Annotated in this window: 53 protein-coding genes (1 of these 53 only partly in view); 34 read left to right on the top strand and 19 right to left on the bottom strand. The window is 58.9% G+C overall.

The window, feature by feature from the left end; genetic code table 11:
• Positions 1-177, bottom strand: partial view of a thioredoxin-dependent thiol peroxidase gene (gene bcp, locus ACB042_RS16510; RefSeq protein WP_005358255.1) — the 5' portion only. 288 nt of this gene lie to the left of the window's left edge; 177 of the gene's 465 nt are visible here — the first part of the coding sequence; it begins with the start codon at positions 175-177; the stop codon falls past the left edge of the window.
• Between the two features lie 24 nt (positions 178-201).
• On the bottom strand, positions 202-735 hold the full coding sequence (locus ACB042_RS16505) for a glycine cleavage system protein R (protein ID WP_005349229.1): 534 nt from the start codon (positions 733-735) through the stop codon (positions 202-204).
• A 205-nt stretch (positions 736-940) separates the two neighbouring features.
• Between ACB042_RS16505 and dapA the strand changes: the two genes are divergently transcribed.
• The 3 genes from dapA (at position 941) to ACB042_RS16490 (ending at position 4,219) form a co-directional block, all read left to right on the top strand.
• The gene (gene dapA / locus ACB042_RS16500) at positions 941-1,828 is read left to right on the top strand and encodes a 4-hydroxy-tetrahydrodipicolinate synthase (RefSeq protein WP_005349232.1); all 888 of its coding nucleotides are present in this window, start codon (positions 941-943) and stop codon (positions 1,826-1,828) included.
• A complete protein-coding gene (bamC, locus tag ACB042_RS16495) occupies positions 1,821-2,948 on the top strand; it encodes an outer membrane protein assembly factor BamC (protein WP_371178741.1) in 1,128 nt (375 codons plus the stop codon). The genes dapA and bamC overlap by 8 nt, the downstream gene beginning before the upstream one ends.
• A 167-nt stretch (positions 2,949-3,115) precedes the next feature.
• Complete coding sequence (locus ACB042_RS16490) at positions 3,116-4,219, top strand: phosphoribosylaminoimidazolesuccinocarboxamide synthase (RefSeq protein ID WP_181269940.1); 1,104 nt, start codon at positions 3,116-3,118, stop codon at positions 4,217-4,219.
• Positions 4,220-4,347: 128 nt separating this feature from the next.
• Here the strand turns inward: ACB042_RS16490 and ACB042_RS16485 are convergent, their stop codons facing one another.
• Positions 4,348-4,950, bottom strand: a complete 603-nt coding sequence (locus tag ACB042_RS16485) for a short chain dehydrogenase (RefSeq protein WP_021231956.1) — start codon at positions 4,948-4,950, stop codon at positions 4,348-4,350.
• A gap of 97 nt (positions 4,951-5,047) precedes the next feature.
• Here ACB042_RS16485 and ACB042_RS16480 point away from each other — a divergent pair, with 97 nt between their 5' ends.
• The 4 genes from ACB042_RS16480 to ACB042_RS16465 all read left to right on the top strand — a co-directional run bounded on the left by ACB042_RS16480 (position 5,048) and on the right by ACB042_RS16465 (position 7,966).
• On the top strand, positions 5,048-5,947 hold the full coding sequence (locus ACB042_RS16480; RefSeq protein ID WP_371178742.1) for a LysR family transcriptional regulator: 900 nt from the start codon (positions 5,048-5,050) through the stop codon (positions 5,945-5,947).
• Between the two features lie 71 nt (positions 5,948-6,018).
• Complete coding sequence (locus ACB042_RS16475; protein WP_371178740.1) at positions 6,019-6,657, top strand: DUF2057 domain-containing protein; 639 nt, start codon at positions 6,019-6,021, stop codon at positions 6,655-6,657.
• Positions 6,658-6,731: 74 nt separating this feature from the next.
• A complete protein-coding gene (locus tag ACB042_RS16470; protein WP_005358267.1) occupies positions 6,732-7,178 on the top strand; it encodes an HIT domain-containing protein in 447 nt (148 codons plus the stop codon).
• A gap of 89 nt (positions 7,179-7,267) precedes the next feature.
• The gene (locus ACB042_RS16465) at positions 7,268-7,966 is read left to right on the top strand and encodes a DUF3334 family protein (RefSeq protein WP_021231953.1); all 699 of its coding nucleotides are present in this window, start codon (positions 7,268-7,270) and stop codon (positions 7,964-7,966) included.
• A gap of 67 nt (positions 7,967-8,033) precedes the next feature.
• Here the strand turns inward: ACB042_RS16465 and ACB042_RS16460 are convergent, their stop codons facing one another.
• Positions 8,034-9,032 carry a DUF2860 family protein gene (locus ACB042_RS16460; RefSeq protein ID WP_371178739.1) on the bottom strand — a complete coding sequence of 333 codons (999 nt, stop codon included), beginning with the start codon at positions 9,030-9,032 and terminating at the stop codon, positions 8,034-8,036.
• Between the two features lie 206 nt (positions 9,033-9,238).
• Between ACB042_RS16460 and arcB the strand changes: the two genes are divergently transcribed.
• The 6 genes from arcB (at position 9,239) to ACB042_RS16430 (ending at position 21,159) form a co-directional block, all read left to right on the top strand.
• Positions 9,239-11,551, top strand: a complete 2,313-nt coding sequence (gene arcB, locus ACB042_RS16455; protein WP_005339096.1) for an aerobic respiration two-component sensor histidine kinase ArcB — start codon at positions 9,239-9,241, stop codon at positions 11,549-11,551.
• 51 nt (positions 11,552-11,602) lie between these two features.
• Complete coding sequence (dgt, locus tag ACB042_RS16450) at positions 11,603-12,967, top strand: dGTPase (RefSeq protein ID WP_236296099.1); 1,365 nt, start codon at positions 11,603-11,605, stop codon at positions 12,965-12,967.
• 315 nt (positions 12,968-13,282) lie between these two features.
• On the top strand, positions 13,283-13,486 hold the full coding sequence (locus tag ACB042_RS16445; protein WP_005349248.1) for a hypothetical protein: 204 nt from the start codon (positions 13,283-13,285) through the stop codon (positions 13,484-13,486).
• 223 nt (positions 13,487-13,709) lie between these two features.
• Positions 13,710-17,951, top strand: coding sequence for an ATP-binding protein (locus ACB042_RS16440; RefSeq protein ID WP_371178738.1), 4,242 nt, complete (start codon positions 13,710-13,712; stop codon positions 17,949-17,951).
• Positions 17,932-19,143: an EAL domain-containing protein gene (locus tag ACB042_RS16435; protein WP_371178737.1), complete on the top strand. Its 1,212-nt coding sequence runs from the start codon at positions 17,932-17,934 to the stop codon at positions 19,141-19,143. Before ACB042_RS16440 ends, ACB042_RS16435 begins: the two co-directional genes overlap by 20 nt.
• A gap of 39 nt (positions 19,144-19,182) precedes the next feature.
• Positions 19,183-21,159: a methyl-accepting chemotaxis protein gene (locus tag ACB042_RS16430; protein WP_371178736.1), complete on the top strand. Its 1,977-nt coding sequence runs from the start codon at positions 19,183-19,185 to the stop codon at positions 21,157-21,159.
• Positions 21,160-21,218: 59 nt separating this feature from the next.
• Here the strand turns inward: ACB042_RS16430 and rfaH are convergent, their stop codons facing one another.
• The 4 genes from rfaH to metN all read right to left on the bottom strand — a co-directional run bounded on the left by rfaH (position 21,219) and on the right by metN (position 24,319).
• Positions 21,219-21,719, bottom strand: coding sequence for a transcription/translation regulatory transformer protein RfaH (gene rfaH, locus ACB042_RS16425; RefSeq protein WP_058057235.1), 501 nt, complete (start codon positions 21,717-21,719; stop codon positions 21,219-21,221).
• Between the two features lie 96 nt (positions 21,720-21,815).
• On the bottom strand, positions 21,816-22,616 hold the full coding sequence (gene metQ, locus ACB042_RS16420) for a methionine ABC transporter substrate-binding lipoprotein MetQ (RefSeq protein ID WP_005339072.1): 801 nt from the start codon (positions 22,614-22,616) through the stop codon (positions 21,816-21,818).
• 25 nt (positions 22,617-22,641) lie between these two features.
• Positions 22,642-23,295, bottom strand: a complete 654-nt coding sequence (locus ACB042_RS16415; RefSeq protein WP_005339070.1) for a methionine ABC transporter permease — start codon at positions 23,293-23,295, stop codon at positions 22,642-22,644.
• The gene (gene metN, locus ACB042_RS16410; protein WP_005339067.1) at positions 23,276-24,319 is read right to left on the bottom strand and encodes a methionine ABC transporter ATP-binding protein MetN; all 1,044 of its coding nucleotides are present in this window, start codon (positions 24,317-24,319) and stop codon (positions 23,276-23,278) included. Before metN ends, ACB042_RS16415 begins: the two co-directional genes overlap by 20 nt.
• 505 nt (positions 24,320-24,824) lie before the next feature.
• On the opposite strand from metN, the gene ACB042_RS16405 reads away from it, so the two are divergent.
• Positions 24,825-25,280: a hypothetical protein gene (locus ACB042_RS16405; protein ID WP_371178735.1), complete on the top strand. Its 456-nt coding sequence runs from the start codon at positions 24,825-24,827 to the stop codon at positions 25,278-25,280.
• Between the two features lie 104 nt (positions 25,281-25,384).
• On the opposite strand, the gene ppgK is transcribed toward ACB042_RS16405, so the two are convergent.
• Together ppgK and queG are read right to left on the bottom strand one after the other, a co-directional pair.
• Complete coding sequence (ppgK, locus tag ACB042_RS16400) at positions 25,385-26,125, bottom strand: polyphosphate--glucose phosphotransferase (RefSeq protein ID WP_005339062.1); 741 nt, start codon at positions 26,123-26,125, stop codon at positions 25,385-25,387.
• Between the two features lie 111 nt (positions 26,126-26,236).
• Complete coding sequence (queG, locus tag ACB042_RS16395) at positions 26,237-27,391, bottom strand: tRNA epoxyqueuosine(34) reductase QueG (protein ID WP_371178734.1); 1,155 nt, start codon at positions 27,389-27,391, stop codon at positions 26,237-26,239.
• Positions 27,392-27,451: 60 nt separating this feature from the next.
• Here queG and ACB042_RS16390 point away from each other — a divergent pair, with 60 nt between their 5' ends.
• The 11 genes from ACB042_RS16390 to ACB042_RS16340 all read left to right on the top strand — a co-directional run bounded on the left by ACB042_RS16390 (position 27,452) and on the right by ACB042_RS16340 (position 38,255).
• Positions 27,452-28,963, top strand: a complete 1,512-nt coding sequence (locus ACB042_RS16390) for an NAD(P)H-hydrate dehydratase (RefSeq protein WP_371178733.1) — start codon at positions 27,452-27,454, stop codon at positions 28,961-28,963.
• Positions 28,964-28,973: 10 nt separating this feature from the next.
• On the top strand, positions 28,974-29,447 hold the full coding sequence (gene tsaE, locus ACB042_RS16385; RefSeq protein ID WP_005339056.1) for a tRNA (adenosine(37)-N6)-threonylcarbamoyltransferase complex ATPase subunit type 1 TsaE: 474 nt from the start codon (positions 28,974-28,976) through the stop codon (positions 29,445-29,447).
• A 23-nt stretch (positions 29,448-29,470) separates the two neighbouring features.
• Positions 29,471-31,159 (top strand): N-acetylmuramoyl-L-alanine amidase, encoded by a 1,689-nt coding sequence (locus ACB042_RS16380; protein ID WP_371178732.1) that lies wholly within the window; start codon positions 29,471-29,473, stop codon positions 31,157-31,159.
• A 16-nt stretch (positions 31,160-31,175) separates the two neighbouring features.
• Entirely contained in the window at positions 31,176-31,355 is a 180-nt protein-coding gene (locus ACB042_RS16375) for a hypothetical protein (RefSeq protein WP_371178731.1), read from the top strand.
• A 3-nt stretch (positions 31,356-31,358) separates the two neighbouring features.
• Entirely contained in the window at positions 31,359-33,224 is a 1,866-nt protein-coding gene (gene mutL / locus ACB042_RS16370; protein WP_371178730.1) for a DNA mismatch repair endonuclease MutL, read from the top strand.
• Positions 33,214-34,143: a tRNA (adenosine(37)-N6)-dimethylallyltransferase MiaA gene (gene miaA / locus ACB042_RS16365; protein WP_164980011.1), complete on the top strand. Its 930-nt coding sequence runs from the start codon at positions 33,214-33,216 to the stop codon at positions 34,141-34,143. Before mutL ends, miaA begins: the two co-directional genes overlap by 11 nt.
• Positions 34,144-34,215: 72 nt before the next feature.
• A complete protein-coding gene (gene hfq, locus ACB042_RS16360) occupies positions 34,216-34,479 on the top strand; it encodes an RNA chaperone Hfq (RefSeq protein WP_005339045.1) in 264 nt (87 codons plus the stop codon).
• A 63-nt stretch (positions 34,480-34,542) separates the two neighbouring features.
• Positions 34,543-35,829 (top strand): ribosome rescue GTPase HflX, encoded by a 1,287-nt coding sequence (hflX, locus tag ACB042_RS16355; protein ID WP_129504674.1) that lies wholly within the window; start codon positions 34,543-34,545, stop codon positions 35,827-35,829.
• Positions 35,830-35,920: 91 nt separating this feature from the next.
• Positions 35,921-37,072 carry an FtsH protease activity modulator HflK gene (gene hflK / locus ACB042_RS16350; RefSeq protein WP_005339041.1) on the top strand — a complete coding sequence of 384 codons (1,152 nt, stop codon included), beginning with the start codon at positions 35,921-35,923 and terminating at the stop codon, positions 37,070-37,072.
• A gap of 3 nt (positions 37,073-37,075) precedes the next feature.
• Entirely contained in the window at positions 37,076-37,960 is an 885-nt protein-coding gene (gene hflC / locus ACB042_RS16345) for a protease modulator HflC (RefSeq protein ID WP_005339038.1), read from the top strand.
• Between the two features lie 106 nt (positions 37,961-38,066).
• Entirely contained in the window at positions 38,067-38,255 is a 189-nt protein-coding gene (locus ACB042_RS16340) for a DUF2065 family protein (RefSeq protein ID WP_111900703.1), read from the top strand.
• Between the two features lie 81 nt (positions 38,256-38,336).
• Here ACB042_RS16340 and ispB read toward each other — a convergent pair whose 3' ends face one another.
• Entirely contained in the window at positions 38,337-39,308 is a 972-nt protein-coding gene (ispB, locus tag ACB042_RS16335; protein WP_088870077.1) for an octaprenyl diphosphate synthase, read from the bottom strand.
• 242 nt (positions 39,309-39,550) lie between these two features.
• Between ispB and rplU the strand changes: the two genes are divergently transcribed.
• The 4 genes from rplU to ACB042_RS16315 all read left to right on the top strand — a co-directional run bounded on the left by rplU (position 39,551) and on the right by ACB042_RS16315 (position 43,277).
• Positions 39,551-39,862 (top strand): 50S ribosomal protein L21, encoded by a 312-nt coding sequence (rplU, locus tag ACB042_RS16330; protein WP_005304210.1) that lies wholly within the window; start codon positions 39,551-39,553, stop codon positions 39,860-39,862.
• A gap of 17 nt (positions 39,863-39,879) precedes the next feature.
• Complete coding sequence (gene rpmA / locus ACB042_RS16325; RefSeq protein WP_005339028.1) at positions 39,880-40,137, top strand: 50S ribosomal protein L27; 258 nt, start codon at positions 39,880-39,882, stop codon at positions 40,135-40,137.
• Positions 40,138-40,337: 200 nt separating this feature from the next.
• Positions 40,338-41,540 (top strand): Obg family GTPase CgtA, encoded by a 1,203-nt coding sequence (gene cgtA, locus ACB042_RS16320; protein WP_005339026.1) that lies wholly within the window; start codon positions 40,338-40,340, stop codon positions 41,538-41,540.
• A 366-nt stretch (positions 41,541-41,906) separates the two neighbouring features.
• Entirely contained in the window at positions 41,907-43,277 is a 1,371-nt protein-coding gene (locus tag ACB042_RS16315) for a YjiH family protein (protein WP_064338715.1), read from the top strand.
• An 84-nt stretch (positions 43,278-43,361) separates the two neighbouring features.
• On the opposite strand, the gene ACB042_RS16310 is transcribed toward ACB042_RS16315, so the two are convergent.
• On the bottom strand, positions 43,362-43,700 hold the full coding sequence (locus tag ACB042_RS16310; RefSeq protein ID WP_371178729.1) for a hypothetical protein: 339 nt from the start codon (positions 43,698-43,700) through the stop codon (positions 43,362-43,364).
• Positions 43,701-44,002: 302 nt separating this feature from the next.
• Between ACB042_RS16310 and ACB042_RS16305 the strand changes: the two genes are divergently transcribed.
• Together ACB042_RS16305 and ACB042_RS16300 are read left to right on the top strand one after the other, a co-directional pair.
• Positions 44,003-44,992, top strand: a complete 990-nt coding sequence (locus ACB042_RS16305; RefSeq protein WP_371178728.1) for an MsnO8 family LLM class oxidoreductase — start codon at positions 44,003-44,005, stop codon at positions 44,990-44,992.
• Between the two features lie 172 nt (positions 44,993-45,164).
• Positions 45,165-45,665: a 2TM domain-containing protein gene (locus ACB042_RS16300; protein WP_371178727.1), complete on the top strand. Its 501-nt coding sequence runs from the start codon at positions 45,165-45,167 to the stop codon at positions 45,663-45,665.
• Between the two features lie 119 nt (positions 45,666-45,784).
• Here ACB042_RS16300 and ACB042_RS16295 read toward each other — a convergent pair whose 3' ends face one another.
• From ACB042_RS16295 to lptD, 6 genes are read right to left on the bottom strand one after another with little or no spacing between them, the layout of a single operon-like run.
• Complete coding sequence (locus tag ACB042_RS16295; protein ID WP_371178726.1) at positions 45,785-46,606, bottom strand: symmetrical bis(5'-nucleosyl)-tetraphosphatase; 822 nt, start codon at positions 46,604-46,606, stop codon at positions 45,785-45,787.
• 6 nt (positions 46,607-46,612) lie between these two features.
• Positions 46,613-46,975 carry a Co2+/Mg2+ efflux protein ApaG gene (gene apaG / locus ACB042_RS16290; protein WP_371178725.1) on the bottom strand — a complete coding sequence of 121 codons (363 nt, stop codon included), beginning with the start codon at positions 46,973-46,975 and terminating at the stop codon, positions 46,613-46,615.
• A 4-nt stretch (positions 46,976-46,979) separates the two neighbouring features.
• Positions 46,980-47,792 carry a 16S rRNA (adenine(1518)-N(6)/adenine(1519)-N(6))-dimethyltransferase RsmA gene (gene rsmA / locus ACB042_RS16285; protein WP_005339016.1) on the bottom strand — a complete coding sequence of 271 codons (813 nt, stop codon included), beginning with the start codon at positions 47,790-47,792 and terminating at the stop codon, positions 46,980-46,982.
• Entirely contained in the window at positions 47,782-48,777 is a 996-nt protein-coding gene (gene pdxA, locus ACB042_RS16280; protein ID WP_040065076.1) for a 4-hydroxythreonine-4-phosphate dehydrogenase PdxA, read from the bottom strand. Before pdxA ends, rsmA begins: the two co-directional genes overlap by 11 nt.
• Complete coding sequence (surA, locus tag ACB042_RS16275; RefSeq protein WP_335839406.1) at positions 48,777-50,075, bottom strand: peptidylprolyl isomerase SurA; 1,299 nt, start codon at positions 50,073-50,075, stop codon at positions 48,777-48,779. Before surA ends, pdxA begins: the two co-directional genes overlap by 1 nt.
• Positions 50,076-50,101: 26 nt before the next feature.
• Positions 50,102-52,546 carry an LPS assembly protein LptD gene (lptD, locus tag ACB042_RS16270; RefSeq protein WP_371178724.1) on the bottom strand — a complete coding sequence of 815 codons (2,445 nt, stop codon included), beginning with the start codon at positions 52,544-52,546 and terminating at the stop codon, positions 50,102-50,104.
• A 174-nt stretch (positions 52,547-52,720) separates the two neighbouring features.
• On the opposite strand from lptD, the gene ACB042_RS16265 reads away from it, so the two are divergent.
• The 3 genes from ACB042_RS16265 to djlA are packed head-to-tail and all read left to right on the top strand — an operon-like array spanning position 52,721 to position 55,249.
• On the top strand, positions 52,721-53,731 hold the full coding sequence (locus ACB042_RS16265) for a phosphotransferase (RefSeq protein WP_335812862.1): 1,011 nt from the start codon (positions 52,721-52,723) through the stop codon (positions 53,729-53,731).
• A complete protein-coding gene (gene murU, locus ACB042_RS16260; protein WP_042080578.1) occupies positions 53,728-54,396 on the top strand; it encodes an N-acetylmuramate alpha-1-phosphate uridylyltransferase MurU in 669 nt (222 codons plus the stop codon). The genes ACB042_RS16265 and murU overlap by 4 nt, the downstream gene beginning before the upstream one ends.
• Before the next feature lie 19 nt (positions 54,397-54,415).
• Positions 54,416-55,249: a co-chaperone DjlA gene (djlA, locus tag ACB042_RS16255; protein WP_139461259.1), complete on the top strand. Its 834-nt coding sequence runs from the start codon at positions 54,416-54,418 to the stop codon at positions 55,247-55,249.
• 81 nt (positions 55,250-55,330) lie between these two features.
• Here djlA and ACB042_RS16250 read toward each other — a convergent pair whose 3' ends face one another.
• Positions 55,331-56,782, bottom strand: a complete 1,452-nt coding sequence (locus ACB042_RS16250) for an aminoacyl-histidine dipeptidase (protein WP_139461258.1) — start codon at positions 56,780-56,782, stop codon at positions 55,331-55,333.
• Between the last annotated feature and the right edge of the window lie 332 nt (positions 56,783-57,114).

The raw sequence follows: 57,114 nt of genomic DNA, 5'->3' as shown, positions 1-57,114 counted from the left end.
CTCGGCGTTCACATCGCGCAGGCTGCAGGCCTGGGTGGTGCAGCCGGGAGTCATCGCCTTGGGGTAGAAATAGACCAGCACCTTCTTGCCGCGCAGGCCAGCGAGGCTGACCTGATTGCCATTCTGGTCGGGCAGGGAGAAATCGGGGGCGGGGCTGCCAGCTTGTAGTGGTTGCATGGGGTCTCCTCGGGTAAAACGCCCTCAGGCGTGTTTGCGATTGACGATAAACTCGAACGATTCGGCACCCAGTTGGCGACAGAATTCGGCGAAGGCGGTTTGCGAACCTTCTACTTCACCCTCTCTGGCCAGATTGAGCTGAAAACTGATCTTCAGCAGGTTGAACGGCTGCTGCTCCAGGGTCATGGATTGCATCGCCTGGATATTCCAGCCATGTTCGCTGAAGAACTGGGTGCACTGGCTTACGATGCCGGGCTCGTCGCGGATCAACAGGTCGGCACTGGCGCGGACGTCATACTGCAGGGACTGGTGGCGCTCGGTGCGTTTCATCATGGTGATGAGATCCCACTCCTGGCTACGCAGGGGCAGGCTGATTTCGAGTTGCATCATGCTGTTCCAGTCGCCCGAGAGCAGCATGATAAAGGTAAATTCATTGCCGAAGATGCCAAGGCGGCTGTCCACAATGTTGCAACCACAGCCACTGACGTGGCGGGTCACTTCATTGACGATGCCAGGCCTGTCCGTGCCGATGGCCGTTACGACCAGGTAGTGAGTCATAAATCTTCTCTCGTCCGTTATTTCGTTGCGAAAGCCGCGCTGGCAAGCCAACCCTCCGGCCCTGATGACCACTCCCTGAGGGACGCTGCCGACTTTCGTCCATTACTTTTTGTTCCGGATGGTATCACGGCTTGCCCCCTCTCTCCCTTGTTTTTCAAAGGGGTCAGCTTTACCATTACGCCCCTGAAAATCGGGAGAAAAGTCCATGTTACGCGGTAGTATTGTTGCGCTCGTTACCCCCATGCTGGCTTCAGGTGAAGTCGATTGGGCCAGTCTGGCCAAGCTGGTCGACTATCATGTCAGCGCCGGGACCAGCGCCATTGTTGCGGTGGGTACCACTGGGGAATCGGTGACCCTGAGCGAGCAGGAGCATATCGCCGTCGTTGAAAAGACCGTTGAGTATGCCGCTGGACGCATTCCCGTCATCGCCGGTTGCGGCTCCAACAATACCGCCCATGCCATTGAATTGGCAAAGCGACTGGCCAAAACCGGCGTGGTGGCGGGTCTCTCGGTGACTCCTTACTACAACAAGCCCACTCAGGAAGGTCTCTATCGCCACTATTGTGCGATCGCCGAGGCTAGTGGTCTGCCCCAAATTCTTTATAATGTGCCCGGTCGCACCTGTTGCGATCTCAAACCGGAGACCGTGGCCCGTCTGGCCAAGGTTCCCGGCATTATCGGTTTGAAAGAGGCAACCGGCGATTTGAGCCGCACCCCGCTGCTGCGCGAGCTGTGCGGGCCGGAGTTTGCTCTCTACAGTGGCGACGATGCCACTGGTTGTGATTTTATGCTGCAAGGTGGCGATGGCGTGATTTCGGTCACCACCAATATTGCAGCGGCCCAGATGGCCGACATGTGTCGTGCTGCGCTGGCCGGTGATGCCGGGCAGGCGCATGACATCAACAATCTCTTGATGCCGTTGCACAAGACTCTGTTCTGCGAACCGAGCCCCACCCCGGTGAAATGGGCCTGTGCCCAACTGGGGTTGATTGCAACAGCCACCTTGCGCCTGCCGCTGGTTGACCTCACCCCCGAGGGCGAACAGCTGATGGCGCGAGCACTGACCACAGCGGAGTTGATGGCGAGTGTTTAAATCTAATGGAAAGGGAAATAGAGCCCGTCTGGTGCTGAGCGTTGCGACTGTGGCCGTATTGGCCGGTTGCAGCACCCCCCAGGATCGCAAAATGGCCAACCGCGACTTCGGTTATGAAGATGCCCGCCTCGAGGGCCGCGCGTTCTTGATCCCCGCAGGATTGAGTGCCCCCACCTTCAACAGCCAGTACGATATCCCGCCGCTTCCCGAGAGCAGCCGTGAAGGTGCCCTCGGCGCCCAGGTCGATGTGCGCCCACCCGCTCAACTGCTGACCGTGGTACCGGGCAGTCAGGTGGTGCAGACCGCAACCGAACCGACCGTTGCCTTCTATGCCCTGAGCACCAGCCAGAGCGTGGAGCGCGATACCTGGTCGTTCCTGATGAACTTCCTGGCCAAATACAAGGTCACCACCGAGAAGCTGGATCAGCAGGATGGCGTATTGCAGACCGGCTGGTTTGACAACACGGTCGCTCTCGATGGCTGGGGTGAAGATGACGAAGACTTCAAAATCCGTCAGCGTTACCAGTTCACCGTGCGCAACGATGCCCAGCGCCACGCCGTCAACATGTCGGTCCGGGTACTGGATCACGAAGAGACCATCGACGGCGAGACCAGCAACAAGCTGACCCCTGCCGATGCCCAGCGCTATGCCGCGCGAGTGCTGAACCAGTTCTCTCTCTATTACGACAGCCAGCTGAAAGCCCGCGAGCAGCACAAGTCCAACGATGGCATGGGTCTGCAACTGGGTCTGGACAACAACGAGCTGAGCGCCTGGATTGCCGAAGGCTCCTTTGATCAGGTGTGGCGTCGCCTCAATCAGGTACTGCCCGCTTACGGTTTCGCCATCAAGGATACCCAGCAGTCACTGGGCTGGATCGACGCCGAGTACGAAGAGCCGGGTGCCGAGTTCTGGAAGGCGAAAGGGAGCGAGCCGTTCAAACTGGAGGAGGAGAAATACCGCTTCCAGCTTGGCGAAATGGCGGGAGGCAAGACCTCCATCACCCTGTTCGACAAGGACAAGAAGCCGGTATCGTCCGGGGTTATCTCCCAGATGTATATCAGCCTGTCCGAGGCGTTCGCCAAAGGGCTGGCCGATCAGGCAGCAGCAAAAGCAGAATAAATACAGGGGCCTTGTGCCCCTGTTTTGTTATCTGAATCCCCCTGAAAACGCGGGGATTCCGAGCGGTTTTCGATGATGCGAGCCCCCTTGCCAGCCCGTTGCAAACAGAGCGCGCAGGTGAGTAACTCGCGATGTTTACCCCCCACAAACAGGAAGTGTTATTAGCCATGAGTCTTGCAGATCAAGTATTGGCGGTGAATGACGATTTGCCGATCCGTACCGATAAACCTGTCCATTCCGGCAAAGTGCGCAGCGTCTACTGGTTGACCCCCGAAGACAGTGCCCGGCTCATAAAAGAGAAAGGCTATGATGTGCCGGCCGATGCGCCCCTCGCCCTCATGGTGATCAGCGATCGCATCTCGGCCTTCGATTGCATCTGGCAAGGTGTGGATGGCCTGAACGGCGTACCGGGCAAAGGGGCTGCGCTCAATGCCATCTCCAGCCACTGGTTCAAGCTGTTCAAGGAGAAGGGACTGGCCGACAGCCACATTCTGGATATTCCGCACCCCTTCGTCTGGATCGTGCAAAAAGCCCGTCCGGTGATGATCGAGGCGATTGCCCGCCAGTACATCACCGGCTCCATGTGGCGTGCCTACAAGGATGGCGAGCGCGAGTTCTGCGGCATCACCCTGCCGGAAGGGCTCAAAAAGGATCAAAAGCTGCCGGAAATCCTCATCACCCCGTCTACCAAGGGCGTGCTGACAGGGCTGGATGGCGTGCCGGAAGCCGATGACGTCAACGTCTCCCGTGCCGATATCGAGCGCCACTATAAAGGCTTCAACTTCAGCAAACCGGCCGACATCGACCGCTACGAAGTGCTGCTCAAAGAGGGCTTCAACGTCATCAGCGACGCGCTGGCCGGGCTGGATCAGATCTTCGTCGATACCAAGTTCGAGTTTGGTTACGTCCACGATGCCGCCGGCAACGAGAAGCTGATCTACATGGATGAAGTGGGCACCCCTGACAGCTCCCGTATCTGGGATGGCGCGGCCCTGCGCGACGGTCAGATTGTCGAGAAGTCCAAAGAGGGTTTCCGTCAGTGGCTGCTCAACCACTTCCCAGATCCGGACATCCTGCTCAACAAGAACCGTATGCCGGAACGTTTTGCCCTGGCCCGCGACAACAAGTTGCCTACCGAAGTGATGATGGATATCTCCAACACCTATGTCGGGATCGCCGAGAAGATCATCGGCCACAAGCTGGCGCGTTCTGCCAATCCCAAGCAGGAGATCATCGAGGTGCTGCGCGATCAGTACGGTCTGATCGACTAAGGGTTGCTCTCTTTTTTTGTCGCCCAGAAACAAACGTTTGCTGGTGGCGAAAGATTGAGGCAAATAAACAGACGGGCCCCGCTATGGGGCCCGTTTTTATTGCTGGTCTGGCGGCAAGCGAGCGGCGATCAGCCGTTGACCCTGAACACCTGACCTGTCTGGATGCCCAGCACCGACTTCTTGTAAGCCTGCGCCACCTTGGCGGCGGGCACCGGCACGAACCCCGGGAAGAAGTCGGCGTATTTGTCCATCGACTCCGCCAGCACGGTAGGGCTCACCACGTTGATGCGCAGGCCCCTTGGCAGCTCGCAGGCGGCCGCTTTCACAAAGTGATCGATGGCGCCGTTGACTGTGCTGGCGCTCACGCCCCAGTTTATCGGCTCCTCGCTCAGAATACCGCTGATCAAAGTGATGGAACCCTTGTCAGTCAGATAGGGAATGGCGGCTCGGGTCAGGTTGATCTGGCCCATCAGCTTGCTCTCCAGTCCCACCTGCCACTGCTCGTCGGTCATCTCGGTCAGGCCGTTGAAGGCCACGCTGCCGCTGGCCACCACCAGCGCATCAAACTGGCCTACTTGGGCAAACAGCGCTTTGATGGAGGCGGGATCGCGCATGTCGACCGTGGCATCGCCACGACTGTGGCCGACCCGGATCACCTGATGATCTTTGGCAAGCAGTTCACTGACCGCGGAGCCGACGGTGCCGGAGGCACCCACAATCACAATTTTCATCTGCATCACTCCTGGTTGGGATGTGTTGATTCTAGCGCAACAGAAAATGCGAAAAAGCGCGTACAATAAACCAATTGTTTCCATATTGGAGCTAATGATGGATATCGCCCATCTGGCCAGCTTTTATGAGGTGGTGCTGCGCGGCAGTTTCTCGGCCGCTGCCGATACGCTGGGAGTGAGCAAGGGGATGCTGAGCCGCCACGTCAGCGCGCTGGAGGCCTCCCTCAATGCGCAACTGTTGCAGCGCACCACCCGCCGCCTCAGCCTGACCGAGGCGGGCAAGACCCTCTACCAGCAGGCGGGGGAGATCTTCGCGCTGGCGCGGCAAGCGGAGCAGGATATTCAGGCGCTGACCGAAGAGGATGGCGGACGGCTGCGCTTTACCTGCCCGGTCAGTACCGGCGATCGCATGGTGAGCGAGCTGCTGGCCAGCTTTGCCGCGCTCTGTCCGGGAGTGGAGGTGGAACTCAATTTCACCAACCAGATGGTCGACATGAGTCAGGGGGAGAACGACATCGCCCTGCGCGCCATGAACGAGGTGCCGGACAATCTGGTGGCCCTGCCGCTCGGTCGGCTCAAGGATGTGGTGGTGGCGAGCCCCGCACTAGTGGCGCGAGAGGGGCGTCCTGCCACTCCCTATGAGCTGAGCGGGCGCAGCTGTCTGTTGCAGGGGCACAATCCGGCCTGGGAGCAGTGGCACTTTATCCGTGAGGGGGAAGAGGCCCACATTCTGGTGCAGGGCAAGGTGCGAGCCAACCACTACAGCACCGTGCTGCAATTGGCGCGCGCCGGTATGGGCTATGCCAAGTGCCCGCTGATGCTGGTGGAGTCGCTGCTGACGGCAGGAGAGCTGGTGACCGTGCTAGATGAGTGGCAGAGCGGGCTGCATCAGCTTCATGTGCTGCATGCCCAGCAGCGGCGGGTGCCACGCAAGATCCGGCTGTTCAAGCAGGTGCTGGCCCAGTGGTTTGCCGAGCGCCCCCACTACCTGCTCTGAGCGGCGTTATTTTTCTGTCATCTTCGACTGCTACCCTGCGCCCATCATCGGCATCAGGAAGATCTGCGGGAATGAAGAGTAATAGAGGGTTGACCGGTTTTGTGCTGCTCTGTGCAGTGTTGGGGGCAGGCAGTGTACAGGCCATGGTGGAAGTGAAGGTGCCGGAGAATTTCCGCATCCTCGCGGTGAGCAACGGCACCTTGCAGGATGAGCAGCATGCCACCCTGGCGGATGGCGAACAGCAACTGCTGGTGCGCTTCGAGGGGGTGATCCCCAGCCGCAGCAGCAGCGAGAATGATCGGCAGATACGCTCCGAGCCGCAGGTGGTGCGCTATCAGGGCAGCAATCAGCATTTGCAGCTGACGGCCAGCGTACCGGGGGACGAGCGGGGGATGCAGGCCTATGCCAAGGCTCCTGTGGTGGCGTTGCAGGAGAATGGCCGCGCGCTTGCCATCCAGCAGGATGCGCTGGTGACCAGCGGCATGCTGCTTGGGGTGGATTGGAACGGCAAACTGGCTGAATACAACCGCAGCGGCGGCAAGGCGGCGCTGACGGCCGTCGCTGTGACTACACAACCAACGGCTACGCTCTCCGGGGCGCAACCCGTTGTGGCCGCCAGCGAGCTGGAAGGGCAGTTGCAGCAGCTGTTCCTCCAGGCCGATCCGGCCCTGCGCAAGCGCTTTATCGGTTGGGCCGTCCCACAGCTTTAAGTTTTCCGCCCGTTGCAGTAACGTGGACACTCCTTTTTTCAGGCGCTCTGTTCATCGTACTCAACGAGGTTTTCATGTTTGAATTGCATTCACGCCTGCAGGCAGATACCCGGTGGCTCGGGGATCTGCCCCTCTGCCGTGTCTTGCTGGCCAAAGACAGCCAGTATCCCTGGCTGATCCTGGTACCGCGAGTAGCCAACCTGCGGGAAATTCACCATCTGGCGCCGGAGCAGCAGCAACAGCTGATGCAAGAGTCCTGCGCCGTCGCCGCCCTGATGGAGCAGGCCCTCAGCCCGGACAAGATCAACATCGGAGCGCTGGGCAATCTGGTGCCGCAACTCCACCTTCACCATGTCGCCCGCTTTGCGACGGATCGCGCCTGGCCAGGCCCCATCTGGGGTGCTCATCCGGTCGTGCCTTACGAGCCACAAGTTTTGGCCCAGCAGGCCGATATATGGCGTGCCCGGCTCGCCAAGCTGAGCGGTTTCACCCCTGTGGCTGCTGATAACGGAGTCAACTGAGAGGCGTGTCGCTATTTCAGTCTCCGGGCCGCGCCATCTGTTAGAGTTATGGTATAGATAAGCCCATTTTCGATGTTCAGGAAGGTCCCATGATAGTGACAAGATCCGATGACGATGCCGTATTGACCACAGAGGATGTGCTGCTCAGCCTGTGCAACTCGGTGACGGACGTTTTGAGTGCCGCGACCATGAGTCAGGTGCGGTTTTCCGGCATGGTGCAGCGGATCAGCAAGACCTGCCTCAAGCCGGATATCGGCTGCTTCGTGCTGTTCGATGGCGGTTTTTCCGGTCTGGTGGTGATCAACTTCTCCGCCGCCGCCGCTATGGAGCTGTACGAGAGCTACATGCTGAGCATGGGGCTCTCCAAGGAGGATCTCGCCATCTCCCACACCTCTGACGAGGTGAGCAACGTGATGGGCGAGCTGATGAACCAGATCGTCGGCAGCTTTACCGTCAAGGTGGGCCGGGATCTGCAGACCCACATCACCCAGAACCAGCCGAAGATGCTGGCGCTCAACAAGCAGGTGATGCTGAGCGTCGATACCAATCTCGACAGCCCGGAGTCCCGCCGCGTTACCTTCTTCACCGCCCGCAACAACATCTTCTATCTGGAGCTGGCGATGGACAAAACCGAGTTCATTCGCATCCACAATGAGGGGATGGAGCATGAAGAGCTGGATCCCGATGCGCTGATCGCCCAGGCCAAGCAGGATGCCGCCAAGCCGGTTCAGGCTGCGGCCCCGGTCGCCAACGATCACGACGATCTGCTCGACTCTCTGGGTATTTGAGTCAAACGCTGGATAGCAACAAGGCCACCTTCGGGTGGCCTTGTTGTATACGTGCGCACAACAGTTGTTAGAAGTTGTAGAGCAGGCCGGTGTTGAACATTACGGATTCAGAATCGTAGAAGTTGATGTCGGAATCGGACTTGGCATAGCCAGCAGTAAAGGTTGCGGAGAGCGGCGCGATACCGAACAGGCGGTGCCAGAAGAAGGTACCGGTCAGGGCAAACTCGTCGGAGTCGGCGCTTTGGCCAAAGATCGGGTTGGCCTCATCATATTTGGTCTGGCCCAGATAGGCGTTGCTGACGAAAGACCACTGGGAAGCGCGCATGCCGTAGGTCAACTGCAGGCCGTTGCTCTTGTAGCTTTGGGCGCTGCCATCCAGATCGGCTTGGCGGTAAATAAAGGCTGGCTCCAGCATCTGACCGGGTGCCAGTTGCCATTTGTAGGAGAGGTCGAGAGCGTGGATCTTGCCGTTGCGATCCAGCTTGGTCGCATAGTTTGTCTGGTTATCCTTATCGTATTGCTGGCCGCTGCGCTCCTCATCCACCTCGATGTTGCGGGTGGTCAGGCTGCCATTGAAGTTGCTACCCCAGATGCTGTCCCAGGCGAAGCGAACCCCTTTTGACTTGATATCGGTCGACTGGCGATCAACGCCTACGGCGAAGGGATCGCTCCACTGCTCGGTCGGCATGGCATTAAAGACTACGGAGCCAGCTACGATGCCCTTGTCGCTCATCTCCTGACGGATACCGAGCTGCTGGGTGAAGTCGAAACGGATGGCATCCTGGATCAGGTTACCGAGGAAGACCTGGGTGCGGGTATCGGCAAAGGTGTAGCGGATATCGGCGTTGAGCAGCGGGGCAACGGCGGAGCTGCTCTCGGCACTGCCCAGTCCGCTCAGGCGGCGGTTTTCATCATCACCACTATAAAAATTTGATTCGTAATTGATGACACTGACCCCGCCAAGCAGGAAACCGGACCAGCCAGACTCCTTGGGAATTTCACCCAAATCAGCATAAGCACTATTTGCGACCAGCAGGCCCAGGCCCAGCAAGGTGGTGTTGCGCATCGGATAACTCCTAAATTAAATGGTGGTGAATTTTTTCGGCCGGTGAGTATAAAGAAAAAACCTTAATGGCAACTGACTCAATATTGCCAATTATCCTAACCCACTCATTTCATTCGGCGAATCGTTAATTAATTGTGCGAGATTAAGAAGAGTTCACTCGGTTGTGCTGGTATTCTGTACCGCGAATATCGGGGGAAAACAATAAGATGAAACAGATTAAATCCTGGGCGCAATATTATGTCGATCTGATGACCAAGCTGGGACTGGTGCGCTTTAGCATGTTCCTGGCGGCGGGCATTATCGTGCTGGCGGTCGCCATCCAGATGGGGGTGACCCTGTTCCTGCGCGGCAATATCGATGTGATCGACTTCGTTCGCTCGGTCTTTTTTGGCCTGCTGGTGACCCCCTGGGCGGTCTATTTTCTCTCCATCGTGGTGGATCAGCTGGAGGATTCCCGTCAGCGACTGAGCCGGATGGTGCGCAAGCTGCAAGATATGCGCGAGCGGGATCTGGAGCTCAATACCCAGCTGCAGGAGAACATCAGCCGCCTCAATGCCCAGATTGCCGAGACCAACCGGGCCGAGAGCCTGCGTCTGCAGGCCATCGAGGATCTCGAGAACGAGGTGTTCCAGCGAGAGAAAGCCCAGCTTCATCTGGGGGAGCGTACTGCCCTGCTGCGCTCCTTTATCGACTGCTCCCCCGATCTGGTCTACTACCGCAACGAGGATGAGCAGTTTTCCGGTTGTAACCGCGCCATGGAGGAGCTGACCGGCAAGGTGGAGGCCGAGCTGATCGGTCTGACCCCGTTCGATGTCTACAAGCAGGAGATCGCCAACAAGGTGGTGGAGACCGACAAGCAGGTCTTTGCCAGCAACGAGCCGCTCACCTACGAGCAGTGGCTAGAGTATCCCGATGGCCGCAAGGCTTACTTCGAGCTGCGCAAGGTGCCCTTCTTCGACCGCTTCGGCAAGCGACTCGGCCTGCTTGGTTTTGGCCGCGACATCACCGAGCGCAAGCAGTATCAGGACAAGCTTGAGAAGGCGAGTCGCGACAAGACGACCTTTATCTCCACCATCAGCCACGAGTTGCGCACCCCGCTCAACGGCATCGTGGGCTTAAGCCGGATGCTGATGGATACCCCCCTCGATCCCAAGCAGCATCAGCAGCTCAAGACCATTCACCTGAGTGCGGTGACCCTTGGCAATATCTTCAACGACATCATCGACTTGGACAAACTGGATCGCCGTCGTCTCGAAATTGCACCGACCCGTATCGACCTGCCTGCCTTCCTCGACGAGCTGGAGACCCTGTCGCGCATTCAGGCGGAGCAGAAGGGGCTCTATCTCCATTTCGATCGGGATGGTGACATGCCGCAATTTGTGATGGCTGACGGTACCCGCCTGCGTCAGGTGCTGTGGAATCTGGTGGGCAACGCGGTCAAGTTTACCGATGAGGGGGGCGTCACCGTGCGTTGTCTCTCCCATCCCGCCGATGAGCCGGGCAAGCTGGCCCTGCACTTTGAGGTGGAGGATACCGGTATCGGCATCCCGCGCGCCCAGCAGGAGAAGATCTTCGCCATGTACTATCAGGTGCAGGGCAAGAAACACGCCACCGGCACCGGCATTGGCCTCGCGGTCTCCCGTCAGCTGGTGCAGGCGATGGGCGGGCAGCTCTATGTGGACAGCGATCCGGGCGAAGGCTCCTGCTTCACCGCCGAGCTGGAGGTAGCTTGCGCCGAGCCAGTGTTGCCAGAGCAGGAGGAGGAGATGCCTTCCCTTGATATCCTGCTGGTGGAGGATGTGGAGCTTAACGTGACGGTGGCCTGCGCCCTGCTGGGCAAGCTGGGTCATCAGGTGCAGGTGGCACGGGACGGCACCCAGGCGTTGGCGATGGCCAATCCGGATGATTTCGACCTCATTTTGCTCGATATCCAGCTGCCGGACATGACCGGCTTCGATGTGGCGAAAACCCTGCTGGAGCGTTATGGCGACAGCCTGCCACCCATGGTGGCGCTCACCGCCAACTCCACCGGCGATCGCCAGTACTACCGAGATCACGGCATGCAGGATGTGATCAACAAGCCGCTTGGCTCCAAAGCGGTGCGGGAGGTGATTGGTCACCTGTTTGCCGATCTGGCCGAGGATGAAGCGGACGAGCAGGCTGATGCGGGCAATCAGGATGCCCTGCTGGATATCCCCTTCCTCACCGATTACGCCGATACCGTGGGTAAGCCGGTGCTGCTCTCCAGCGTCGATCTGTTCGAGAAGATGATGCCGGACTACATGGCAGTGCTCGACTCCAACATGATTGCCAAGGATCAAGCTGGGGTGGTGGAAGAGGCACACAAGATAAAAGGGGCGGCAGGCTCCATTGGCCTGCGCCGATTGCAGCAGACGGCACAGCTGATCCAGAGCCCGGATCATCCCGCCTGGTGGGAAAACGTGGAAGACTGGATTGAGACGCTGCGCCGGGAATATCCGGGCGATATTGCCCGTCTGCGGCGCTGGTTGCTGTCTTGAGGCTGGAGGTTGTCTTGAGTCTGATGGAAGTTGCTGGCAAGGAGCTGCGAGATGTATAGCCGTTTGATTACCCCCGTGCGCATCCACCCCTGGGGGGACGAGGAGCTGCTGGAGGCGACCGAGCAGGATCGCGCCCGTATCGTGCAGGCCGCGCCGGTGCGCCGGTTGCAGCAGAAGACCCAGGTCTTTCCGCTCGATGTGAAGGCCTCGGTGCGCAGTCGCCTTACCCACTCGCTGGAGGTGCAGGAGACCGGTCGCCAGATCAGCCGTCGTATTCTGGCCGCCTTGCCTGCCGGGATGGTCTGTGAAGGGGCCTTTATCAATCTGGTGGAGATGTCCTGCCTGCTTCATGACGTGGGCAACCCGCCGTTTGGCCACTTTGGCGAGCAGGTGATGAGCCAGTGGCTCGGCGAGATGCTCGATCTCCTCTATCAGCAGGCGCTGGCGCAGCCCCCCTCGGCCCAGTGGGCGGAATTGCGTCAGGACCTGCAACTGTTTGATGGCAACGCCCAGAGTCTGCGGCTGGTGCACAGCTTGCACGAGCTCAACCTGACGCTCGGACAACTGGCGGCGCTCTGCAAATACCCGCAGCAGCCGCAACCCGGGGTGAGCTATGGCCAGCATCATGGCTGGAGCAGCAAACGAGGCATCTTCTTTAGCGAGCAGCCGCTCTACAGTGCCCTCGGCCAGAGTCTGGGATTGGCCCCCGGCTGTCGCCATCCGCTGGTCTACATCATGGAGGCGGCCGATGACATCTCTTACTGCATCGCCGATCTGGAAGATGCGGTAGATCGGAGGATCCTGACTCAGGGTGAACTGCTGGCGGCACTGCGGGCCGCTGACCAGAGTGACTACATGGGCACCTTGCTGGATGAGGCGCTTGCCAGTGGTCGGGGCTTTTTCCCCCATTTTCGCCAGCAACTGACCCGGGATCTGGTGGCGTTGGCGGCGCAGAGCTATGTCAGCGAACATCAGGCCATTTTGCAGGGATCCTATCCGCAAGCGCTGCTGCATGGCCAGGCGCCGGCGGCGCGGGTGCTCGATATCCTCAAGCGGGTGGCCCGTGAGCTGGTCTTTATGCGCCCCGAGGTGGAAGCGCTTGAGCTGGAGGGGTATGCGGCGCTGCGCGGGGTGCTGACCAGTTATGCCTGTCTGTTGGCGCTGCCAGCGCCACAGTTTGCTCGTCTGCTGGCCGGGGAGGGGAGTCAGACGCTTTTCTTTGCGCGCCGCCTCTATCACCGCCTCTCGGCCCGCCATCTCAAGGCCTATCGATTGGCGATCGCCACCCCGGATCCGCGTTTTGCCTGCCAGAACGAGCAGGAGTGGTATTACCGGGTGCGGCTGCTGCTCGATTATGTCAGCGGCATGACGGATACCTATGTACTGGAAGAGTACCGGCTACTCTCGGGGATCTGATGCCCCAAGATCCCTGTCGGGCAGCATAAAATGCCGTAAAAACGTTTAAAAAGGAGTCGCAAGAGGCTTGTTTTAAATTCGGATATTTTTTAGACTTCTGCAACCTGTTCAACTTTTACCCGGTAAGGAGACGAAAATGCAACATCTGATGCTCAATATTGCATTCTCTCGCGGCACTGCGTGCGGCGTGAAATCTCGTGCTCTTTTACCGCGTGGCGTAAACAGGTAACCCCTGTCTTTTTATCACCCGCGGTTCGTCCCGCAGGGTGATATCCACTTTCTCCGGGAGAACCGCATGTTCAACTGGAGAATGTCATGTCTATCGAACTGGTTTTACTGCGCAGTGTTGAATCCCTGGTCCAGAGAAGGATTGCCCGAGTCGAGCGTCGTCTCGTGCAGGTCAATCTGTCGCCCGCCCTGCTCAGGGATATCGGGCTGGAAGGATATCAGGGTCAAATCGCCCTCGTTCGCGAGCGGGAGTATCAAACCGGCTTCCGCCTCGGGAATCGAATAACCTGATCGCGAAGGGGAGAATAAGATCCCCCTCGCTAGTGAAATGGCAGGCTGAATGCCTGCCATTTTTCCATCTTATGGTTGATTCCAAGTTCACATGTTGGTGACTCAGTATTATCCTCTCCGCCCTCTTTGTAACAGCTGCGATTGTTTTCTCGCCTTGCGTCGTCAGGATCTGCAAGATTAGAGGTGGCAGCCCTATCTGTTTTACTCATCAGGACAAGACCTTATGCCACTCCTTCGTCAGCTTTTTCTTCCCATTTTGCTGTTGTTTTCAGGCATGTTGGCTGTTGCGGCTCCCCAGCCGCAAGATGAGAGCACAAGTAACGAAATCTCTGCACAAAAGGAGCTGCTGGTCGGGGTTCCCCGTGGTGGTTATCCCCCTTTCATCTATCAACTCCCCAACCAGCGTTATGCCGGTCCGCTCAAGGAGTTGGCCTCGCGCATTGCAGCCGAAATGAGCGTGTCCCTGCGCTATATCTCCTACAACTCCTACGTAGATGCCCAGATTGCTCTCCAAGGCGGCCAGATCGATGCATTAATCGGGGTTGAACGTAATGCTCTTGAATTGAAGGGGATAAACCATATTGGCAGTATCGGTTCTTATGCTCGCTCCATTTTAATGCATACCCCGGATCAGCGATTGACCCTGGAGCAGGCGCGCAAGTTACGCTGGGTCTGTATTCGCGGGTTTGGCAGTTGTAATGAATTGGCTCGTTTGGGGATCTCTGATGTAACTGAGCTGGAGAGCCGCACTGAGGCGACCTATATGGTCAAGCTGGGCGCTGTCGATGCATATCTTGATTTGGAACCCATTGTTTCCCTCAAGATGGAGAGAATGCCTGCATCAATGGGGGTTGTCGCTCCTGGGTGGCTTTCTGGCAGCACGCTGACGATAGCGACCAGCTCCCGCCAGCCAGAGCTGAGCGAGAAGCTTTGGCAGGCATATCAACGGATACCCGTTGCAGACTCACGATTACGGTTGCATCAGAAAAATGAACGCGCCAACGCAGGTCTGTTGCTGGAACCAGATGAGGCTAGTTGGCTGAAGCAGAGAAACAAGGTCATCAAGTTCGCCGTTGCCCCCGGATTTGCCGGCATCAGCGAAATTGATGACGAAGGTGAATTGCATGGCTATACGGCAGACCTGATGAAGTTGTTGAGTCTGCGCTCCGGGATCCGCTTTGAGCTGGTGTCGACAAATACCTGGCAGGAGTCACTTAAACTGCTGAAAGAGCACAAAGTGGACCTTATTCCCTTGATGACACCGCTCAAGGATCGTCAGTCCTTTGCCTCTTTTACCTCCTCCTATCTGAAGTTCGACAGCTATGTTGTAGCCAGACACGGTGCTCGCCCGCTGAAGTCGTTGGTCGAGCTGAAAGGGCGTCTGATTGGTGGTGTGACGGGTTCTTACGAAGCCTCTCTCATTCACGCGCTGGGCGCCAATATTATCGAAGTAGGCAAAGATGCCGATTTACTGACCTTGCTTGACACTGGGCGAGTCGAATATGTGCTGTTGACCATGACCAATCTGGGACAGCAGGCGATGAAGGGTTTCAATGATAAGTATCAGGTAGTGCTGAGCTCTCCCGAATTTTCCGTACCTATCAGTATGGCCGTCGACAATGCTCAGCCCGAGTTGCTCCGCATCATGGACAAGTTGCTGCTGACCATCACGGATGAGGAGTGGCAGCTGCTGGAGCGACGCTGGCTCAATGTGTCGGTCAATATCGAGTCTGATTACACCCTGATTTACAAGTGGTTGGCTATAGGGGGGGGCGCCTTGCTCGTCAGCGGTTTGCTGGTGATGCTCTGGGCTCGCAGTTTGCGTCGCCAGATTGCGCAGCGGAAAATCGCAGAGGACAAGCTGAACGAACAGTTGCTGTTTGTGCAGACCTTGCTCAACTCACTGCCAACCATGGTGGCGCTACGTGATAGCGAGCAGCGGATCACCTTGTGCAATCAGGCCTATCGCGATGCTTTCCTCGGTGCTGGCAGTAGCAGTGAGGAGCTGCAAAACATGCCAGAGACACTCAGAAACAGTGTGTTGGAAGAAGAGCGCCGGGTGTGGCAGACCGGACAGGATCTGGAGGGGGCAGGGAGCAACCTGCGAGCAGATGGCACGCCCTGCCATGTTATCTATGCCAAACGTCCTTATCGCGATCCCGATGGCAATATGCTGGGGGTGTTGACAGTACTGACCGATGTCAGCCGGATCAAAGAGGCGGAGGAGCGCGCCCGTCAGGCTGAAAATCGCCTTACCCAGATTACCGACAGCATGCCTGGGGTGGTCTATCAGTATTTGTGGCAAGGACCCGGCAAGGGGCGGTTTTTGTATGCTTCTCAGGGGGCCAGCGAGATCCTCGGGGCTTCCCGGCAGGATCTGTTCAATGCCGAATCGGGTGGTGAGGTGTTCGGCTTTACCGAAGAGGCGCTGCAGGATTTTGTCAGCAAGGTGGCCAATCATGCCGAGACTCTGGCGCCCCTCGATCTGGAGGTCAAGGTAGAGCGACCTGATGGAGATCGCTATCTGCAAGTGCGTGGCAACTTTGTCAGACAGGAGCAGCAGGCACTGATCCTTAACGGGGTGATTCAGGACATCACTGCCCTCAAGCAACAGGAATATGAGCTGCGCGAAGCTCGCGCCTATGCCGAGCAGGCGATGCAGGCTCGCAGCCGCTTTTTGGCAACCATGAGCCATGAGCTGCGCACTCCCATTTCAGGCATGCATGGCATGCTCGAATTGCTGCAAATGAGCGAGCTCAACGACGACCAGCGTTTTATGGTGCGCAATGTGGTCACCTCGACCAATAACCTGCTCTATCTGGTCAATGACATCCTCGATTTTTCCAAGATAGAAGCGGGTCAGTTGCAGTTGAATTACCAGAGCAGCCGGTTGCAAACGGTGATCTGCGATGCCATTCGTGGCCACGCGGCACTGGCTCATAACAAGGGGCTCAACGTGGTGCTTGAGTGGGAGCATCATGTGCCGGATTGGGCCGACATCGATGGGGTGCGTATCGGTCAGGTCATCTCCAACCTGCTCAATAATGCGGTGAAGTTTACCGAACAAGGGGGGATTACTATCCAGGTCAGCTACCTGAGCGAGCAACTGACCATCAGTGTCAGTGACACCGGTATCGGGATCGCCGAAGAGAAGCAGGCGCTGCTGTTCACGCCTTTTGAGCAGGTGGAGTCAGATATCAACCGTCGTTTTGGTGGCACCGGCTTGGGGTTGGCAATCTGTGAGCAGCTGGTATGCAAAATGGGGGGGGCACTGACACTGACCAGCAAGGCAGGGGAGGGCTCCAGCTTCCGCTTTACCGTGCCGCTAACCAATCCGCAGTGGGATCCCCCTGCTTTGGCTGACACAGAATGGTGGTTTTTCTGCGATGACACCAATCTCGAAGCGGCCATGGTACGGCAGGGGGCCAAGCTCAGGTACTTGGGGGCCAGTGAGCTCAGTCGCTCACTGGAAGGGTTGCTGTTGGCCGATCAACGGTGGCTTGAGCAAGCGCTTGGGGGGGAATGGCAAAGCTGGCTGCAACACTCTGCGCTGAAGGGGATCATAGCGTCACCCGATGAGGCGTTACGGGGGCGGATTGGTGAACAAAAATGGTGGCGCCTGGGTCTATCTCCTCTCTATCCTGATCTTCTGCTGGAGAGCTGCCACGAATTGCTACAGGAGCGGGTCACACCAATCCTCCCTGCGCTTGCAGAGAAGCTGGGTGGCAAAGTACTGGTGGCCGATGATCATCCGGTCAATCGTGCCTTGCTGGCACGGCAGTTAGCCATTCTTGGTATCGAGGCTCAGGTCGTGGAAGATGGCGAGAAGGCTCTGCGGGCCTGGCAGGGACAGCAATTCTCCCTGCTGCTGACTGATTGCCATATGCCGGTGATGGATGGTTATGCCCTGACCAAGGCGCTGCGGGCTGCGGGAGTGACGGCCCCCATCATAGGGGTAACGGCAGATACGTCGGAAGAGGCGAGTGCTCGTATGGTAGAGGCAGGCATGAGTGACATGTTACTGAAGCCCTACCCGCTGGATATCTTGCGCCAGATGCTGGCCCATTGGCTGGCAGAGAGGACGCCAACCAGAAGCGCGGTTGCGCCCGTTGTTGGGGCTACAGGCATGCAGGCTGAGCGCTGGTTGGCGCTATTTGGTGACGAGCTGACCGCGCGAGCCATGGCGGTGGAGTATCTCGATTCCAACCGGCAGGATGGCGAGGCCATGATGGCAGCGCTGATTTGTCATGATGCCAGCGCCTTGGTAGAGACCGCCCACCGGATCAAGGGGGCTGCCAGAATGGTCGGGTTGGAGGGGCTTGCCAGCCAGGCTGCCATGCTGGAATCGACTGCGCGATTGAAGCGGCTCGACGAGCTCGACGATCTGGTCAGCACAGTGCAGAGGTTGATGACGGCGATTGCCCACGACATTGGATTATGGCTCGATGAAAAAAGCACAACATGAGTTGGTCATCATGGTCGTGGAAGACCATGGATTTCAGCGCAAGGCGCTGCTGCACCAGATCCGCAGCCTGGGTTACCCGAATCTGCTGGAAGCGGTTGATGGTGTCGAGGCGTTGGCGCTTAGCCAGCAACACAACGTCGATATCCTGTTTTGCGATCTGCGAATGCCCGGAATGGATGGCATGGCGCTGTTGCGCCGCCTGTCGCTGGGTGGTTTTCAGGGCGGCATTATCCTCTCCAGCGCGCTTGAGGGGGATGTGGTCGAAGCCGTATTGCGTATGAGTACCGCTTATGGCTTGCAGGTGCTCGGTCGCCTAGAGAAACCCTCAACGCCGCAGCAGCTCCAGCGGCTTATCCAGGCTTGGTCACCCCGGCAGGAACCAGTCAGAGAAGAAGAGGGGCACAGAATAGGACTCGATGAGTTGCGTCGGGCGATCGAGCAAGATCAACTGCTGCCCTGGTATCAGCCCAAGGTGAGTTTTGCATCCGGCGAGTGGGTCGGGATGGAGGCGTTGGCCCGCTGGCAACACCCCGAGTTTGGCCTGATCCCTCCCGGGCGTTTTATTTCACTGGCGGAGCACAACGGGCTTATCGATCCGTTGACCGAGGTGATCATCAGCAAATCTCTGAGTGATGGCCATTTATGGGAGGAAACCGGGTTGTCACTCAATCTGTCGATGAACCTCTCCACCACCTCACTCATTGAAGGGGAGCTTTGCAACTTATTGATTGATCAGTGCAAGCGCTGGAGTATCAATCCTGAGCTCATCACCCTCGAGGTGACCGAGAGCGCATTCGTGCAGGATCTGGGCAAGTCTCTGGAGGTGCTGACCCGGCTAAGGATGCATGGTTTTGGCCTCTCCATCGATGATTTTGGTACCGGCTACTCCTCGATGCAGCAGCTGGCACTGTTGCCGTTCACCGAACTCAAGCTGGATCGCTCTTTCGTCGATCGCTGCCATGCCGATCCGTCACGTTTGGCTATCATCGAGTCCAGTATCGAGTTGGCCCGCAAGCTGGGGCTGAAGTCGGTGGCGGAAGGGGTAGAGGATGAGGCGACCTGGCGAGTGCTGGCCCAACTCGGTTGCGACCTCTGTCAGGGATTTTTCTCTGCCCGCCCGATGCCGCGCAGTGAATTGGCTAATTGGCACCGGACTTGGCAAGATAGATTGCCTACACTGATATCTATCTGATTCTGTTGGCTGGATCCCTCCGTTTGAACAAGGATGTTCATGAAAATCTCAAGCAAGTTGCTGCTCAGCTTCGGTTTTATCAACCTGCTGATCCTGCTCTCCTCCACGCTGGTCTATTACCGGCTGACCCAGATCAATCAGGCCCAACACACCCTGCTGGAGCAGGCGCTGCCCGCCCTGCAGCGGGATGAAACGAGCCAGAAGGCGCTGGTTGCCACCGTTTCCGCCTTGCGTGGCTATCTTATCCTCGGCAAGGATCCGGCTCAGGCTTCCCGCCTCAAGCAGGAGTGGGAGTCGGCCTGGCAGGCCATTGCCCATCAGGCCTTCAGTCCGGCGCTCGCCAAGTCTCTCGAGACCTTCAAAAGCCATCAGGAGAAGGTGTGGACCATCGCCCAGAGTGAAGAGAATCTGCCCGCTCACACCCTGATGCTGCAGGAGGCGGGGCCGCTGGCGGAGGCTGCGCTCGATCAGCTGCAATCCTTTGCCAATGAAGAAGTTGGCACTCCGCAGGATCAACTCTCCGGCGATCGCCGCATGCTGCTCAAACAGGTGGGAGATGCCTACAACAGCCTCGCCAACGCCCTCTCTGCCCTGAGGGATTTTCTTATCTCAGGCGATCCCGAATACCGCAGCAAATATCAGGATTACTACCAGTTTCATCAGCAGCGGGTGGCTGAGGTTAAGCAGCAAGCCGCGCTCTTTACCGACACCCAGCAGAGCCTCTGGCAGCTGTTTGAAGAGATGGCGACCCCCTTCTCCGAGCTGGTGGGGCAGGTGATCGAGAAACGCCAGGCGCCGGATTGGGATCAGGCAAACTACCTGATGGCCACCGACATCGAGCCGATGCAGTCCAGCCTCAGCGAGCAGCTGGTCCAGCAGGTGGGGAAAACCCGTGCCGAGGTGGATCAGATTTCGGCGCAGATGACCGGAGCCGGGAGGGCTATCAACCAGACACTGCTGTTGGCTACCGGCAGCGCCATCGTGCTTGGCATGGTGGTCGCATGGCTCTTTAGTCGCCGTCTGACCCGTGACATTGCCTGTCTGGTGACCCGGGCGGGGCTGGTTGCGGATGGCCGGCTGGCGGCCGAGCCCTTGCCAATCACAGGGCAGGATGAGTTGGGAGAATTGACTGGTTCCATCAACCGGATGTCTGCCCAGTTACATCATCTGGTCGGGGAGTTGCAGGGCGCAGTGGGGCAGGTCGAGGTGGCCTGTCTCGATGTGGGCAGCACTACCAGAGCCATAGTGGCGGATCTGACGGAGCAGGATCAGCGGGTCGATGCGGTGGCGGCGGCTATCGATCAGATGTCAGTGAGTGCTCGTGATGTGGCTGGCAACATTGCCGGTGTGGCGGATGGAGCCCATCAGGTGCGGCAGCAGACCCGTCAGGGAGAGGCCGCGCTGGCACGAATGAGCGATACCATGCAGCAGATTGCCACCATGATTGGGCAGGCCAACGAGGCCATGGGGCTGTTGGAGCATCAGAGTGAACAGGTGGGGCAGATCACCGAGGTGATCGCCACCATTGCGGAGCAGACCAACCTGCTGGCCCTCAATGCGGCGATCGAGGCGGCACGGGCAGGTGAGCAGGGGCGCGGTTTTGCGGTGGTGGCCGATGAGGTACGCCAGCTGGCGACCCGCACCCATCAATCAACCGCCGAGATCAGCCAGACTATTGCGGCCATCTCCCAGCAGACTCGCCAGACGGTAAGTACCGTCAGCAGCGGTACCCGGTTGGTAGAGCAAGGGCGGGATGCTGTTGGATTGGTGACCGATACCCTGAGTGCCATGAACCAGCTGGTTCAGTCGCTGTCGGGCCAGCTGGAGGCCATTTCGGTGGCAACCGAGCAGCAGTCGCGGGTGGCCGCCGAGGTATCCGGGACGGTCGACGACATTGCCGCGCTCAGTCGGCAATCTTGTCAGCGTAGTCAGCAGGGGGAGGAGATCGTAGCCAGACTGGCGGGCGATACCGGCAAGCTGAAGGCGGTCATCGCCCGCTTTGATCTTGATGCGTGAGATGGCGGGATTATCCCGCCATTGCTATTGCCATTCACCGAGCCGTCTGGCCCGTGGGTTTAGTCCAGACGTCTGAAGGTGTGGTTGTCGAAGCTGCTGGTGGTCTCCCGGTTGAGCAGGCTGACCAGCAAAATCGCCCGTTTCTCTCCATCCGGCTCCATATAGATGGCTTCGAAGCCGGCAAGCGGCCCCTCTTCAATCAGAACCTTGTCGCCCGAGCAGGGCAGGTTAGCGTAGCTGGCTCTCGCCTCATCGCTGTCATCGCGACTCATCAGCTGATAGACCAGCTTGCTGCTGATGGGGGTCCATTCACTGCCAAAGTGGATGATCCGGCTGATGCCGCGGGTCGATTTCAGGGTGACCGGTGTCACCTCTTCCAAATCAACGAAGATAAACAGATAGTTGGGGAACATGGGTTCCCGTACCGGAACTCGCTTGCCCCGGCGCAGCTTCTCAATCTCCACCATGGGGTAATAGGATTCGATACCCTGGGCATCGAGGTGGGCGCGGGCGCGGGCCTCTTCTTTTGGCTTGCAGTAGGCCAGATACCATTTTTTCATGTTATGAGTATGTTCGTGTTGCCGTGCTCGCGGATATGATAGCGGCGCCAATAAAAAAGGCCACGCATTGCGTGGCCTTTTTTGCCGAGTGAGCAATTACCAACCTTTTACCAGGCCGCCTTTGAACAGCTCGAGACCTTTCTTGTAGACATCATCGGTCTGGAAAGCTTGTACGAACTGTTTGACCTTCTCGTCATCCTTGTTGTTGTCGCGGGCGACGATCAGGTTGACGTAGGGGGACTCTTTGTCCTCAACAAACAGGCCGTTCTCGGTCGGGGTCAGACCAATCTGACCGGCGAAGGTGTTGTTGATGATGGCTAAGTCCACGTCTTCCAGCGAGCGCGGCAGTTGGGCTGCTTCCAGCTCGACAATCTTGAAGTTGCGCGGGTTGCTGGCGATATCCAGCACGGTGGCTTCCAGACCGGCGCCATCCTTCAGGGTGATCAGGCCCTGTTTGGCCAGCAGGATCAGGGAGCGACCCAGGTTGGTCGGATCGTTCGGTACCGCGATCTGAGCGCCATCTTGCAGCTCGCTCAGCGCCTTGATCTTCTTGGAGTAACCGGCAATCGGGTAGACGAAGGTGTTGCCAACCGGCACCAGCTTGAAGCCGCGATCACGTACTTGCGCATCCAGATAGGGTTTGTGCTGGAAAGCGTTGACGTCGATGCTGCCATCGTTCAGCGCCACGTTCGGGGTGACGTAGTCGGAGAAGTTGACCACCTCGACTGTCAGACCGTATTTCTCTTTGGCTACCTTGGCAGCCACTTCAACCAGTTCGGTCTCCGGGCCGGCAATAGCGCCCACTTTCAGAACCTTGCTCTCTTCTTTTTGACCGCAACCGGCCAGAACCAGACCAGCCAGCAGGGCAGCCGCAACGGATTTGATGCCAAATTTCATAAAACCTCCTGTCAGAAATCGACGATTAACGATGATCACATTTGTTGACCAGGCGCTCACCCGCGCTCTGGATAAGTTGAACCAGTACTACCAGGATAACCACGGTCACCAGCATGACAGTCGGGTCAAAGCGCTGATAACCATAACGAATACCCACATCCCCCAGACCACCGCCACCGATAGCCCCGGCCATGGCCGAGTAGTTCACCAGAGTGACGAGGGTAATGGTGACACTGTTGAGGATGCCGGGCAGAGCCTCGGGCAGCAGCACCTTGGTGATAATTTGCAGCGGCTTGGCGCCCATCGCCTTGGCTGCTTCCAGCAGGCCGTCCGGCACTTCCATCAGGGCCCCTTCCACCAGACGGGCGATGAAGGGGATGCAACCGACAGTCAGCGGCACGATGGCAGCGATGGTGCCGATACTGGTGCCGACAATCAGCCGGGTTAGCGGAATGATGGCGACCAGCAGGATGATAAAGGGCACCGAGCGACCCACGTTGACCACCATACCCAGAGTACGGTTGAGCAAGGGGTTGGCCAGGATCTGGCCGGCTTTGGTCACATGCAGCGCCACGCCGAGCGGCAGGCCGAGCAGGCAGCCAAACAGGGCGGAGGCAAACACCATGATAAGGGTGTCGCCCAGGGCCGTGATGAGCAGATTAATCATGGCTTCGGACATAACCCATTACCTCCAGCTGAATGTGATTGTCGATGAGGAACTGCTGGGTCGCCTCGCACTGGGCTTCATCTCCGAACAGCTCGGCCAGCAGGAAACCGAATTTGACGCCACCGGCGTACTCGATGTCGGCGCTCAGAATGCTGATATCGATATTGAAACGGCGGCTCGCCTCGGAGATCAGCGGCGTATCGACCGTGCTGCCGGTAAAGCCAAGCTTCACCAGCGGGTAGCTGCCCGGCACCCGCTCGCTGCTCATCCGATCCTGATACTCCTGGGGTACTTCCAGGTGGATGGTGGAGTGGATGAAGTCACGGGCCAGCTGGGTCTTGGCGTTGCTGAAGAACCAGGCCACTTCCCCCTGCTCGATCAGGCGACCATCGCTGATGATGGCCACTTCGTCACAGATCCCTTTCACCACATCCATCTCGTGGGTAATGAGCAGGATGGTGAGCCCCAGCTTGACGTTGATCTCCTTGAGCAGGGTCAGGATCGAGCGGGTGGTCTGCGGGTCGAGGGCCGAGGTGGCCTCGTCGCAGAGCAGCACCTTGGGGGCCGGTGCCAGTGCGCGGGCAATGGCGACCCGCTGCTTCTGACCGCCGGAAAGCTCGGACGGATAGGCCTGGGCACGGGCTTCCAGCCCGACCAGTGCCAGCAGCTCGGCAACCCGTTGCTGGATCTTCTCTTTGCTCCAGCCTGCCAGCTCCAGTGGAAAGGCGATGTTGGCAAACACGGTGCGGGAGGCAAGCAGGTTGAAGTGCTGGAAAATCATCCCGATCTGGCGGCGAGCCTGGGTCAGATCCCGTTCGCTCAGGGCGACCAGATCCTGGCCATCGACAATCACCTGGCCCTCTGTCGGGCGCTCCAGCAGGTTGACACAACGAATGAGGGTACTCTTGCCGGCACCGGAGGCACCGATCACCCCGAAAATTTTGCCTTGGGGTACATGCAGACTCACATCACGCAGGGCGTGCACGGCGTCACTGCCTGTACCGTAGACTTTGTTGAGACCGATCAACTTAATCATGGATTCTTCCGTGCTAACAGCCTTAAAGCACAGGGCGCTACAGGCGGGGAAATTGGGCAGAGGTTCCACTGGGTTACTCTGTCATCATGGAGGATGATGCTAAGATGTCTGGATGGCTATGTCAATGCATGTTTTTACGTCTAGACGTCTAAAAAAGTGATAAGGATTTCTGTCAGGCGGATAACAATCAGGATGGTATTGTTGCTCTGCCAGATCCTGTTTCGTTCCTGCGGCAGATAACCGAATTAAAGATTGTTTATACACGGTAAATGCTGGTTTTATTAGTGTGTCAGCCCGTTTCTGTTCACATCTGCTGTCGAGCTTAATGCTCCTCCATCGTTACACAAATTGCTGCACAAATCGTTCCCTATTCGTGACCGGATCACCTGATCGCCACTTTGTCGGCGTCAACCTTGATGCAGCGCAAGGGGGGCTCGGATAGGGATTGGGTCGGCTGCGCTTGTTTTTTATACTGATGATGCCGACAAGCATGGAGGGCAGTGCGATGAGATTCCAACAGATCAAAGAGTTGCTGCACTATCTTGAACAGGTTCACCACCAACTCGGGCTCTGTTACGGGCGTTTGACCAGTCAGGTGGACAGCGAGCGCAGCCGGATGTTGCTGGTCTATCTGCAAGGGCGTGAGGATGCGGCCAGTGCCCATCTGCACGAATATGCCGCTCAACTGGGAGAGGCGATCAGGGAGACCTGGCTGAACCAGAGTTTCAGCGAGGACATGCTGCCTGCCATTACCCGCTTCGAGCTGCCGGCATCAGTCCAGACCCAGAATATCGTCACTCAGGTATGCCGCTGGGAAGAGCAGCTGGTGGGCGAGCTGAGCCATCTGGCACGGGAGTGCCCGACACCGGCCACCACCGCTTTGCTCGAGAATCTGGCCGGGCTGGAGCAGACCCGCCTGACTCGGCTGGTGCACGGGGTGCATCGACTCGACGACATGTAACGGGTGATAAGCACCAAACACGCAAGATGACCGCAAAACAAAAGGGCCCGGCAGCAGTGCCGGGCCCTTTCCATTGGTATCTGCTGACTTGCAGTGAGCGTCGGTTAGCCCTGCTGCTCGGCCGCGTAGAGGGCGGCCCCGATAATGCCCGCCTGATTGAGGCTGGCCGCCGGAATAAGCGGCGCCCGGGTCTCGATGCGATCGACAAACTTATCCAGCTTGGCTGCGCTGCCGCCCCCCAGAATGAAGAGGTCGGGGGAGAAGAGAAACTCGAGGCGCGCCAGATATTTGTTGAAGCGCTTGCCCCAGCGGTTCCAGGAGAGATCTTCCCGTTTGCGCGCCGCATCGGAGCAGTAGTGCTCGGCGACCATTCCTTCCAGCATCAGATGGCCCAGCTCGGTGTTGGGCAGCAGATGGCCGTTGACGAAGATGGCGGTGCCGATGCCGGTGCCGACCGTGATGAGGATGATGACCCCCTTGCGATCCTTGCCGGCGCCAAAGCGCATCTCGGCCAGACCGGCGGCGTCAGCATCATTCAGCACATAGCAGGGCTTGCCGGTGACATCGGCAAACAGATGCTCGGCATCGGTTTCGATCCAGCTCTTGTCGATGTTGGCGGCACTCTTGGCAACCCCGTTGTGGATGGTGGCAGGAAAACCGCAGCCCACCGGTCCTTTCCAGTCGAAATGTTCGACCAGCGCCTTGAGGGTATGGGCGATGGCGGCCGGGGTGGCCGGTTGCGGTGTGGCAATGCGATGGCGCTCGCCAATCAATTCGCCGGTTTTGGTATCGACCAGACAGCCCTTGATCCCTGAGCCTCCAATATCCACTCCCAACATATGCATCTGTGTTGTCCTTGTTGTGTGCCGAGCAGTTTGCAGTGACCACGCTGTTATGGGCACCGCAGGTCGGCAGAGCATGAAAAAAGTGCTGCAATCCGGCAAGGGGCAGATCACTTATGCGTGATCCGACAGACCTTTTTCGATGCAGCGGATCAGCAAACGGGTCTTCTTGTTCTCTTCATCCTGACGCCGGGCAAGGGTGGTCAGCGCCCATTCGATATGTTCGGCCACCATGGGCTCGGCGGTGGTCAGCCCCAGTTGCAGAGCCGCGATCACCTCGGGGGTCGCCGGGCCATTGCCAAGGGCGACTGCCAGATTGCGGCGCCAGCGTTGATAGCCGATGCGGCGGATCGGGCTCCCCTCGGTTTGTTTGAGGAAATCGCTCTCGCTCCAGTACCACAGCGCCAGCAGGGGCGGGCGGTGCAGGCTGGGGCGGGGGCTAAAATCGGGTTCCGGGCTGGCATCGGCGTAGCGATTCCAGGGGCAGATAAGCTGGCAGTCGTCGCAGCCGTAGATGCGGTTGCCCATCAAGGGCCTGAACTCTTCCGGAATAGGGCCGTCATTCTCGATGGTGAGATAGGAGATGCAGCGGCGGCCATCTACCACATAGGGGGCGACAATGGCGCCGGTCGGGCAGATGTTGATGCAGGCGACGCACTTGCCGCACTGCTCCTTCTCCACTGGCTGGTCGAGCGGCAGCGGCAGGTTGAGCAACAGCTCACCGAGAAAGAAGAAGGAGCCGGCCGATTCGTTGAGCAGCAGTGAGTGTTTGCCAACCCAGCCTAGGCCCGCCTTGGCTGCCAGTGGCCGCTCGAGGATGGGGGCGGAGTCGACGAAGGGGCGCCACTCACCCAAGGTCTCTTCAGTGCCTTGAAACAGCTCGGCGCAGCGCGCTTCAATGCGATCACCCAGCTGTTTGAGCCGGTTGCGCAGCACCTTGTGGTAGTCACGGCCGAGGGCATAGCGGCTGATATAGCCGAGGGTCGGATCGCGCAGGGTGGCAGCAAAGCCCGCCTCGAACGGCAGGTAGTTCATCCGCACCGACAACACCCGCACCGTGCCCGGCAGCAGCTCGTGGGGGCGCGCCCGCATCATGCCGTGGCGCGCCATGTAATCCATGCTGCCGTGATAGCCCGCATCCAGCCAGGCCTGCAATCTCGGCTCTTCGATACGCAGGTCGGTGTCGGTGATGCCCGCCTGGTCAAATCCTAGCTCCCGTGCCCAGAGCTTGATATCGTGGGCCAGCTGGTGGAAGTCAGGAGCGCTCATGCGGCTTGGCCTGGCTGGCGTTTGCTGGCGTGGGTCGATTGATAAGAGGCGGGAGCCGTCATGGTAGAGATCATCAGGGGCGCGTTGGGCACAAAAGAGGGGGGCAGTTTACCACAGGGGCTGTGGCAGACTGAACAGATCCGCGCACTGGAGCTCAACTGGGCCGCGCGTGAGGGGCAACCTCTCTATGCCCTGATGGAGCGAGCAGGTGCTGCGTTGCGCACCTATGCCACCCTGCATTGGCCCGACAGTCGCTGCTGGTGGATCTTCGTCGGCCCCGGTAATAACGGCGGTGATGGCTATGTGCTGGCCCGCCTTGCCCGCCAGATTGGCATCGAGGTGGTGGTGATTGCCGCCAGAGCACCCGAACAACTGAAGGGGGATGCCAGACGGGCCGCCGATGAGTGGCTGGCGGCCGGTGGCCGGGTCTGGCTGGCCGAGCAGTTTGATAAGGACCAGCACTCCACCCCGGATCTGGTGGTCGATGCCCTGCTTGGCACCGGCGTCAACACGTCCCTCTCGCCACTACTGACAAAGATCGTCGCAACAATCAATGGCCTGACTGTGCCCGTGCTGGCGGTGGATCTCCCCTCCGGCCTCAACGGCGATACCGGCCGTGCCATGGGGGCCGTGGTGCAGGCCACTCGCACCCTCACCTTTATCGGTATCAAGCAGGGGATGCTCACCGGCGACGGGGTGGATTGCGTCGGCCAGCTCGACTGTGATCCCCTTGGTGTCACGCCTGATGACACTATGCTGCCCGCCGCCTGGCGTATCGATTATCCGCTGCTCTGCACGCAGCTGACCCCGCGCCCGCGCGCTTCCCACAAGGGCTCTTATGGCAAGGTGCTGCTGGTGGGGGGCAATCGCGGCATGCAGGGGGCCATCGTGCTGGCGGCCCGCGCCTGCCTGCGGGCGGGGGCCGGGCTGGTGCGGGTGTGTCAGCATCCGGAGCATCCGCCGGTCAGCCTCTATCAACCCGAGCTGATGAGCCTCACCAGCGTTGATGACGAGGGGTGGGCGTCGGTGCGGGTCATCGGCCCCGGGCTCGGTCAGGATGAGTGGGGAAACGCGCAAATCGCTCGTAATCTCACCGATCGGCTGCCACTGGTTTTGGACGCCGATGGATTGAATTGGCTGGCGCAATCTCCCCGCCATCAGGATAATTGGGTGCTCACGCCCCATCCCGGCGAAGCGGCGCGCCTGCTGGGATGCACCATTGCCGAGATTGAAACCGACCGGTTTGCCGCCGTGCAGGCGCTGCAGCGGCGTTATGGCGGTGTGGTGTTGTTAAAAGGGGCGGGAACACTTATTTATGACGGCGAGCGGGTCGCTCTCTGTTGTGAAGGCAATCCCGGCATGGCAAGTGGCGGCATGGGCGATCTGTTATCTGGTATAATCGCCGCCCTTTTGGCCCAGGGCTGGTCTGCCACCATGGCAAGCTGGCTGGGCGCCGTGATCCACGGTGAGGCTGCAGATCAGGCCGCCGCTGACGGCGAGCGGGGCATGCTGGCGTCAGACTTGCTGCCCCTGATCCGCAAACTGGTTAATCCCGACACCATTACAAGTTAAAAAGAAGAACATGGCAAAACAGTTGATGATGACACTGCCGGACGAGGCAGCAACCGTGGCACTGGGTGGCCGTCTGGCACAGGCCTGCCAGCAGGCGACCACTGTGTTTTTGCATGGTACGCTTGGCGCCGGTAAAACCACCCTGACCCGCGGCTGGGTGCAGGGCCTTGGCCATCAGGGCAAGGTAAAAAGTCCGACTTACACCTTGGTCGAACCCTATGAGCTCGATGGCTGGCAGGTCTACCATTTTGATCTCTATCGCCTGGCTGATCCGGAAGAGCTGGAATTCATGGGCATTCGGGACTATTTTGCCGCCAACACTCTCTGTCTGGTGGAGTGGTCCGAGAAGGGCGAGGGCTGGTTACCGGCTCCCGACCTGGAAATTACCCTCACTTATGTAGGCGAGCAGCGCGAGGTTCTGATAGAGGCTCGCACTGCTATTGGCGAAGCCATTCTGGAACGGTTGTCATCTACGTGCGCTTGATCCTTGTTATTGCTCTCTCCTTGATGGCGTTACCCTCTTGGGCGAATCAGCTCAAGAGCGTACGAATCTGGCCATCACCGGATAACACCCGGGTGGTGCTCGATATGAGCAGCGCCCCAAATTACAACTACTTCACCCTCACCGGCCCGGATCGGCTGGTGATCGATCTGAAAGGGGCGAGCAACGCCGCCAATCTGGCCCGGATCGAGAACAACAGCGAACTGGTGCGCAAGATCCGCCAGAGTACACCGCTGGAGAAGGGCGGTCTGCGGCTGGTGATGGATCTCAGCTCCGCCATCAAGCCGGTGGTCTTTCCGCTGGCGCCAGCCGGGCCCTATGGCCACCGTCTGGTCATCGACCTCCCTTATGAAGAGAAGCGCTCGGCGGCTGCGGTGCAATCCACGCCTGTTGGTGGCAAGGGCAAAGGGGTGGTGATTGCTATCGACCCGGGCCACGGCGGGGAAGACCCGGGCTCCATCGGCCCGCGCCGTACCTACGAGAAGCGGGTGACGCTGGCGGTCTCCCAGAAGCTGGCTGCACTGATCGACCGCGAGCCGGGGATGCGCGCCGTGATGACCCGTCGTGGCGACTATTTCGTCGACCTCAACAAGCGTTCCGAGATTGCCCGCAAGGCTAAGGCGGATCTGCTGGTGTCGGTCCATGCGGACAGCTTCCACAACTCCACTCCGCGCGGCGCCTCGGTCTGGGTCCTCTCGACCAACCGTGCCAACCGCGAGATGGGCAGTTGGCTGGAGAAGCAGGAGAAGCAGGGCGAGCTGCTGGGCGGTGTCGGCAAGGTGTTGGCGGAATCTGATCCCAACCCCTATCTGGCGCAGACCTTCCTCGACCTCTCCATGGACAAGTCCCGTGCCGAAGGATATGACGTCAGCCGCCAGATCCTGCGCTCCATGGGCAAGGTCGCCCGACTGCACAAGAAGGCGCCGGAGCACGCCAGTCTGGCGGTGCTGAAGGCGCCGGATATTCCCTCGGTGCTGGTGGAGACCGGTTTTATCTCCAACCATGCGGAGGAGAAGCTGCTGGCTACCGCCAGCTATCAGGACCAGCTGGCCCGCGCCATCTTCGAGGGGATCCGCAACTACTACCGCGCCCACCCGACCAAGGGGGCCATGCTGACTGGCAAAGGGCAGGTGAGCCAACCTGCCGCTACTCGCCCTGCACCGGTAGCCCGGCAGTCGGTGAGCCAGCCCAGGCAGGCACAGTCGCAGCCGGTAGTGACCAACAAGATGCCCGCTACTGCCCGCGACAGCGGCACGGGGAGCGGCTCTGGTGCCGGGGTGATCAAGCCTTACTCGGCGGCAGCGCAAGAGAGCGGTGCACCGGTCAGCAGTGTGGGCGACTATGACAAATCGCGGATGCTCCGCCATGTGGTCAAACGGGGCGAGAGCCTCTCTCGCCTTGCCGAGAAGCATGGGGTGAGTCAGTCCACTCTGGTGGAGATCAACCAGCTGCGCAGCCGGGATATACAGATTGGTCAAACAATTTATATTCCCCAGCAAGGGCAGAGCCGCAGTGCCGCCCCCGTTCGCAGTGATGACAAGTCGCAGATGATCCGCCATGTGGTCAAGCGGGGCGAGAGTCTCTCCCGCCTTGCCGAGAAACATGGGGTGAGTCAGGCTCGGCTGGTAGAGATCAACAAGCTCAAGTCGCGGAATATTCAGGTAGGGCAGGTGCTCTACATTCCGCAAAACTGACGCGCGGGAGCGGGCGATGCCGCTCCCGCTGTTAGCGAATACCATCCGCAAGATTGAAATTCAGGAGCAAGTGATGCCGATCCGTATATTGCCCCCTATCCTTGCCAACCAGATTCCGGTTGGTGGAGAGGTGGTGGATCGGCCCTCCTGGAGCCTTAAGAGACTGACCATCCGCAAGATAGAAATTCAGGAGTAAATGATGCCGATCCGTATTTTGCCACCCATTCTGGCCAACCAGATTGCAGCCGGAGAGGTGGTGGAGCGGCCCTCTTCTGTGGTGAAAGAGCTGGTGGAGAACAGCCTGGATGCGGGGGCCGACCGGGTCGAGATCGACATCGACAAGGGGGGAGCCAAGCTGATCCGCATCCGTGACAACGGTTGTGGCGTCGCCAAAGATGAGCTGGTGCTGGCGCTGTCGCGTCATGCGACCTCCAAGGTGGCCACGCTGGACGATCTGGAAGGGATCAACAGCCTCGGTTTTCGTGGCGAGGCGCTCGCCTCAATCAGCTCGGTCTCCCGTCTCACCTTCACCTCCCGTACTGCAGATCAGTCCGAAGCCTGGCAAGCCCAGGCGGAAGGGCGGGAGATGAGCGTCACCATCAAGCCGGCGGCCCATCCGGTGGGCACCACGGTGGAGGTGGTGGATCTCTTCTTCAATACCCCCGCGCGGCGCAAGTTCATGCGCAGCGAAAAGACCGAGTTTGCCCATATCGACGAGCTGGTGCGCCGCATCGCGCTCTCCCGCTTCGATGCCACCCTGATCCTGCGCCACAATGGCAAGGTGGTGCGCCAGTACAAGGCCGCCAATACCGTGCCGGAGCAGGAGCGTCGCCTCGCCGCCGTTTGCGGCACCCCCTTCATGCACCATGCGCTGGCGGTGGAGAGCGAGCATAGCGACGTGCGGTTGTGGGGCTGGTTGGCGACTCCGGAGGGGGCAAGACCGCAGAACGACCTGCAATACACCTATGTCAACGGCCGGATGATGCGCGACAAGCTCATCAATCACGCCATTCGTCAGGCCTATGACGAGTTGTTGCCTCCCGACCGCTTCGCCGCCTATGTGCTCTATATCGAGCTGGATCCCCGTCAGGTGGATGTCAACGTACACCCGGCCAAGCATGAGGTGCGCTTCCATCAGGCGCGACTGATCCACGACTTTATCTTTCAGGCGCTGTTTACTGCGCTGCGCCGCGAAGGAGTCAGCGCAGCTCATCAGGACGCGCCGCTGGCCGAAACCCTGGTCGAGCTGCCGGTTAGTCCGCAGATCGAATATCCCGGTCAGGCGCCACGCCCGGAGTGGTACGGTGCCGAGCACAGCTACCGGGCACCTGCACAGGTGCGGGAGGGAGGCGGTGGGGCTGGCCGAGCCAGCAATTATCAACCGTCCGAGCCCCCAAGCCGGGAGGCGATGCGCGGCATGGGCGCTCTGCTCACTACGCTGCCTATCGCAACTGAGGCTGCTCCTGCGCAGCCCACTGAGCCAGTGCCGTCACCCAAACAGGGGGGATGTCGCGCCCTGACACTGGTGGAGCAGGCTTACCTGTTGATCGAGCGGGATAATCAGCTGGCGCTGCTCTCGCTGGTACGCGCCGAGCGGGTGCTGCTGCGCCACTGGCTGCTGGAGACCTGGGGTCAGGGGCTGGCGGCCCAGCCACTGTTGCTGCCGGTCTCCTTCAAATTGCCGAAGAATTTGATCGCGCTGGTGACCGAGCAGGAGCGTTTGCTGAAACGGATGGGGCTGGAGTTGAAAAGCGGGGGGCGTGACACCATGATCCTGACTCGGGTGCCGGCTCTGCTGCGCCAGACCGATCTGGTTCGTCTGTTACCCGAATTGCTGCAAATTATCGAGGGCGGATCTGACAGTGATGCTGGTCAGCAGGCTGAAGTATTATGCCAATGGCTGGTGGAGCAGGGGATAAGCCGCGAGAAGATATACGATTTTTCAACTGCCAGTCGTCTGCTGACGGAACTTGTGACCGATTTCAGTGACCAACTGGCAGACATTCGCATGGTGCGCCCTCTTTCGCTGGCGACCGTGCTGGAGGAGTTTGAACATGGCGAGTGACTTGCCGACCGCAATTTTTCTGATGGGGCCGACGGCCTCCGGCAAGACGGATCTCGCCATTGAACTGTGCCAGGCATTGCCTTGCGACATCATCAGCGTCGATTCTGCGCTGATCTATCGCGGCATGGATATAGGTACGGCCAAGCCGACCGCCGATGAACTGGCACGTGCCCCGCACCGGCTGATCGATATTCTTGATCCCGCTGTGAGTTATTCGGCAGCCGATTTTTGCAAGGATGCCCTGCGGGAGATGAAAGAGATCGCCGGCCGCGGCCGCATTCCGCTGCTGGTGGGCGGCACAATGCTCTATTTCAAGGCGCTGCTGGAGGGATTGTCCCCGCTGCCCTCTGCCGATCCCGCCATTCGTGCCGGGATTGAGGAAGAGGCTGCCCGCCTCGGTTGGCAGGCGCTGCACGATGAGCTGGTGCGCATCGACCCGGTGGCCGGTGCGCGGATCCACCCCAATGACCCGCAACGACTCTCCCGGGCGCTGGAGGTCTACCGCATCAGCGGCAAGACCCTTACCGAGCTGACGCAGGTGCAGGGGGAGGGCTTGCCCTATCGGGTGCAGCAGTTTGCCATCGCCCCGAGCGATCGCGCCGTGCTGCATCAGCGGATCGAACAACGCTTTGACAAGATGCTGCAAGGCGGCTTTGAACAGGAGGTTCGTGCGCTGATGGCGCGCGGCGATCTGCACCCGGATCTCCCCTCCATTCGCTGTGTGGGTTATCGCCAAATGTGGGACTACCTGTGCGGTGAAGTGGGGTATGATGAGATGCGTTATCGTGGCATTGTTGCCACACGCCAATTGGCAAAACGACAGATGACCTGGTTGCGCGGCTGGCCCGATGTGACCTGGTTGGAATCTGGTGAGTCTGGCAATCTCGACCGCGTGCTTGCTCGCGCTGGTGCGGCTTGACACTCCCTGTATAATCAGGTTGTTATATTGATATTCGGTGTTTAAAAACAACAAACTATAAGGAAAAGAAAAATGGCTAAGGGGCAATCTCTCCAAGACCCGTTTTTGAATGCGCTGCGCCGTGAGCGGATTCCTGTTTCTATCTATTTGGTGAACGGCATCAAACTGCAAGGTCAGATCGAGTCTTTTGACCAGTTTGTTATCCTGCTGAAAAACACCGTGAGCCAGATGGTTTACAAGCACGCCATCTCGACTGTCGTACCGGCCCGTGCCGTCAATCATCACCAGCCCACTCCGGGTGGCGCGGCTGATGAACAGGGTGATGCCGAGGCGTGATATCCCTGGGCGAGTCGACTCGCCAACTCAGATTCATCATGATTCCTGTTAAGGAGCAAGCGCTTGTTTGACCGTTATGCAGCTGGCGAACAGGCCGTTCTGGTGCATGTCAACTTCAGTGATGAGGGTGAGCGGGAGGATCTGGAAGAGCTCAAGATGTTGGTGAGCTCGGCCGGAGTCAATGCGCTGGGGGTAATTACCACCAGTCGCAGTGCGCCCAGTGCCAAATTTTTTGTCGGCAGTGGCAAGGCTGAAGAGATCGCGTCCCAAGTCCAGATGCTGGATGCCGACGTCGTCATCTTCAACCATGCCCTGACCCCTGCCCAGGAGCGCAACCTGGAGCGTCTGTTCCAGTGCCGGGTGGTGGACCGAACCGGCCTGATCCTCGATATCTTTGCCCAGCGCGCCCGTACCCACGAAGGTAAACTGCAGGTCGAACTGGCCCAGTTGCGCCATCTTTCCACTCGTCTGGTGCGAGGCTGGACCCACCTTGAGCGTCAAAAGGGCGGGATCGGTCTGCGTGGCCCGGGTGAAACCCAGCTTGAAACTGACCGACGTCTGCTGCGGGAACGCATCAAGGCGATTTTGCGTCGGCTCGACAAGGTGGCCAAGCAGCGGGAGCAGGGACGTCGTGCCCGCAACCGCAACGAAGTGCCGACGGTGTCACTGGTTGGTTATACCAACGCCGGAAAGTCCACTTTGTTCAACCAACTTACAGCTGCCAGCGTGTATGCTGCCGACCAATTGTTCGCAACTCTGGATCCCACCCTGCGTAAACTGGTGATCCGGGATGTGGGTGATGTGATTTTGGCTGATACAGTTGGATTTATTCGACACTTGCCCCATGATCTGGTCGCGGCCTTCAAGGCGACCCTGCAGGAGACCCGTGAAGCGGATCTGCTGCTGCATGTGGTGGACTGTGCCGATGAGCAGATGCAGGAGAATATCGACTCCGTGCAGCAGGTGTTGGCCGAGATCGAAGCCGATGACAGGCCCCAGCTGATGATCTGCAACAAGATCGACAAGCTGGCGGATCGTCCGGCAGGTCTGGAGCGAGATGACGAGGGGCGCCCGTTGCGCGTCTGGTTGTCGGCCCAGACTGGTGAAGGTTGTGAGCATCTGTTTACGGCGCTGACCGAATTGCTGGCTGGCTCCATGGTGCATCATACCCTGCAGTTGCCTCCTTCTGCCGCGAGATTGCGCAGTGCGCTCTATCAGCTGAAAGGGATTGAGCAGGAAGGTTTTAGCGAGGAGGGTGATTTCGTGCTGGAAGTCCGCTTGCAAGTGGCCGACTGGAACCGCCTCGTGAAACAGGAAGGTGAGAGTTTACAACGCTTTATCAGGCATTGATTCGTTGATGAAGATGAACCCTTAGGGGCTTCGCGACGTATGACGGCCCGATAGAGATGATATCCATCCGCATGTATTAATGGAGACGCTGATGGCTTGGAATGAGCCTGGTAACAACGGCAAAGACCGTGACCCTTGGGGGAATAACGGCAAGAATCAGGGACCCCCTGATCTGGATGAAATGCTGCGCAAAGTGAGTCGCCGTTTCGGTGGCTTGTTTGGTGGCGGCAAATCTGGTGGCGATGTAGGTCGCTTTGGTATCTCCATCGCGCTGGTTGTCGCTGTGGTGGTGTGGGTCGTCAGCGGCTTCTACACCATTCGCGAAGCGGAGCGTGGTGCCGTGCTGCGGTTTGGCAAGTTTTCCCATATTGTCGAGCCGGGCCTGCGCTGGAAGCCGACCTTTATCGATCAGGTGATCCCGGTGGACGTCGAGTCCGTGCGCTCCCTGCCTGCCTCCGGTTTCATGCTGACTCAGGATGAGAACGTGGTACGGGTCGAGATGGACGTGCAGTACCGTGTGGTCAATCCCGAGCAGTATCTGTTCAGCGTGACCAATGCCGACGAGAGTCTGGGTCAGGCCACCGATAGCGCCCTGCGCTATGTAGTTGGTCATACCCGGATGGATGACGTCCTGACTACCGGTCGTGAGAAGGTGCGTCAGGAGACCTGGCAGGTGATCGATGGCATCATCGAGCCTTACCAGATGGGTCTGCAGATCGTCGACGTCAACTTCCTGCCGGCGCGTCCGCCGGAAGAGGTGAAAGACGCCTTTGATGATGCCATCTCCGCTCAGGAAGATGAACAGCGCTTCATTCGTGAAGCAGAAGCCTATGCCCGTGAAGTGGAGCCCAAGGCCCGTGGTCAGGTGAAGCGTCTGGAGCAGGAAGCGGAAGCTTACAAGTCCCAGATCGTGTTGAAAGCCCAGGGTGAAGTTGCTCGCTTCAACGAGCTGCTGCCCCAGTATCTGGCTGCCCCCGAGCTGACCCGTGAGCGTATCTATCTGGAAACGATGGAAGAGCTCTATCAGCAGGCCAACAAGGTGGTGGTCGACATGCCGGCTGGCAACAACAGCATGATCTACCTGCCGCTCGACAAGCTGTCCGGCAAGCCGAAGGCTGCCCAGTCTGATCGTGCCACTGTCGCCCCGGTCACAGAGCAGGTCCCCGTTTCCAACGAGGGTGCCAACTCTACCCCGACAATGCCGCTGCGTAGCGGTGACCGCTTCAGCTCAGGGAGAAACTGATAGATGAAAAAGCTAGCTATTGGTGCAATCGCTGTCGCGGCCATGGTCTGCTTCTCCTCTGTCTTTATCGTTGATGAAGGTCAGAAGGGGATTGTGGTGCAGTTTGGCAAGGTGAAGCGGGTTGACTCCGGTGAACCCCGCCTCTATGAGCCGGGCCTGCATTTCAAGGTGCCGCTCATCGACCAGGTTCGCAAGATGGATGCCCGCATCCAGACCATTGACAGCCAGGCCGACCGTTTTGTCACCTCCGAGAAGAAAGACCTGATCATCGACTCCTACGTGAAGTGGAAGATCGAGGACTTCTCCAAGTACTATCTGGCAACCGGTGGTGGCAACAAGCTGCAGGCTGAAGATCTGCTCAAACGCAAGATCAATAACGGTCTGCGTTCCGAGATCGGTAACCGCACCATCAAGGACATCGTCTCCGGTGAGCGCAGTACCGTGATGGAAGATGCCCTGAAGAAGATGGCGCGCTCCTCCGAGCTCGGTATCAAGGTGGTGGATGTGCGGATCAAGCAGATCAACCTGCCGGTGGAAGTCTCCAACTCCATCTACCAGCGGATGCGCGCCGAGCGTACCGCAGTCGCCCGTGAGCACCGCTCTCAGGGTCGCGAGAAGGCTGAAATCCTGCGTGCCGATATCGACCGCAAGGTAACCGTCATGATCGCTGACGCCGAGAGTAACGCTCGCCAGCTGCGCGGTGAAGGGGATGCGGAAGCCGCCAAGATCTATGCCGACAGCTACAAGAAAGACCCCGAGTTTTTCAGCTTCGTGCGTAGCATGGAGGCCTATCGCAAGAGCTTTGCCGGTGGCAACGACCTGATGGTGTTGAAGCCGGACAGCGAGTTCTTCCGTTACCTCAAGTCTCCTCACGGCACCAAGCAGTAATCGCCACGAGGTCACATTCAAAGGGTCTGCATTGTCAGACCCTTTTTGTTTTTGGTGCCAATGCCAGCCGTCGACCCAGGGGGCTGGTTGCATTGAAGGAGGTCGGATGCTGACATCCATGCTGATGGGGTTGGGATTGCTGCTGTTGTTCGAGGGGCTAGGCCCGTTGTTGATGCCCAGGGCATGGCAGCAGATGTTGCGGCTGCTTAGCGATCAGCCAGCGGAGCAGTTGCGCCGTATCGGCGGCTCGCTAGTGGTGGCAGGTAGCGTGATCCTCTGGATGCTGAGTCGCTGAGTCTGGCGCAATACACTGTCCAGCAGATAGCAGACAATAAAAAAGAGGCCGAAGGCCTCTTTTTTCATCCATGTCGTTTACTCAGGCACTGCGCTGCACGGCCATGTGCGCCAGTGTTTCCAGCGCCTGTTTGTGCGGGGTGTCAGGCAGGATAGCGAGGGCGGCAATGGCCTTGTCGGCCTCTTCCCTGGCACGCATGCGGGAGTACTCCAGCGCGCCAGTACGGTCGAGAATGCCGAGGATCTGCTCAAGATGCTCCATACCGTTGCGGTGCTCGATGGCATCGCGCACCAGCTGGCGCTCTTCCGGCGTACCCACTTCCATGGCGCGCAGCAGCGGCAGGGTCGGTTTGCCTTCGGCCAGATCGTCGCCGACGTTCTTGCCCATCTCTTCGCTCTGGGAGCAGTAGTCCATCACGTCATCGATGATCTGGAACGCGGTGCCCAGATACTTGCCGTAATCGGTCATGGCCTGTTCGACGGGCTCGGGCTGATGGGTCAGCACGGCGGCAAGGCGAGTGGCGGCCTCGAACAGCTTGGCGGTCTTGCAGTAGATGACCGTCATGTAGCTCTCTTCGGTGGTATCCGGGTCGTTGCAGTTCATCAGCTGCAACACTTCCCCTTCGGCGATGGTGTTGGTGGCATCCGAGAGGATCTCCATCACCCGCAGGTTGGAGAGTTCGGCCATCATCTGGAAGGAGCGGCTATAGAGGTAGTCACCGACCAGCACGCTGGCGGCATTGCCAAACATGGCGTTGGCGGTCTCCCTGCCACGGCGCAGGTCGGATTCGTCGACCACGTCGTCATGCAGCAGGGTAGAGGTGTGAATGAATTCGATGATGGCGGCCAGTTTCAGGTGATCCTCACCCTCATAGCCCAGCGCACGCGCAGCCATCACGGTCAGCATGGGGCGCATCCGTTTCCCGCCGGCGCTGACAATGTAGAAACCCAGCTGATTAATCAGACTAACGTCGGACTGGAGTCGGGCCAGGATCAGTTCATTGACCGCCGTCATGTCGGCGGCACAGAGCGCACGGATAGTCTGTTGGTCCATAAGTCTCGTAACGTGACAGCAGCAATAACTGCGATTTTAGTAATGGCAGGGATTCTACACGATTTCACAATGGGTTACAGTTAGGCGTTTATCCACGGCGGCAGATATGCGCACAAAATAAACTTTTTGCTAAATTGGCCTTGCCTGAGCAGATCGATTTGCGTAGAATGCCCGCCCATTGTTATAGGTTTTTGCGCATGTCTAGCCTTGAGCAAAAGACATGCCTTTACGGAGTTAATCAAATGTACGCGGTATTCCAAAGCGGCGGAAAACAACACCGTGTGGCCGAAGGTCAAATCGTTCGTCTGGAAAAGCTGAACGTTGAGACTGGCGCTACCATCGACTTCAACGAAGTTCTGATGGTTGCTGCAGGCGACACTTTTAAAGTAGGTGCTCCTTTCGTTGAAGGTGGCAAGGTTGTAGCTGAAGTTGTGGCTCACGGCCGTGGCGAGAAAGTGACTATCGTCAAGTTCCGTCGTCGTAAGCACCATCGTAAGCAAGCGGGCCACCGTCAGTGGTTCACTGAAGTCAAAATCACTGGCATCAGCGCTTAATTAGAGGAGTCCGATAAATGGCACACAAAAAAGCTGGCGGTTCATCCCGCAACGGTCGCGATTCTGAAGCTAAACGCCTGGGCGTGAAGCGTTTCGGCGGCGAAACAGTTCTGGCTGGCAGCATCATCGTTCGTCAACGTGGTACCAAGTTCCACGCTGGTACCAACGTTGGTCTGGGCAAGGATCACACCCTGTTCGCTACCGCGACTGGTAAAATCCTGTTCGAAGTTAAAGGTCCGCTGAATCGTAAGTACGTTAGCATCGTTGCTGAGTAATTACGGACCGCAAGGATCCGAAGCCCCGCCAACAGGCGGGGCTTTTGTTTTTCTGACGTCTTTCTGATGTCGTTGACGAAAAAACGGAACGCAGCTGACTTTGGCTCTGACGGGCATGATTGGCAAGATGCGTATCGCCCGCAGGGGTCTGTACCACTATAATTGCGTATCGGTTTTTCGAATTAAGGTGACGGTTACCTATGAAGTTTGTTGATGAAGTCCAGATTCGAGTCGATGCCGGTGACGGTGGTAACGGTTGTGTAAGCTTTCGCCGTGAAAAATATATTCCCAACGGTGGTCCGGACGGCGGTGACGGCGGTGACGGTGGCGACGTATATCTGATCGCCGACGAGAACCTCAATACCCTGATCGACTACCGTTTCGAGCGCTTCCATGCTGCCGAGCGCGGTGAGAATGGCCAGAGCGCCAACTGTACCGGTCGCCGCGGCAAGGACAAGATCCTGCGTGTGCCGGTCGGTACCCGAGCGACCGATGAAGATACCGGTGAACTGCTGGGGGATCTGACCCACCACGAGCAGAAGCTGCTGGTTGCCAAAGGTGGTTTCCACGGTCTGGGGAACACCCGCTTCAAGAGCTCCGTCAACCGTGCTCCCCGCCAGAAGAGTAACGGTACTCCGGGTGAAGTGCGTACCCTGAAGCTGGAGCTGCTGCTGCTGGCCGATGTCGGCATGCTGGGTCTGCCCAACGCAGGCAAGTCTACCTTTATTCGCGCCGTGTCTGCGGCTCGCCCGAAAGTAGCTGATTACCCCTTCACTACCCTGGTACCGAACCTGGGTGTGGTGCGTGGCGAGAACTCCCGCTCCTTCGTGATCGCCGATATCCCGGGTCTGATCGAAGGCGCTGCCGAAGGCGCAGGCCTGGGTATCCGCTTCCTGAAACACCTCGAGCGTTGCCGCGTGCTGATCCACCTGGTGGATATCTGCCCGGTTGATGGTTCCGATCCTGCTGAAAATGCCGTGACCATCGTCAAGGAACTGGAGAAGTACAGCCCGGAACTGGCTGGCAAGCCGCGCTGGTTGGTGTTTAACAAGATGGACCTGATCCTGGAAGAAGAAGCCCAGGAGGTGATGGATCGCGTCAAGGCGGCCCTGAACCACGAAGGTCCGGTCTATGCCATTACTGCCATCAGCAAGGAAGGCACCAAGAAGGTCTGCTACGACATTCTGGATCTACTGGATACCATGCCCCGTCAGCTGGCGGAAGATGCCAAAGACGCCATCGAGAAGGTGGAGTTCAAGTGGGACGACTACCACAAGAACCAGTTGGCCAAGGCTGAAGCGGAAGCACTGGCTGCCTCTCTTGCCTTCGATGAAGGGCTTGATGATGACGATTGGGATGACGACGAAGATGATGGCGTTGAAGTCATCTACGTCCGTGACTGATCCCCGTCACTCTCATTGAAAACCGGAGCCTGAACAGGCTCCGGTTTTTTTATGTCTATCGAGCAGCAACTCATTAGATATATTTGTGATGTCACTTATTGCCTGCCACTGATAACCGATTATACTGCCCACCAAAATTAACAATAACGAAACAATCATCTGGCGATGTCGATTGAATCGATATGCGCCGCTGTATCTTATTGTTTTAATGGAAGGTTTGCCTGTGGAAATATTTATGCGCAGATTTCTGCCTTAAGGGCTTGTTTGTGCATTTTTTTAGAGTATTCTTGCGCCCGTTTTGCCGGTTAATGCATGAATACGCAGGTTGGCCGGGCTAGGGAAAAGTAACATTAGGGCAGTCATATCATGTTGGAAAAGAGTCTCGAAGCACCTGCGGTCAATACTCGCCGTAATTTGTTGATGTTTCTGGTTCCGTCACTTATCGGGATCCTGCTGTTCATGACGCCGGTCGTCTATGACGGTAACGTCACCATCCCGGTGGCCGTGCTTGCCAAGCTGGTACAGCGCGTTTTTGCCGATTATCTGGTCGCCATGGTCAGTGCGGTGATCACCACCACCATGCTGATGACGCTGATTGCCTGGCTGTTCAAGCCAGCGATTCTGGTGCGTCGTCCTTTCCTCAACAGTTTGTTCAATGTCTCCCCTTTCTGGGCCTGCGTGCGGGTATTGGGCGGTATCTTCGTGCTGCTGACCTTCTTCCAGGTGGGGCCTGAGGTGCTTTACTCCGGCGCAACCGGTGGACTGGTGCTCAACGATCTGCTGCCGGTGCTGTTCTCGGTCTTCATTTTTGCCGGCCTGCTGCTGCCTTTGCTGCTCGATTTCGGGCTGCTGGAATTTGTCGGCACCATGATGACCCGCATCATGCGTCCGGTGTTCCGGTTGCCGGGTCGCTCCGCAGTGGACTGCTTTGCCTCCTGGCTTGGCGATGGCAGCGTCGGCATCCTGCTGACCAGCAAGCAGTACGAAGGGAAGTTCTACACCCAGCGTGAAGCCGCGGTGATTGGCACCACCTTCTCTGCGGTCTCAATCACCTTCTGTCTGGTGGTGATCTCCCAGGTGAAGCTGGAGCACATGTTTGTCCCCTTTTACCTGACCGTCTGTCTGGCGGGGGTGGTCGCCGCTATCGTGGTGCCGCGTTTGCCGCCACTTTGCTGGAAGAAGGACATCTATGCCGATGGCACTCCCCTGTGCCGCAAGCAGGAAGCCGTGCCGCACCAGCACAGCGTGATGAGCTATGGTTTCGAGCGTGCCCTGACCAAGGCTGACAGCATGACTGATCTCGGCGCCGTCGCGCGGGAAGGGGTGAAGAATGCACTGGATATGGTGTTTGGCGTGCTGCCGGTGGTGATGGCTATAGGTACCTGTGCCCTGATGCTGGCCGAACATACCCCTATCTTCAACTGGCTTGGCGCTCCGTTCGTCCCCTTGCTGGAGCTGCTGCAACTGCCGGAGGCGGAAGCGGCGTCCAAGACCATCATGGTCGGTTTTGCCGACATGTTCATTCCGGCGGTGCTGGCCTCGACCATCGAGAGTGACATGACCCGCTTCGTGATTGCCGCCATGTCGGTGACCCAGCTGATCTATATGTCGGAAGTGGGCGCCCTGCTGCTGGGCAGCAAGATCCCGGTCAAGCTGTGGGAGCTGTTCGTTATCTTCCTGCTGCGCACTCTGGTTACCTTGCCGGTTATTGCCGGGGTGGCACACCTGCTGTTTTAAGGGCGCAGCGCAGTGAAAAACGGTCAACCTCGGTTGACCGTTTTCTTTTTCGCAGTAACGGGAGAGAGTACCCCTTCGGTTGGCTCAGCCTGTAGTGACGGGACACTGTATGGTCAACGAGTGGACCGTGTTGGCGATGCGATAGGGCTTGGCAGCTTGGTAGATTTTCTTCTCCTTGTCATAGCTTCCCCCCAGATACTGGGTGCTGTAGAGCGTCTGCTGGCGACGATCGGTCTCCTTGTAACCTTGCGGGCAGGTCTGGTTGGCCTGCTGGAAGCAGGCTTTCATGCTGCTGCACTCGATGTAGAAGCCGCGCTGGCTGGTATCGGCAAGGTGCACAGGGGTGACGGTAGGTGCGGGGGGAGACAACAGGGCGCAACCGGAGAGCATCAGTGCGCCCAGCAGAACGAGATGTTTTGACATAGATAACCTGAACAGTGTGGTGTGACAAAGAGTGAGGGGGAGTCTATTGCTCCCCCTTCGCTATAGGGGCACCGTTATAACCAGCCGGGGGCGCTCAGGCCAGCCCGCAAATGTAAGAAAATATGATCCCCCCGGGCTTGCGCGGCCAGCAGGATGAGCGTTCAAACAATACTTGCCTGAGATTTGTTCCGTTCGATTGCTGCCGCTTGGCAGGCAGAGTGTGGCAGGAGATAGTGATTCATTCAGGTATCCCGTGCTACATTGCCCACTTGTTACTGGCCTGTAAATCAATGGAGTGACCCATGTCTGCCATCCCCTATTCCGTGCTCGATCTGGTGCCTGTTGCCGAAGGTTCCGTGCCTGCCGAGTCGTTTCGCCGTTCACGGGATCTTGCCCGCCATGCCGAGGGTTGGGGTTACCAGCGCTACTGGCTTGCCGAGCATCACAACATGCCGGGCATTGCCAGTGCCGCTACCTCGGTGCTGATCGGCCATCTGGCCGAAGCCACCACCACTCTGCGGATCGGGGCGGGTGGCATCATGCTGCCGAACCACTCGCCACTGGTGATTGCCGAGCAGTTTGGCACCTTGGCTTCTCTCTATCCCGACCGCATCGATTTGGGCCTTGGTCGCGCCCCCGGTACCGATCAGCGCACCATGCGGGCGCTACGGCGTATGCGCAGTGGCGAGGTGGATGATTTCCCAGCCGATGTGCGCGAGCTGATGAGCTATTTTGGCGACGAGATTGGCGCGGTGCAGGCGGTGCCCGGCCAGGGGCTGCATCTGCCTATTTGGCTGCTGGGCTCCAGCCTATACAGCGCGCAACTGGCGGCGGCGATGGGTTTGCCGTTCGGTTTTGCCTCCCATTTTGCTCCCGCCATGTTGCTGCAGGCGCTGGAGATCTATCGTAGCCAGTATCGCCCCTCTGCTCGCTGGCCTAAGCCCCATGCGGTGGTCTGCATCAACATGATCGCCGCCGACAGCGAGCGGGAGGCCCGCTTCCAGTTCACTACCGTGCAGCAGCAGTTCTTGCGCCTTCATCGCGGTGATGCGGGCAAGCTGCCCGCGCCGGTCGTCCAGCTTGGCGACGAGTGGGCGCCCCGTGAGCTGATGGCGATGGAGCAGACCCTTGCCCGCTCTCTGGTGGGCAACCCGGAGCAGGTTCGTTATGGCCTCAAGGCGCTGCTGGCGGAAACCCGTGCCGATGAGCTGATGTTCAATGGGCCCATCGTCGCTCATCAGGCCAGACTGCGTTCTTTCGAGATTGCCGCCGAGCTGATGCAGAGCCTGTGATTACACATCCGGGCACATCTGCATGTGTGCCAGAGCTTGACCTTATATCTCTTTATGTTTATTCAACTTATTGATTTTAAAGAGTTGTCAGGTTGATGTCGGCCATCTGTCGTGTCACCTTTCGCGGCGCAAGCCCTATGCTGGCCCTGTCAATTACCACAAGGAGTTCGAGATGATCGTCAGGAAGTTGAGATTGCAACGGGGTTGGTCTCAGGATCAGTTGGCAACGTTGACTGGTTTGAGTGTCCGCACTATCCAGCGGATCGAGCAGGGGCAGCAACCCGGACTGGAATCTCTCAAGGCCCTGGCCGCCGTCTTTGAACTCGATGTGGCTCAACTGGATGGATCAGAGCAACAGGAGCACGAGATGAGAGGAAGTGACACTATGGGTCAGGATGCGGTGCAGGTATCGGCAGAGGAGCGGGCGGCAATGCGCTATGTGGAGGAGCTCAAGGGCTTCTATCACCATGTCGCCAGCTACGTGATGGTGATCTGCGGGCTGTTTGTCATCAACTACCTGAGCAATCCGGAGTACATCTGGGCATGGTGGCCAACCCTGGGTTGGGGGCTGGGACTTGCATCCCATGCTGTTCGGGTGTTTCAGCCCTTCAAGCTGTTTGGCCCCGAGTGGGAGCGGCGCCAGATCGAGAAGCGGCTGGGGCGCAAGTTGTAACTTCATTCGCCGGAAAACAGGGAACCTAAAACAGCAAGCCCGGCAACCAGCCGGGCTTTGTTATTGGAGCGGGTTGTGGCCATCCGTACGGCAGCAATCGCCTGATTGCTGCGCACTTTCTAGCTGGCGTGAACCGGGCAGGGGGTAGTGATCAGGGCATCATCCTCGTAGCGCCACAGGGTCAGGCTGTTGCCCCAGACGCAGCCGGTATCGAGTGCCTTGATATCGCTCTTGCCGGTGTTGCCCATCAGGGCCGCCCAGTGGCCGAACACCAGAATGGGGTCATCCACGTGGTGTTCGCGCTGTTCGAACCAGGGACGCAGCCCCGGGGTCGACTCCTTGGGCCCCTTCTTGCATTTGAAGTCGAGACGACCGTCGAAATAGCAGAAGCGCATCCGGGTGAAGGTGTTGATGATGTAGCGGTAGCGGTCGATCCCGACCAGATCATCTTTCCAGCCATCGGGCTGGTCACCGTACATGTTGTGCAGCAGCCAGCTGTACTGGTCACCGCGCAGCAGGCTCTCTACCTCGCGGGCGCAGTTGCGCGCGGTGCGGACATCCCATGCGGGGGAGATCCCGGCATGCACCATCATGATGGGCAGATCCGGATGTTCGGCCAGTAGCGGGCGGTGGCGCAGCCACTCCAGCAGTTCATCCCGATCAGGGGCATCCATCAGGCTTTGCAGCTTGTCTTTCTTCTTGAGCGGTGCAACGCCATCGGCGACCGCCAGCAGGTGCAGGTCGTGGTTGCCGAGCACGGTAACGGCGCGGTTGCCCAGCCCTTTGACAAAACGCAGGGTATTGAGGGAGTCCGGGCCGCGGGCGACCAGATCGCCGCAGAGCCAGAGCACGTCTTTATCGGGATCGAACGCGGCAAGATCCAGCAGACGGCGCAAGTCGTCGTAACAGCCCTGGATGTCACCGACAAAACAGTTCGCCATGAAACCTCAGTTGATAATATTGGGGATGGCCAGCGTGAAGGGGGCGATGGACGCCTCGAACTGCTGGCCAGAGCCATCTTGCAGGGTATAGCTCCCTTCCATCACCCCGAGCGGGGTCGCCAGCGGCACGCCGCTCTGGTAGCGGTAGGTCTCACCTTCGGCAATGACGGGTTGTTCCCCGACCACGCCCGGGCCTGCCACTTCCAGCATCTTGCCATTGGCATCGGTGATGAGCCAGCGCCGATGCAGCAGTTGCACCGGGCCGGGCCCCAGATTCTCAATCTCGATCAGATAGTGAAACTGGTAAGGGTCTTTGGAGCCCGCCACATACACGGGATATGGGCGGATCTCGATGTGCGGGAGTGCCACAGGATCAGGCCTGTTGCTGATCCGCCAGCCAGTTGGCGATCATGACAAACTGCTCGAGGGAGAGATTCTCCGGGCGCAGGTTGCCATCGATACCAAGCTCGGTCAGCTGGGCGTCAGTGATGAAGTTGGAGAAGCTGTTGCGGATGGTCTTGCGACGCTGGCCAAAGCCTTCGGTACAGACGCGATTCAGACAACGAATGTCTTTTGCGACTATGGTCGGATTCTTGTGCGGGATCAGGCGAACTACGGCAGAATCCACTTTCGGCGCCGGTTTGAAGGCGCCCGGGCCCACTTCCAGCACCGGCACCACCTGGCAGTAGTACTGGGTCATCACGCTCAGACGGCCATAAGCCTTGCTGCCCGGGCCAGCTGCCAGACGCAACACCACTTCCTTTTGCAGCATGAAGTGCATGTCTTCAACCCGGTCGGCAAATTCGCACAGGTGGAAGATGAGCGGGGTGGAGATGTTGTAGGGCAGGTTGCCGAAGATGCGCAGCGGCCCCTTGCCTTCACCCATCAGGGTGCCGAAGTCGAAACGCATGGCGTCCGCTTCGATGACGGTCAGCTTGTCTTTGAGGGTCGGGTGCTCGCGCAGGCGAGCTGCCAGGTCCCGGTCAAGCTCGACCACGGTCATTTTGTCCATCTGGGCGGCAACCGGCTCGGTCAGCGCGGCCAGACCCGGACCGATCTCCACCAGATTCTGACCCGGCTGCGGGTTGATGGCGGCGACAATTTGATCGATCACATACCGGTCGTGCAAGAAGTTCTGACCGAAACGCTTACGGGCCGTGTGGCCCATGTGCACCTTACTGCTCATATCTTTTTTTCTCTACCATCTTGATGGCGTGGTTAATCGCGGTGACAAGGCTACCCGGATCGGCCAGGCCCTTGCCTGCCAGATCCAGCGCGGTGCCGTGATCCACCGAAGTGCGGATGAAGGGAAGCCCCAGGGTGATATTGACCGAACTGCCGAAGCCCTTGTATTTGAGCACAGGCAGCCCCTGGTCGTGGTACATGGCGAGTACCGCATCCGCATCCTTGAGGTATTTCTCCTGGAACAGGGTGTCGGCCGGCAACGGGCCGACCAGATCGATCCCTTCCTGGCGCAGGGTGGCCAGGGCGGGTTCGATCACGTCAATCTCTTCACGTCCAAGATGGCCACCTTCCCCCGCATGGGGGTTGAGGCCGCAGACGTAAATACGGGGTTTGGCGATGCCAAACTTGGTGGCGAGATCCTCATTTAGGATCCGGATCACCTTGCCGAGGCGATCCTCGGTGATGGCCATCGCTACATAGGCCAGCGGAATATGGGTTGTCGCCAGTGCGACCCGCAGCCCCTCGGTGGCCAGCATCATCACCACATCGGCGGTGTTGGATTGCTGGGCAAAGAACTCGGTGTGGCCGCTGAACGAGACCCCGGCCTGGTTGATGATCCCCTTGTGCACCGGCCCGGTCACCACGGCGGCAAATTCGCCGCTCATGTTGCCATCACAGGCGCGCTGCAGGGTTGCCAACACATAGGCGCCATTGCCTTCGTTCAGCTCGCCCGGCACCACGGGGGTGCCGAGGGTGACCGGACAGACGGTCAGGGTGCCCGCCCGCTGCGGATGAGCAGGGGCGGCGGCATCGTAGGGCTCAAGCTCGATGGGCAGCCCAAGCAGGGTTGCCCGCTCGCGCAGCAGCGCCGGATCGGCGATCACCACCAACTGGTGGGGCCAATCCTGCCGGGCAATCTGCAGCACCAGATCCGGGCCGATCCCGGCCGGTTCGCCCGGGGTAACGGCAAGGCGACGGCAGCTCATCAGCTACCGGCTCCTTCGATCTGGATGTAGGCCTCGTCACGCAGCTCATCCAGCCACGCCTGGGACTCTTCCACGAAGCGACGGTTGTAGATCAGCTGGTAGGCGCGCTGCTCCTGAGCCTTGTCGGTCGCATCCTGGCTGCGGCGCTCTTCCACCTGCACGATGTGCCAGCCGTGGCTGGTACGGAACGGGGCACTGATCTGGCCCGGTTGCAGACGGTTGACCATGTCGCGGAACTCGGGGACATAGACGTTGGGATCAGACCAGCCCAGTTCGCCACCCTGCACCGCAGAGCCCGGATCTTCGGAGTACTTCTCCGCCATGCTGGCGAAGCTTGCCTTGCCGCTCTTGATGTCGTGCAGAATGCCATCCAGCATCCCTTTGGCTTTCTCTTCGCTCAGGATGATGGAGGGCTTGATCAGGATATGACGGGCCTTCACCTCGGTCTGCATCACTTGCTGCTGACCCTTGGTGTCGAACACCTTGACGATGTGCAGGCCGGCACCGGAGCGCAGCGGGCCGACGATGTCGCCCTTCTTGGCACCCTGTACCGCTTCCGCCATCAGGGTCGGCATCTCTTGCGGGCTCATCCAGCCCCAGTCGCCCCCTTCCAGCGCCTTGGGACCATTACTCTCGGCAATGGCCAGTTTGCGGAAGTCGGCACCTTGCTTGAGGGCGGCCAGAATGCGCTCGATCTTGCTCTTGGCGGCATCCAGCTGGGCGGCAGTGGGGTTGTCCGGCAGGGCAATCTGGATATGGCCTACGTGGTATTCGTTCTGCTGTTGACCCTGTTTCTTCAGGATCTCCACCACCTGCTTCACCTCCTGCTCGGAGATGTTGATACGGCGGCGCACCTGGTTGCGGCGCACCTCGTTCATCAGGATCTCGCGGCGAACCTCTTCCCGATACTGGGCATAGGTCATCCCTTCACGGGCGAGCTGGGCGCGCAGCTGATCCAGGGTCATCTTGTTGTCGGCAGCGATGCCCTGAATAGCCTGTTCCAGCTGGGTGTCGCTGATCTTCAGCCCCTGGCGCTCCGCCAGTTGCAGCTGCAGGCTTTCCTGGATCAGCCGATCCAGCGCCTGTTTGCGCAGGGTGGCATCGTCAGGCAGGGACTGGCCGCTCTCTTGGGCGGAGAGTTTTACCTTGTTGACCAGTGCGTCCTGTTGGCTGGACAGCACCACGTCCTTGTTGACCACGGCCAGCACCTTGTCCATCAGCTCGGGCGCAGCCAGTGCGGCCTGACTCATGGCACCGAACATTCCCGCGGTCAGCAGGGCAATCAGGGTCTTTTTCATATCCATCTCTCAAGGCTGGGCCAGCATCATTGCTGGCCTTTCAGATTAAACGGGCGAACATAGGGCAGCAGCTCGGTATCCAGGGTGACGCTGCGGCCACCTGTACCCACGCTGCCAAGTCCCTTCATTTCAAACTGCAGACCAATGACTTTTTCCGAAGTGGGCTTCAGGGTGACGTTGTCCGGCTGATTGTGCCACTCCAGGCTCATGTTGATGCTCCAGCAGCAGGAGTCGTATTTGACACCGATCTTGCGGTCAATGTTCACATCCTGCTTGATGTCACGGTAGTAACCGCCATACATCTGCCACTGATCGGCGATCGGCGCCATCATCACCAGACCCGCCTGGCTCAGATCTTCTGCCAGCGCCGTGTTGGTCGGATAGCGATAGTCCAGGTTGCCATCCTTGATGTAGCGGTAGTTGACCTGAGTGGTCAGCTTGCTGGTCCGGTACTCGACTGCACCGTTGCCAGCCGTAAATTCACCCTCGGAGGTATCGTACTGGGTCCCCGCGTGGGCAAACCATTCATCGGTGATCCGGGCATCCCCTTCGAACGAGAGCAGGGAGCGGGCGTTGGTACTTTCCGGATTTGAAGGGTAGAGGCGCACCTTGGGTGGCGTCATCTCAAAGGCCTGGGCCACCGCCAGACGCAACCGTTCATCACCCACATTGTCATAGACCCGGCTGGTCAGGCCAACGGTGACCCGATTGACATCGCTGATGCGGTCGAGACCGGCAAAGCGGCGATCACTGAACAGGCTGTAGTAATCCTGACGGGTGGTGGTGGTGTCATAGATCCCGATCTCGTCCTGATTTTTGTAAGGGATATAGAGGTACTGGAACTCGGGCTCCAGGGTCTGGGTGCCCTTGCCATCATACCAGTCGAGCGGCCGATCGAAGTTGACGCCCCCCTTGAGGCGGAAGGAGGGCAGAGTACGGGTAATGGTGCCCTCTTTCAGGGTCAGCTGTTTGCTGTCTGCATCGGTGAAGCGGCTGCGGTCCTGGCTAACCAGATTATCGGGTACCTCCTGGTTGTAGGAGGTAAACATCAGCTTGTACTGACTGGTCAGGTAGTAACCCGGTGCATCCACTAGGGGCACGGTCAGGGTTGGCGCCAGATGCAGGCGGGTGGCGGTATAGCGCTCACCTGCTTGCAGAGTGGCGGCACTGCCACTGTCATAGCCAAACTTGGTCAGTTCACTGTTCCAGGCCAGATCGAACCACTTGCCTTGCTGATAGTAGTTGTAGTCGATACGCGGCAGCATCTCGTGGGGCAGCAACGCATATGGGCTCAGGATCTGGTAGCGGCGCACCTCGGAGGTGAGGTTCCAGTTGTGCTGGTAGTAGCCGGCGGTAAAGGATTGCTGCAACTGACTGTCGACCTGAGTGCCCACTTGCGGGCTGAAGTCGTTGAAGTAGTTGTAGTCCTTGTCGCGCACCTGGGTGTAGTCGATACCAAAACGCAGGCTGCCATCCATCAGGGCGGAACCGTGGCGGACGTTCATCAGGTAGCGATGGCCATCGGACAGGCCAGCCAGACTCGGATTGCTCGGGCTGTACTGCTTGTCATCCGCCAGATTTTCAAAATAGAGGGTGCCGGAGTGGGCAGGGTCCGGCATGTAGCGGAACTCCACCTGCTCCATCAGGCCGCGTTTGTCCATAAAACGGGAGGTGATGGTGGCATCATAGTTGGGGGCAATGTTCCAGTAGAAGGGCTGGGTGATATCCATGCCGTTGCTGGAGCTTTGCTTGTAACCCGGGTAGAGCAGACCAGTCTTCCGCTCATCCTTGATGGGGAAGTTGATATAGGGGAAGTAGAACACCGGGTAGTCATAGAGCCAGAGGCTGGCGTTCCAGGCTTCGCCGAACACCTCTTTCTGGTCGATGTCGATGCTGCCCGCCTTGAGGGTCCACACTTCCTGACCGGGGGGGCAGGTTGTGTACTGGGCCCCCTCCATGGTGATGTTCTGGTTGTTGTTGGTCATCACCACGCGCTTGGCAAAGCCGCGCACCGGTGAGCCATGCACCTGATACTTGCCCTCTTCCAGTTCGGAGTTCTTGGTATCCAGGTTGGATTTGAGGGTCTTGTCGCTGGTGACGGTCACCTGACCGTCGTTGTAATAGATGTTGCCGATGGCGATGACATCCCGGCTCTTCTGGTCGAGCTGGGCATAGTCGGAGTCAAACTTGCGAACACCCTGACGAACCTTGACGTCGCCTTCATAGACGGCGGTGCCGCCCTGTTTGGCCTCGAGACGGTCGGCATCAACCTCGACCGGCTGTGCGTTGGCATCCTGATCCGATGCAGGCTTCTCTATCTTGGGAACATAGTCATAGCAGAGACTATCGAGAATGCCGGTGGCTGGCGGCGCTTCGAACGGGGCCGCCTGCACCATCATAGGGGTGAGTGCGGGGGCCAGGCTGATAGTCAGGGCGATGGGATAGCGGTACCCCAGTGTCCATTTTGTCATGTGAAAGACTCGTGCAATCCGTGATAGATACGGTTGATCCAAGGCATGCATTTTACGACAGGTTTCATCGAGTTGACATTGCATGTCATTGCTTTATGTTAGCCGGCAATGATAAAGCATTATTGCGGCCAGGGCTAACAGCCAAGTGCTGCTTTCCACCTTGGTCCTCTACTTATGCACGATCGCGATTCCCTGCTATTGCAGTGGGCACGCCGTATTTCCGGTGATGCCACTCTCACGCTTACCCTCATTTCCGGTGATGCCAGCTTCCGCCGCTACTACCGTGGCGCCGGGTTGGTATGGGTGGATGCCAATCCGAAAACCGAAAAAAATCATGAGTTTGTTCGTAATGCAGCAGCCTTGCATGCGCGTCAGCTGTTGGCGCCAGAGGTGAAGGCGGTGGACTACGAACAGGGGCTGCTGGCGGTCAGTGATCTGGGCGATATCCAGCTGATCAGCTGCCTGAACGAACACAACGTGCTGGCCTGGTATGGCAAGGCGATTGATTTGCTGCCCCGCCTGGGGGCGGTTGAACTGGCGCTTGAGCCCTTCGATGCGGCATTTATGGCGCGGGAGAACAGCATTTTCCCCGAATGGCTGCTGGGTCATCATCTGAAACTGACCCTGAGCCATGGAGAGCAGCAACTGCTGGACGAGACCTTTGCCTGCCTCACCGCCTGCAATCTGGCCCAGCCGCAAGGTGTGATGCATAGAGATTTCCACAGTCGCAACCTGATGGTATGTGGCGGTGATACCCCCGAGAGCAGCCGGCTGGCCATCATCGATTTTCAGGATATGGTCATCGGGCCGCTCACTTATGATCTGGTCTCCTTGCTGAAAGATTGCTACGTGCGCTGGCCGGACGAGGTGATCGATGAAGGGATGCGCCACGGCTTTGCCACCCTGCAACAGGCGGGTCTGCTTGGCGAGCTCGATTATGCCAGTTTCCGTCGTGATGCCGATCTGACCGGCATGCAGCGCCACCTCAAAGCGGCCGGAATCTTCACCCGGCTCTATCATCGCGATGGCAAGTCCGGCTATCTCAAGGATATTCCCCGTACCCTTGGCTACGTGGTGGATGTCTGTCGCACTCACGGTAGCGTCTATCCGGTATTGGCCCGTTTTGGTCAGTGGCTGGAGCAGGTGGTGTTGCCGGGGATCGCCAATGCAGGGGTAAAACCATGAAGGCGATGATCCTGGCCGCTGGCCGTGGCGAGCGGATGCGCCCGCTGACCGACCTGCTGCCCAAGCCGCTGCTGGCGGTGGGGGGCAAGCCGCTCATCGTTCATCACATCGAAAAACTCAAAGCCGCTGGCGTGACCGAGCTGGTGATCAACCATGCCTGGCTCGGCCACAAGCTGGTTGAGAGCCTTGGTGATGGCAGTGCGCTTGGCGTGACCATCCACTGGTCAGCCGAGGAGAGCGCGCTGGAGACCGCAGGCGGCATCGTGCAGGCGCTGCCACTACTGGGGGCAGACCCTTTTCTGGTCATCAACGGCGATACCTGGCTCGATCTCGATTATCACACTCTGGTCAGCCAGCCCCTGGGCGAGGATCTGGCCCACCTTTGGCTGGTGCCTAATCCGCCCCAGCACCCGAGCGGGGACTTTGCCCTGCAAGAAGGGCGAGTCGTGGATACGCCAGCGTTTACCTTCAGCGGGGTCGGACTATATGATCCGGCGGCCTTTGCCGGTCTCGCGGGCGGCGCCCGCAAACTGGCGCCCCTGCTCCGTGACTGGATGGCGCAAGGGCGGGTGGGCGGCAGCCTGCTCGCTGGCGAGTGGCGCGATATCGGCACGGTCGACCGTCTGCGCGAGCTGGATGACCAGCTCCAGGCCCGCACTCATTAACTTCAAGAGGTCTTGAACCATGCGTATTTGGGGTAAGGTGCTGGGCGCCTTCTTCGGTTTTCTGCTCGGCAATATCATCGGCGCCCTGATTGGCCTCTGGATTGGCCACCGTTTCGACCGTGGCATGGGGCTGCAGGGGGCGTTTCGTCGCGGTCCGAGTCAGGAGCAGCAAGCCGTCTTCTTCCACGCCACCTTCTCGGTGATGGGTCACATCGCCAAGTCCAGCGGTCAGGTGACCGAGCAGGAGATCCGGGTTGCCTCCAACCTGATGGATCGGATGCGATTGGTGGGGGAGCAGCGTGCCCGGGCGCAGGAGTCGTTTCGTCTCGGTAAAGAGGCCGACTTCCCGCTGCGCGAGACCCTGGCCGAGTTCCGCCGTGCCAGTCTGGGGCAGCGCGACATTCTGCGCTTCTTCCTCGAGGTGCAGTTGCAGGCGGCCTTTGCAGATGGTCGGGTAGAGGATGGCGAGCGCGCCATTTTGCACACCATTGCCGACGAGCTGGGCTTCAGCCGCATCGAGTTGGCCCGTATTCTGGCGATGGCCGAAGCGCAGATGAACTTCTTCAATCAGGCCCATGGCCAGTATCAGGGGGGCCATTCCGGTGGCCAGCAGTATCGGCAGGCGGCACCCTCTGCGGATCGCCTCAAGAATGCCTACCAGTTGCTGGGGGTGAGCGAGAGCGACAGCGATCAGGATATCAAGCGCGCCTACCGCAAGGAGATGAGCAAGCATCACCCGGACAAGCTGGCCGCCAAAGGGTTGCCGCCGGAGATGATGGAGATGGCCAAGGAGAAGACCCAGGAGATCCAGCAAGCCTGGGAGTGGATCCGCGAGGCCCGCGGCATCCGTTAAGCGCCAAAATCTGGCTGTAACAGACAATACAAAGCCCCGCAGCAGTGCGGGGCTTTGTTTTGTTGTTTTATCCGGGCTGGTTTACTTGGCCGGAATGGCTTCCAGCACGTGCACCAGCAGTTGCCAGAAACGCTCGACCGCCGGGATATGTACCTTCTCGTCAGGGGAGTGGGCCCCGCGGATGGTCGGGCCGAAGGAGACCATGTCCCACTCCGGATAGGCGCTCTTGAACAGACCGCACTCGAGGCCGGCGTGGATCACCATGACGTTGGGCATGGTGCCGAACAGGGTCTGGTAGCTGTTGCGAACCAGCGCCATGACAGGGGAGTCCACGTTCGGCGCCCAACCCGGGTAGGCACCGGTGAATTCGCAGCTGGCGCCTGCCAGGGTGAACAGGGAGCGGGTCATCTGCTCGATGCTCTCGCGGCCGGAGTCAATCAGGGAGCGGATCAGGCACTGGACGTACACTTCGCCATCCTGAGTCTTGATGACCCCCAGGTTGGTAGAGGTTTCGGTCACGCCGGGCATGGCATCGCTCATGCGCATCACGCCGTTCGGGCAGGCCATCAGGGCATCCAGCAGGCGCTGCTGCAGGGAGACGCTCATCAACTTGGCCGGTTTGGCGGCGTTGTTGACCAGCACGGTCAGGTTCGGCTCGGTGGCGGCCAGTTCGGTCTGGTAGATCCCGGTGTAGCGGTCAACCAGCGCCTTGAACTCGTTTACGCTGACAGCAGGCACCAGCAGGGTGGCACGGGCTTCGCGCGGGATGGCGTTGCGCAGAGTGCCGCCGTGGAGCTCGGCCAGACGCACACCCAGAGGCTCGGCTGCTTTGAGCAGACGCACCAGCAGCTTGTTGGCGTTGCCACGACCGCGATGGATATCGCAACCTGAGTGACCGCCACGCAGCCCTTTCACGGCCAGCTCGAACGCTTCGCCTTCGCTGGCGTCAACCAGCTCGAGCGGGAAGCGGATATTGGCATCCACACCGCCAGCGCAGCCCATGTAGACCTCGCCATCCTCTTCGGAGTCGGTGTTGAGCAGAATTTCGCCCTCCAGCCAGCCCGCTTCCAGACCGAATGCGCCGGTCATGCCGGTCTCTTCGTCTGTGGTCAGCAGCACTTCCAGCGGGCCGTGCTTGATGGTCTTGTCAGCCAGCACAGCCAGGCAACCGGCCATGCCGATGCCGTTGTCGGCACCCAGAGTGGTGCCACGGGCAGTGACCCACTCGCCATCGACATAGGCATCGATGGGATCGTTGGCGAAGTCGTGTTTGGTGTCGGCGTTGGCCTGCGGCACCATGTCGATGTGGGCCTGCAGTACCACGGCTTTGCGGTTTTCCATCCCCGGGGTGGCCGGTTTCTTGATGATGATGTTGCCGACCTTGTCCTGCTTGACCGCCAGACCTTCCCCTTGAGCCCATTGGATGATCCAGGCGCTCAGTTTGGCTTCATGTTTGGAAGGGTGGGGGATGGAGCAGATCTGTTCGAAGAAATGCCAAATCAGTTTGGGAGAGAGAGAGCTAAGCTGTGCCACGTCGGGACTCCTTACCAGCACGGAATTAACAGGGCCCCATCAGCGGGCCGGGGAAGAGGATAACGATAATACAGTCAATCACACAAAAATGTGAGCAATCAGCGCAAATCGCAGGCAGCTTGTGCTGGCTGATGGCAACCAGGCAGTACGATCGTCAGGTTCGGACGACGCTGACCGATAGAAAAGAAAATGTGTGACCGATCTCACAAAAATATTGAATTTAACGCACCGACTGGTAAATTAGCTCCCGTGGTTCGCCACCCGTCAGGATGACGATGAAAGCCTCCAGGGAACCGAAGCAAAGCAAGTGCGCCTCCATGGAACCGAGTGTT

It is taken from the genome of Aeromonas sp. S13(2024), from assembly GCF_041402405.1.
Taxonomy (GTDB): Bacteria; Pseudomonadota; Gammaproteobacteria; order Enterobacterales; family Aeromonadaceae; genus Aeromonas; species Aeromonas veronii.
This window is presented reverse-complemented; position numbering and strand designations above follow the sequence as displayed.

Coding starts and splice junctions, on each gene's coding strand:
- ACB042_RS16505 (WP_005349229.1), bottom strand. CDS start 735: ATGACTCACTACCTGGTCGTAACGGCCATCGGCACGGACAGGCCTGGC.
- dapA (WP_005349232.1), top strand. CDS start 941: ATGTTACGCGGTAGTATTGTTGCGCTCGTTACCCCCATGCTGGCTTCA.
- ACB042_RS16490 (WP_181269940.1), top strand. CDS start 3,116: ATGAGTCTTGCAGATCAAGTATTGGCGGTGAATGACGATTTGCCGATC.
- ACB042_RS16485 (WP_021231956.1), bottom strand. CDS start 4,950: ATGAAAATTGTGATTGTGGGTGCCTCCGGCACCGTCGGCTCCGCGGTC.
- ACB042_RS16480 (WP_371178742.1), top strand. CDS start 5,048: ATGGATATCGCCCATCTGGCCAGCTTTTATGAGGTGGTGCTGCGCGGC.
- ACB042_RS16475 (WP_371178740.1), top strand. CDS start 6,019: ATGAAGAGTAATAGAGGGTTGACCGGTTTTGTGCTGCTCTGTGCAGTG.
- ACB042_RS16470 (WP_005358267.1), top strand. CDS start 6,732: ATGTTTGAATTGCATTCACGCCTGCAGGCAGATACCCGGTGGCTCGGG.
- ACB042_RS16465 (WP_021231953.1), top strand. CDS start 7,268: ATGATAGTGACAAGATCCGATGACGATGCCGTATTGACCACAGAGGAT.
- ACB042_RS16460 (WP_371178739.1), bottom strand. CDS start 9,032: ATGCGCAACACCACCTTGCTGGGCCTGGGCCTGCTGGTCGCAAATAGT.
- arcB (WP_005339096.1), top strand. CDS start 9,239: ATGAAACAGATTAAATCCTGGGCGCAATATTATGTCGATCTGATGACC.
- dgt (WP_236296099.1), top strand. CDS start 11,603: ATGTATAGCCGTTTGATTACCCCCGTGCGCATCCACCCCTGGGGGGAC.
- ACB042_RS16445 (WP_005349248.1), top strand. CDS start 13,283: ATGTCTATCGAACTGGTTTTACTGCGCAGTGTTGAATCCCTGGTCCAG.
- ACB042_RS16440 (WP_371178738.1), top strand. CDS start 13,710: ATGCCACTCCTTCGTCAGCTTTTTCTTCCCATTTTGCTGTTGTTTTCA.
- ACB042_RS16435 (WP_371178737.1), top strand. CDS start 17,932: ATGAAAAAAGCACAACATGAGTTGGTCATCATGGTCGTGGAAGACCAT.
- ACB042_RS16430 (WP_371178736.1), top strand. CDS start 19,183: ATGAAAATCTCAAGCAAGTTGCTGCTCAGCTTCGGTTTTATCAACCTG.
- rfaH (WP_058057235.1), bottom strand. CDS start 21,719: ATGAAAAAATGGTATCTGGCCTACTGCAAGCCAAAAGAAGAGGCCCGC.
- metQ (WP_005339072.1), bottom strand. CDS start 22,616: ATGAAATTTGGCATCAAATCCGTTGCGGCTGCCCTGCTGGCTGGTCTG.
- ACB042_RS16415 (WP_005339070.1), bottom strand. CDS start 23,295: ATGTCCGAAGCCATGATTAATCTGCTCATCACGGCCCTGGGCGACACC.
- metN (WP_005339067.1), bottom strand. CDS start 24,319: ATGATTAAGTTGATCGGTCTCAACAAAGTCTACGGTACAGGCAGTGAC.
- ACB042_RS16405 (WP_371178735.1), top strand. CDS start 24,825: ATGAGATTCCAACAGATCAAAGAGTTGCTGCACTATCTTGAACAGGTT.
- ppgK (WP_005339062.1), bottom strand. CDS start 26,125: ATGCATATGTTGGGAGTGGATATTGGAGGCTCAGGGATCAAGGGCTGT.
- queG (WP_371178734.1), bottom strand. CDS start 27,391: ATGAGCGCTCCTGACTTCCACCAGCTGGCCCACGATATCAAGCTCTGG.
- ACB042_RS16390 (WP_371178733.1), top strand. CDS start 27,452: ATGGTAGAGATCATCAGGGGCGCGTTGGGCACAAAAGAGGGGGGCAGT.
- tsaE (WP_005339056.1), top strand. CDS start 28,974: ATGGCAAAACAGTTGATGATGACACTGCCGGACGAGGCAGCAACCGTG.
- ACB042_RS16380 (WP_371178732.1), top strand. CDS start 29,471: ATGGCGTTACCCTCTTGGGCGAATCAGCTCAAGAGCGTACGAATCTGG.
- ACB042_RS16375 (WP_371178731.1), top strand. CDS start 31,176: ATGCCGCTCCCGCTGTTAGCGAATACCATCCGCAAGATTGAAATTCAG.
- mutL (WP_371178730.1), top strand. CDS start 31,359: ATGCCGATCCGTATTTTGCCACCCATTCTGGCCAACCAGATTGCAGCC.
- miaA (WP_164980011.1), top strand. CDS start 33,214: ATGGCGAGTGACTTGCCGACCGCAATTTTTCTGATGGGGCCGACGGCC.
- hfq (WP_005339045.1), top strand. CDS start 34,216: ATGGCTAAGGGGCAATCTCTCCAAGACCCGTTTTTGAATGCGCTGCGC.
- hflK (WP_005339041.1), top strand. CDS start 35,921: ATGGCTTGGAATGAGCCTGGTAACAACGGCAAAGACCGTGACCCTTGG.
- hflC (WP_005339038.1), top strand. CDS start 37,076: ATGAAAAAGCTAGCTATTGGTGCAATCGCTGTCGCGGCCATGGTCTGC.
- ACB042_RS16340 (WP_111900703.1), top strand. CDS start 38,067: ATGCTGACATCCATGCTGATGGGGTTGGGATTGCTGCTGTTGTTCGAG.
- ispB (WP_088870077.1), bottom strand. CDS start 39,308: ATGGACCAACAGACTATCCGTGCGCTCTGTGCCGCCGACATGACGGCG.
- rplU (WP_005304210.1), top strand. CDS start 39,551: ATGTACGCGGTATTCCAAAGCGGCGGAAAACAACACCGTGTGGCCGAA.
- rpmA (WP_005339028.1), top strand. CDS start 39,880: ATGGCACACAAAAAAGCTGGCGGTTCATCCCGCAACGGTCGCGATTCT.
- cgtA (WP_005339026.1), top strand. CDS start 40,338: ATGAAGTTTGTTGATGAAGTCCAGATTCGAGTCGATGCCGGTGACGGT.
- ACB042_RS16315 (WP_064338715.1), top strand. CDS start 41,907: ATGTTGGAAAAGAGTCTCGAAGCACCTGCGGTCAATACTCGCCGTAAT.
- ACB042_RS16310 (WP_371178729.1), bottom strand. CDS start 43,700: ATGTCAAAACATCTCGTTCTGCTGGGCGCACTGATGCTCTCCGGTTGC.
- ACB042_RS16305 (WP_371178728.1), top strand. CDS start 44,003: ATGTCTGCCATCCCCTATTCCGTGCTCGATCTGGTGCCTGTTGCCGAA.
- ACB042_RS16300 (WP_371178727.1), top strand. CDS start 45,165: ATGATCGTCAGGAAGTTGAGATTGCAACGGGGTTGGTCTCAGGATCAG.
- ACB042_RS16295 (WP_371178726.1), bottom strand. CDS start 46,606: ATGGCGAACTGTTTTGTCGGTGACATCCAGGGCTGTTACGACGACTTG.
- rsmA (WP_005339016.1), bottom strand. CDS start 47,792: ATGAGCAGTAAGGTGCACATGGGCCACACGGCCCGTAAGCGTTTCGGT.
- pdxA (WP_040065076.1), bottom strand. CDS start 48,777: ATGAGCTGCCGTCGCCTTGCCGTTACCCCGGGCGAACCGGCCGGGATC.
- surA (WP_335839406.1), bottom strand. CDS start 50,075: ATGAAAAAGACCCTGATTGCCCTGCTGACCGCGGGAATGTTCGGTGCC.
- lptD (WP_371178724.1), bottom strand. CDS start 52,546: ATGACAAAATGGACACTGGGGTACCGCTATCCCATCGCCCTGACTATC.
- ACB042_RS16265 (WP_335812862.1), top strand. CDS start 52,721: ATGCACGATCGCGATTCCCTGCTATTGCAGTGGGCACGCCGTATTTCC.
- murU (WP_042080578.1), top strand. CDS start 53,728: ATGAAGGCGATGATCCTGGCCGCTGGCCGTGGCGAGCGGATGCGCCCG.
- djlA (WP_139461259.1), top strand. CDS start 54,416: ATGCGTATTTGGGGTAAGGTGCTGGGCGCCTTCTTCGGTTTTCTGCTC.